The organism is Collinsella sp. CLA-ER-H2, from assembly GCF_040092405.1.
GTDB lineage: Bacteria > Actinomycetota > Coriobacteriia > Coriobacteriales > Coriobacteriaceae > Collinsella.
Window position 1 is genome coordinate 1 of record NZ_JBBNLO010000011.1, and the last position, 57,671, is coordinate 57,671.

Consider the following 57,671-nt stretch of genomic DNA (forward strand, 5'->3'; position numbering starts at 1 on the left):
GGCCCGTCACGGGTCAACCTGCAGTGCGGCCCGAACCCCGTGAGGGCCGGCGCCTTTAGACGCGTGCCGGAAATCCAAGGGTTATACCCTAAGAGCAAACCACCCCTTTTAGGGGTGGTTTTGATTTCACGGCACCTTGGCTCAAATGACGGGCGCTCGCTGACATTGCCAAAACGTCGGCGTTGCCGTGGTTGGCACTTGGGGTCACTCCTGGGAATCATTTCCTCGTTCGCCGAATTGTGTCTTGAAAAATGTATATAACGACTATAACGTAGTACGAAACATATTGGAAACAATACCGAGGAGGCTGCGTTGAAGAAAAGCAATCTGGGCTATGTGCTGGTGCTGATCGCCGCGCTTATGTGGGGCAGCATCGGAATCTTTGTAAACGGCATCTCGGCCATGGGCGTTTCGTCCCAGAGCATGGCTGCCTTTCGCTTGTTGGTCGGAGCGCTTATCTTGGCGCCGGTCCTGATGTTTATGGGCTGCCGTCCGGGTGAGGGGTCTACCGTGGCTCAGGGTCCGCTGGCCCTGTTCAAGGCAAGCCCTAAAGAGCTTGTTCCCTGTGCGCTTGTCGGCATCGTCGGTTTGGCCGCCGCCAACACCTGTTATTACGAGTGCATGGGCGAGGTGGGCATGTCCACGGCCTCGGTGCTGCTCTACACCTCGCCGGTGTTTGGCGTCATGCTCGGCCGCGTGCTTTATCGCGAGGACGTGACCCCCAACAAGCTCGTTGCCATTGTCTTTAACATCGTAGGCTGCGTGCTTGCAGTGACCAATGGCGACCTTTCCGGTTTTCATTTTTCGGTTTGGGGCGTCACGTCGGGCGTGATTGCAGGCCTTTGTGGTGCGTCGCTCGCGGTGTTTAGCCGAATAGCAACCAAGACGGTCCACCCGCTGGCTGTCACGTTTTGGGGCTTTGTTTTTGGCGGTGCGGTTATGGCAGCTATCGCGGCTCCGTGGCCGGATGTCGCCGCGGCAATGTCGCCACAGCTGCTGCTGCTGTTCCTTGGCTTTGGACTCATCCCCACAGCCGTTGCTTACATCTTATATATGCAGGGTCTGTCCATGGGGCTCGAGACATCGAAAGTTCCCGTCGTAATGTCTTTCGAGACGGTCGTCACCGTACTGGTGGGCATTGGTGTCTACGCCGAGCCCGCCGGCGCGATTAAAGTCCTGGGCATCGTGTTGGTGCTCGCGTCCATCCTGATTATGAACACCGACTTCTCCAAGCTGCGCAACAGTGTGTTTGTCGGTCATGTCATTGAGAGCATGACCTTTAAGCCCAACGCGTGGTGGACCGAAAAATCTCAGGACATGGATCTGTTTAAGGAACGCACCGGCATTGCGCTGGAACCCACCGTACAGGAAAGCCCCTGGTACTTCGTGCGATAGGGGATTGCGCGCAGGGTCTGACCTGGGGTTATCCAGCTAGCGCCGGCCTACCCAGTCCAACGTTTCGAGTACGTTAAACCCGTCAACGGTCGATTTTCACCCGCGAACGGTCTTTATACTAATTAGCAATATAAGCAACGTATAAGACGTTATAATGACCATAACGAAAAGGAGGAGGCAAGATGAATCAGATCATTCTCGCATCTCATGGCGGCCTGGCCGCAGGCGCCAAAGACACGCTCGAGATGGTTCTCGGCGACGTGTCGAACGTCCACGTCGTGTCGCTTGCTCGTGACGACAAGGAGCCCATCACCAATAAGGTTGAGGCTATGATCGCCACGTTCAACGCGGACGACACCGTCTATGTGCTGACCGATATGCTCGGCAGCTCGGTCAACAACAACATGGTCGAGCTTTCCAAGAACGGCACGAAGTTCACGGTTGTCAGCGGTTTCAACATCCCGTTGGCGCTCACGCTTGCTATGAGCCCCGCCCCCGTCAAGGGCGCCGAGCTCGCGGCCCTCATCAATGAGGCCCGCACCGGTCTGACCAACCCCAACGCACCGGTCGAGGCCGCCGCGGCTCCCGCCAAGAAGGCCAAGGCGTCCCGTCACAGCTCCGGTCCCGCCAAGATCGTCCTCGCACGTCTTGACTACCGTCTGCTGCACGGCCAGGTCGTCTTTACTTGGACCACCAAGGTTCAGGCCGAGCGCATCATCGTCGTCGACAACGCTGCCGCCAACGATGACATCAAGAAGGGCGCTCTTAAGCTGGCCAAGCCCCAGGGCGTGCGCCTGAACGTCTTCACCGTCGAGCGTGCCCTCGCCAAGATGGATAAGCTCAACACCCTCGGCGAGCGCGTCATGTTCGTCTTTGGCAACACTGCCGAGATGCTGCAGTTCTGTCAGGGCTACAAGCTCGACGCCATCAACCTGGGCGCCACCGCCAACCACGACGGTGCCGATCAGGTCGGCGGCAAGGACAGCTCCGTCTTCCTCGACGCCACCCAGAAGGCCGACGTCAACCAGCTGCTCGACATGGGCATCAAGCTCTATGTCCAGCAGACCCCTACGTATCAGAGCGTCGACATCGACGCCAAGCTGTAATCAACCAGGCTTTTGCCTGACTGAAAGGAGAAGGGTATGAATACGTTCATCAGTGCGGTGCTCGTCGGCCTCGTCGGCGTGTTCTGCATGTGGGACTCCCGCCTGCTCGGTCGTCTTAACTTCGAGCAGCCCCTCGTTGGCGCTACACTCGTCGGTCTGCTGCTGGGCGATGTGCCCACCGGCCTTGCCGTCGGTGCCGCCGTCGAGCTCGTGTCCATGGGCCTGGTGCAGGTCGGCGCCGCCGTTCCGCCCGATATGGTCCTGGGCGGCATCGTGGCCGCTGCCTTTGCGTGCCTGACCGATGCTTCTGCCGAGACCGCCATGACGATCGCCATCCCGGTCGCCGTCCTGGGTCAGCTCCTCGGCATCGTGTTCCGTTCCATCATCGCCGCCCTCACCCATGTGGCAGATAGCGCGATCGATAACGGAAAGTTCAAGACCGCCTACCGTATGCACATCTGCGCCGGCTCCGGTCTGTACGCCATCATGTACTTCCTGCCGATCTTCCTCGCCGTCTTTGTTGGCACCGACCTGGTTCAGGCCATCGTCAACATGGTTCCCGAGTGGCTGTCCACTGGTCTTAACGTTTCGACCAAGATCATGACCGCCTACGGCTTGGCCCTGCTGCTCACCATGATGATCAAGAAGGGTATGACTCCGTTCCTGTTCATCGGTTTCCTGCTCGCCGCTTACCTCAACCTGTCCGTCATCGCGGTCGCTCTGATCGGTGTGTGCCTGGCTGTCGTCTTCATGGGCTTCAAGTTCAACGGGTCCCATGCAGCCGCCGGTGTCGATTCCGACTACGATCCGCTCGAAGACGACGAAGACTAAGGAGGAACACACTATGGCAACCGCAACCAAGGACGTGTCCCTGAACAAGAAGGTCAGCCAGTTCTTCTGGCGCTCCTGGGCCATCCAGGCCTCTTGGAACTACGAGCGTCAGATGAACATGGGCTTCCTCTACGGCATGGTTCCCACGCTCGACCGCCTCTATCCGGACGAGTCCGACCCCAAGCAGCTCGCTGCTAAGAAAGAGGCTTACCACCGTCACATGGCGTTCTACAACTGCACCCCGCAGACGAGCGCCTTTATCCTGGGCCTCACCGCCTCCATGGAGGAGGAGTACGCCAAGGATCCCGAGAACTTCAACCCCGATTCGATTAACGCGGTCAAGACCTCCCTTATGGGCCCGCTTTCCGGCATCGGTGACTCCTTCTTCCAGGGCACCATCCGTGTTATCGCCTTTGGTCTGGGCGTTCAGCTGGCTCAGCAGGGCTCCATCATGGGCCCGATCCTGGCCATGCTCATCTCCATCGTCCCCTCTGTGCTGATCACTTGGTTCGCAGCCAAGATGGGCTATCAGGGCGGCCACGAGTACCTGAGCAAGCTTCAGGGCGGCGACCTCATGGAGAAGCTCATGTATGTCTGCGGCATCGTGGGTCTTATGTCCGTAGGCGGCATGATCGCCACGCTGATCGGCGCCACCACCCCGCTGCAGCTCGCTGAGGGCACCGTCGTTATCCAGGACATCCTGGACGGCATGATGCCCCAGATGATCTCCCTTGGCCTCACCGGCCTTATGTACTGGCTCATCAAGAAGAACGTCAACACCGGTTGGCTTCTCGTGATCGCCATCGTGGGCGGCATCGCCCTCTCCGCGGCCGGCATCCTGGCCTAGTCGCGACCAAGCGTCTAACCGCTTTCCCCCGGGGGCCTGCCTGGCATCCCATACCCCAGGCAGGCTTCCATCCCCAAAATGCGACAATGGGACAGTCCCTTTGTCGCATCCTCAACGGGCCGGCGACTCGGTCCAAATCACGGTAACCCTGCGAGCGCCCGGCAATGTGGCGCCGCAAAAATCGAAAGGAATGTGTCAGATGTACGAGATCGACCTTAACCTCCCTAAGCAGATCGTCGCTGACGTCCTGTCCAACCACGAGATCCACAGTGTCGCCTTCGTCGGCTGTGGTGCTTCCATGTCCGACCTGTACCCCGCCAAGTACTTCCTGGCCAACAACACGGACAAGCTGAACGTTCAGATCTTCACCGCTAACGAGTTCAACTATGACACGCCTTCCTGGGTCAACGAGCACACCTTCGTGATCACCTGCTCCCTCGGTGGCTCCACGCCCGAGACCGTCGAGGCCAACAAGACCGCCAAGAAGCACAACTGCCCGGTCGTCTCCCTCACCAACAAGGCTGGCTCCGCTCTGACCGTCGACGCCGACTACGTCATCGTTCACGGCTTCCACGCCAACTTCGCTGCCAAGTGCGAGAAGCCCGGCTATGCCATCGCTCTTGCTCTCGAGATCCTTCAGCAGACCGAGGGCTATGACAAGTACGACGACATGATCACCGGCCTCACCAACGTCTTCGATCTCTGCGAGAACGCTGCTCAGTCCTGCAAGAAGCTCGCCAAGAAGTTCGCTGAGGACTTCAAGGACGACAAGATGATTTACTTCATGGCCTCTGGTGCCTCCGAGAAGATGGCTTACTCTCACGCCGCCTTCCTGTTCACCGAGATGCAGTGGATCGACGCCGCCGCCTACAACACCGGCGAGTACTTCCACGGCCCGTTCGAGGTTTCCACCGAGGGTAAGCCCTACGTCTTCTTCATGTCCGATGGCGCTACCCGTCCGATGGACGCCCGCGCCCTCACCTTCCTTGAGCGCATGGGCGCCAAGGTCGCTCTGATCGACTCCAAGGACTACGGCCTGGCTGACGCCGTGCCCGCGAGCGTCGTCACCTACTTCAACCCGCTGCTGCACCTCGCCGTTATGCGCGAGTACGGCAACCAGATCGCCGAGGCCCGTCAGCACCCGCTGACCATGCGTCGCTACATGTGGAAGCTTTCCTACTAATCACAAGTAAGTAGACCTTACGGGTTGATTGAGAGGGGATGGGGTTTGCGCCCCGTCCCCTTTTTTGCTCTTGGGAGGGCACGCCTGTCGCGTCGCAAAACCCAGGATAAAACCTACCAAAATAAACCTGTCTCTATTTGGCAGGTGGGAGGAGATGCGTATGATCAAAGCAGTGCTGTTTGACATGGACGGCGTGCTGGTCGATACCGAGTGGTTCTACAACCGTCGTCGCGTGGCGTTTATGGAGGAGAAGGGGTTCCACTTTGACGAGATCCCCGATCTTTCGGGGTCTAACGAGCCGGCCATTTGGGAGGCGCTGGTGCCCGACGATGTTGAGCTGCGCGAGCGCCTTCGCGTGGAGTACAAGCAGGTCTACAGCCCGGACCACCCCGTTCCGTATGCCGAGCTGCTCAACGAGCAGACGGAGCCGGTGATGCGCGCACTGCACGAGCGCGGCGTGAAGTGTGCCATCGCGAGCTCGTCTTATCGTGAGCTCATTGACGAGCTGGTAGAGATTGCCGGTATCGCCGATGTGCTGGACTACACCATCAGCGGTCACGAGTGCAGTGCGTTTAAGCCCGACCCCGAGATCTACCTGCGTGCCATGGAGGCGCTGGGGGTGGAGCCTGCCGAGTGCCTGGTTATCGAGGATTCGCCTTTGGGGATCGAGGCTGGCAAACGTTCCGGCGCCCGCGTCCTGGCACTGCGTCCGCACGAGGGCGTCAACCTCGATCAATCGCGAGCCGATGCCGTTATTGATAATCTGACCGACATTTTGGCCGCTTTGTAGTGTCAATCCGCCGCGAGAAGCACGGGTTCAAACGTTTTTTGCGTTGGACTGGCTCAATTTGGTTTCGATTTTGATCCGTTTGGCTTCGATTCGGACTAAGTGAGTAGACTTTTTGGCGCAGGCCGAGCACAATGCATATCTTCCTTTGTAAAACCGCAGGTCACAGGGGTGGCGGTTTTGGGTGTGCTCGGCAGATCGTAAAAAGTCTACTCACTTGGAATTTTGCCCTTTGGTCGTGGGGGTTGCTGGTCCCGTTTTGGTTGTCGAGGGAGGTTGAATTGAAGCGCCCCCGCACGCTCCATGCTACAATCGCGGGCATGCCCCACAACCACATCTGCCTTCGAAAGGAGCCTACGTGGCGAACGCCATCGATCAGCTCACGGACCGCGTGCTCATGCTCGGCCGCCTCACCATCGTCCGCCGTGCCATTACTGCCGTGGCGGTCACAATTTCTGCCGTCCTCCAGACATTCCTGATCCAGGCGTTCATTCAGCCCGCCGACCTGCTTCCGAGCGGCCTCACCGGCGTTGCGGTCCTGCTCGATCGCGTTACCTCGCTGGGCGGCGTTCACATCGACATTTCGCTCGGTATGCTCGCGCTCAACATCCCCGTGGCGCTCCTATGCTGGAGCGGCATTAGCAAGCGCTTCGTCATCTTCTCGATGATGCAGGTCGTGCTCTCGTCGCTGTTCCTCAACGTCTTTCACTTCGCTCCATTTTTGGGCGACAAGATCATGCTCATCATTTTTGGCGGCGTGGTCTCGGGTCTGGGCGCTGCCATCGCACTTAAATCCGGCGCATCCACCGGCGGCACCGACTTTATCGCGCTGTGGGTTTCCAGCCACACGGGCAAGACCATCTGGGGCGTCATCTTTGGTTTCAACTGCTTTATCCTGGCGATCTTTGGCTTTATGTTTGGCTGGGACAAGGCGGCGTATTCCATCGTGTTCCAGTTTATTTCGACCAAGACCATCGACAGTTTCTATCGTCGCTACGATCGCGTGACGCTGCAGATTACGACGCGCAAGGCAGACGAGGTCATGACTGCCTACGTAAACCATTTTCAGCACGGCATTAGCTGCGCCGAGGTCGTCGGCGGATACAGCCGCGAAAAGATGTACCTGCTGAACACCGTTGTTTCGACCTACGAGAGCCAGGACATTATCAAGTTGGTGTGCGACGTTGATCCCGGCGCCGTGATCAACGTGTTCCACACGCTCAACTTTGTGGGCGGCTGGTGGGGCGGTCATGTCGACGAGCCCATGCCCACGGCCGTTCCCGATCCCGACAAGCCCGCACGCATGGCCAGCAGGCAGGCGCGCCTCAGCGAACAGGACAGCCTGCAGCAGGACGACGGCAAGTAGGGTATTGGCATTTTGCCGGTCCTGCGCAACCCATCCGAACGAGCCCCCCGAAAGCCCCGTTGCTTTCGAGGGCTCTCGTTTGCCCAGATAAAACCTACCAAAATGAAGCTGTCGCTTTTTGGTAGGGAGGGTGTATCGTTTTATCAATATGAGGTAACATGAAACTAGACGTTATATACGTATTAGAAATTTAGCTATTTTGATAAGAGTGATCAGATATGCCTGCGCCCAAAAATGCACCGCTTTACCAGCAGATTTATGACGAAATCAAGGATGCGATCGAGAAAGGTGTTTATGCACCCAAGGAGCGTATTCCGTCCGAGCTTGAACTAGCCGAGCAGTACGAGGTGAGCCGTATTACGGTGCGCCGCGCTGTCGAGGAGCTGTGCTCCGATGGTTACCTGGTTAAGCAGCAGGGCCGCGGCACCTTTGTCTCCACGCCGCACATCAACCGCCAGTTTCACGCCTCGACGCTGCAGACGTTTACCGCGCTGTGTGCCGGCAACGGCATGAAGGCCGGTGCGCACGTGATCGATCGCCAGATCGTTCCGGCGCGCCAAAACGAGATGGAGTTCTTTGGCCTGCAGAAGGATGCGCTGCTGCTGCATATCAAGCGCGTGCGTACGGCCGACGGCGAGCCCATCTTTGAGGAGAACATCTTTGTGCCGTTTGACGCCTACCGTGAGCTGTTGACGGCCGATCTTGAGGACAAGTCGATTTTTGCCGAGGTCGAGCGTGTTGGCGGAACGCCGATTGTCTCGGTTGGCTACCGTACGGTCGAGGCCGTTCGAGCTAACGCCGAGCAGGCGGCCGAGCTGGGCATTGCTCCGCACGATCCGCTGCTCAACCTGCGTGCCGGCTTTACCGGTCCCGATGACGAGCCGGTTTTGATGGGTAAGCAGTACTACGTGGGATCGCGCTACGTTATGGTCATGTAAGTTACGCGGTTTTACCAAACCGCGTAACGGCTCGACGCTGCAAACGCCCCTAAGCGGCAATCTGACGTTCAATCGTCGGTCGCGTACCCAAAGTACGCTTCCCTCCTCTTTCACGTCACCTTGCTCGCTCAGGGGCGTTTTCGCTGACTTATGCTCAACCAGCGACGTTTGCGCGCTTGTCAAGAGATTAGCCGTTGGGAAAGTGTCCAAAAATCCCACGCTCGTTCCTTTTGGATTGCGTTGCCCGTGGGCGACAGCCGTGCGGCACCGGTCCGCGTGGCGGCGTATAATCGGCGGCAGATGACTTGGACGTTAGGAAACCATGACCGATAGCATGCAGCAGATGGCGCTCGACACGCTCGGCGCCTATTTTGGCTACACCTCGTTTCGCCCGGGACAGGACCGCATGGTCGATGCGATCCTTGCCGGTCGCGATGCGCTGGGTGTTATGCCCACGGGTGCCGGCAAGTCCATTTGCTACCAGGTGCCCGCGCTCATGCTGCCCGGCATCACCTTTGTGGTGAGTCCGCTGCTGTCGCTTATGGAGGACCAGACCCGTGCGTTGCTCGCGGCGGGTGCGCGACCCAGCTATCTCAACTCCAGCCTTACTCCGGCCCAGCAAAACACCGTGCTCAAGCGGGCGCGCGAGGGCCGCTACCAGCTTATGTACGTGGCGCCCGAGCGCTTGCTCGAGCCGCGTTTTTTGGCCTTTGCGCAGGAGGCTGCGGGTTCCGCCGGCATTGGCGTGCCGCTCGTGGCCATTGACGAGGCCCACTGCGTAAGCCAATGGGGTCAGGATTTCCGCCCCGCCTATCTGCAGATTCGTGAGTTCATCGATTCCCTGCCGCAGCGCCCCATCGTGGCGGCGTTTACCGCCACGGCGACCGAACGCGTGCGTGCGGATATTCAGCAGATGCTCGGCCTGCAAAACCCTGCGACGGTGGTGACGGGCTTCGATCGCAAGAATCTCTACTTTGGTTGCGAGGAGATGGGCGACAAGGCCAAGACTGCCTGGGTGCGCGACTATGTGATCGCGCATTCGAGCGAGAGCGGTATCGTGTATTGCTCGACCCGCAAGACGGTCGATGCGCTGGCGGGCGAGCTTGCCGAGGCGCTGGGCCCCAGCGGCATTCGCGTTGGCCGCTACCATGCCGGCATGGGCAACGACGCCCGTCGCCAAAGCCAGCGCGCCTTTATCGACGACGATATCCAGGTGATGGTTGCCACCAACGCCTTTGGCATGGGCATCGACAAGCCCAACGTGCGCTACGTGATCCACAACAACGTGCCCGAGAGCATCGAAGCCTACTACCAGGAGGCGGGCCGCGCCGGCCGCGATGGCGACCCGGCCAGCTGCTACTTGCTGTGGAACGGCAACGATTTTCGCATGCGCCGCTTTCTGATCGACCGCGGCGATGCTGCCGATGAGGCGCTCGACGACGAGCAGCGCGCGTGGGCGCTCCAGAATCGATATCGTCTGCTCAGCCAGATGGAGGGCTACTGCAATACCACCGGCTGCCTGCGCGAATACATGCTGCGCTACTTTGGCGACGAGGCCGCGGCCGAGCATGCCGCGGCCAGTACGGGCGGCACCGCCGCGGACGACGTCGAGAGCTGCGGCAACTGCAGCAACTGCCTCACGCAGTTCGAGGTCGAGGACGTCACCGATATGGCCCGCGCCGCCGTGCGCTACGTGGCCACGCGTCCCATGCGCTTTGGCAAGTCGCTCATCGCCGATGTGCTCCACGGCGGCAACACCGAGCGCATTCGCCAGATGCATCTGGACGAGGACCGCGGCTACGGTGAGCTGTCGAGCGAATCGGTCGGGCGCATCAAGGACATCATCGGCCAGCTGTGCGGCCGCGGTTATCTGGCCACCTCGCAGGGGCAGTACCCGGTCGTGGGGCTGGGTCCGCGTGCCGTCGAGGTCGAGGATGAGGCGTTCGCCTTTACCGTTAAGCGTCGTGCGTCCAAGCGCAAAGCTTCGGCCCGCGCCCGCCGCGCCGTCGATCTGCTGCGCGAGGAGGCCGAGCTGGATCAGCGCCCGCGTGTTGGCGACGATGCCGAGCTGTTCGAGCGCCTGCGTGCCCTGCGCAAGGAGATCTCGACGGAGCTGGAGATGGCGCCGTACATGGTCTTTTCCGACAAGGCCCTGCGCGGCCTGTGCCGCCTACGCCCACAGACGCGCGACGAGCTTATCCAGGTCAACGGCATCGGCGAGAAAAAGGCCGACGCCTTTGGCGAGCAGTTTATGGCGGCGATTGAAGAATTTGAGTCCGAGCATGCGCGGGATGGAGTGTAACGATGGCATTCGACGATAAAACCGACCGCACTGACGTGCCCGCCGTGCCGCTGTACCAGCAGGTCATGGACGACCTAAAGGGCGAGATCGCGCGCGGCGTGTACGTGGCCGGCTCGCGCATCCCTGCCGAGATGGAGCTCGCGAAGTCCTACGGCGTGGGGCGCATCACCGTGCGCCGTGCCATCGAGGAGCTGTCGCGCGCGGGGTATCTCAACCGCCAGCAGGGGAGGGGCACGTTTGTGTGCGCCCCCAAGCTCAAGCGCAAGATTCGCCAGAAGGGTGACGTCCAGAGCTTTACTGAGGGTTGTGCTGCCAACGACATGGTGCCGGGTGCGCGTCTGGTGTCGCGCACGGTGGTCGCGGCGACGCACGAGGATGCGGCGTTCTTTGGCGTGGAGCCCGGCTGCGAGCTTATCGTGGTCGAGCGCGTGCGCACGGCCGACGGCATCCCCGTCATGCTCGAGAACAACGCCTTTGTGCTCGCCGACCATCCCTACCTGCAGACGCTGGCCGACGAGGACCTCACCGATAACTCAATCTTTGCGCTCGTTGCCGAGCATTCGGGTCGCGCGCCGCTCAAGTCCGACCCCTGCACCGTGGAGATTGCGCTTGCCGATACTCAGACGGCCCCGCTGCTGGAGGTGCCGGTCGGCGAGCCTCTCTTCTATATGGAGGCCTACTTTACCGACGCCGGCGGGCGCCCTCTACTGCTCGGCCGCCAAAAGATCGTGGGCTCGCGCTACGTCTTCGACATCTAACGTCCACAGATAGAACAATATAGAACAAATTTGCTGAGATGACTTCACGGGCGTTGTTACACGTGCTATAAATAGGACAACATAGAACGACAGCAGGTATGAGCTGTCGTCGTTCAAAGCCGCCCCACAAGGAGGAGCATCAGCATGAACGCACATGATCTGGTTCAGGAAATCATCGAGCGCAAGGGCAAGGTCGAGAACGTCTTTTGGATCGCCTGTGGCGGTTCGATGATCGACCTCATGCCGGCTAACGAACTGCTCAAGCGCGAGGCCACCACGTTTACCTCGACGGTCTATACGGCGCGCGAGTTTTGCCTGATGGCTCCCAAGAGTCTTGGCGAGAAGTCGCTCGTCATCGCCTGCAGCCACAGCGGCAACACGCAGGAGGTCGTCGACGGCTGCGAGATGGCGCTGACCGCCGGTGCCGAAGTCGTTGCCCTCACCGACTGCGAGGGCTCAAAGATCGACAACGGCAAGTGGACTACCTGGGTCTATCCGTGGGGCGAGGGCGTGTCGCAGGCCGAGGTGCCGCAGGGCATCGGCGCTCTGATCGCCGCCGAACTGCTCGACCAGCAGGAGGGCTACGAAGCGCTCGCCGACATGTACGAAGGCCTTAAGCAGATGGACGCGCTGCTGCCCGCCGCCCGTGAGAAGGTCAACGCCGAGCTGGGCGCCCGCTTTGCCGAGCTCTGCCAGCAGCACAAGTTCTTCTATATCCTGGGCTCCGGCCCCAACTTTAGCCAGACCTATGCCATGGCGATCTGCTCGCTCATGGAGATGCAGTGGCAGCACTGCTGCTACATCCACTCCGGCGAGTACTTCCACGGCCCGTTCGAAGCCACCGAGCCCGGCGTGTTCTACTTTGTGCAGCTCGGATCGGGCGAGTGCCGCCCCATGGAGGAGCGCGCGCTGGCGTTCCTCAACACGCACACCGATACAGTCATGGTGCTCGATGCGCTCGAGTACGGCGTGGGTGAAGTGCCTGCCAGCGTGCGTTCGTTCCTGGAGCCGATCTTCTTCTACAACATGAGCTGCGAGCTGCGCGCCGCCCGCGGCAAGGTGTTCGACCACAGCCCCGAGATTCGTCGCTACATGGGCATCGAGCAGTACTAGGTACCGGGAATAACCTCTCACGACGGGGCTTCCGCCAAGTGCGGGCCCCGTTTTGCTTTGCCAAGAAAGAAATGGGGATTGAACATGCGCGTTCTTGATTTGACTCACACTATTAGGGAAGACATGCCGGTATTTCCCGGAGCCGATACACCCAAGCTGCAGCCGGCGAGCACCTACGAGCACGACGGATTTAAAGAGACGCTCATGCAGATGTACACCCATACGGGGACGCATATGGATCCACCGGCGCATCTGTTTGCCGACCGCACGACGCTCGATGCGTTTCCGGCAAGCCAGTTTATAGGCAGGGCATTGGTTGTCGATTGCCGCATGCTCGCCGAGGGTGAGGCCATTACTGTGGAGCAGCTCCGTCCCTATGGCGACAAGGTGACCCAAGCCGAGTTTTTGCTGTTTAACTTGGGTTGGGATAAGCGCTGGGGAACCGAGGCGTACTTTGGCGACTATCCTTGCGTGGACGATGAGGTGTTGGAACTGATCATCGACGGCGGCTACAAGGGCATCGGCTTTGATGTAATTGGACTCGACCCCATCGCGGACGAAAACCTGACGCGCCACAAGAAGTTGTTCCGCGCATGCGATATCGTCAACATCGAGAATCTTAAGGACTTGGACTGTTGCGGCGACGATCTGTTCTGGTTTAGCTGCGCACCGCTCAAAATTGAGGATTGCGACGGCTCGCCCATTCGCGCAATCGCGTGGTTTGAGGATTAAAGCGCCCTGTTCCATCTGCCGAAGAACATTCACCTTCGATTCGCAAGCGTGCCGTGTGAGTCAAAAAGCGGGTCGCGCCGGGGATTTCCGGCGCGGCCCGCTTGGTATCGCGCTTAGATTCGCGAGATTGCGGCAACCGGCGGCCTACTTTGCGTCGTATGCCTCGGTGTCCCACCAGTCGAGCTGGGCGATGTTGTCGCGGATGTGCTGGCAGCTTTTGTGGAAGCCCTCGAGCTCGTGCTCGGACAGGTCGAGCGTGTAGACTTCCTCGACGCCCTCGGCACCGATCACACACGGCAGGGAGGTGAAGATGCCCTCCTCGCCATACTGGCCGGTCATGAGCGTAGATGCCGAAAGTGCGGCGTGCTCGTTGTGCAGAACGGCGGCGCAGACGCGCGCGGCGGAGTTGGCGACGGCGTACTCGGTGCACTGCTTGCCCTGGTAGGTCACATAGCCGCCCTTGCGCGCGAGCTCCTCGACCTCCATGTGGTCGAAGGCGTACTTGTCGGGGTTCTCGGCCTGGAGCTCGTTAAGGCTCTTGCCGGCGATGGTTGCTGCCTTAAAGGCGGCCAGCTGGCTAAAGCCATGCTCGCCGATCATGTAGGCGTCGATGGACTTGGGGCTCACGCCGACCTTCTTGGAGATCTCGGTACGCAGACGGGCGGAGTCCAGACCGCAGCCCGAGCCGATGATCTTCTTGGGATCGTAGCCGGTCAGGTGCCACAGCTCGGTGCACACGACGTCGCAGGGGTTGGAGATGCTCACGAAGATGCCGTCGAAGCCGGCGTCGACGATGCGCTTGGCAAAGGTGCGGGCGGCGTCGGTGGTAAAGAACAGCTCGCCGTCGCGGTTGCCGGCGGCCAGCGCGACCTTGCCGGCGGCGTTGACGATGACGTCGCAGCAGGCAAGCTCCTCGTAGTGGTCGTAGCAGTTGACGATCTTGGTGTTATACGGGACAAACGAAAGGGAGTCGCGCAGGTCCTGGACCTCGGACGTCACCTTGGCCTCGTTGATATCGCACAGGTACAGCTCATCGGCAATGCCCTGCATAAGCAGGCTGTTGGCGACATGTGCTCCTACGTGGCCCTGGCCGACCACACCGATCTTACGCGTCTGGTACATATATGTATCCTTTCGGCCGAGTTTTTCGCGTCGAACCATTGTAGCGTCCTGCTGCCACTTTGCTAGGCTAAAGCGCCGTAGAATTTTGGGACATGCTTTAATCTCTACTTTTGGAGTGATTTGGGCCGCTGACGGCATCGCTGGGCGATGTGCTCGCGCGGATGGGGCCGCTCGTTGTACCATAGCTGCAACTGACTCGTAAGGAGCATCCATGCCCATTCGCATTCCCGACGCCCTCCCTGCCGCCGCGCAGCTCGAGAGCGAGAACATCTTTGTCATGACCGAGTACCGCGCGCTGCACCAGGACATCCGTCCGCTGCGCGTGCTCATCCTCAACCTCATGCCCACCAAAATCGCCACCGAGACGCAGATCATGCGCAAGCTCTCCAACACGCCGCTGCAGGTGGAGGTGGACCTGCTGCGCACCAAGACGCACGAGGCCACGCACGTGAGCGCCGGTCACCTGGAGACGTTCTACCGCACGTTCGACGACATCCGCGACATCCACTACGACGGCCTGATTATCACGGGCGCGCCCGTGGAGCAGATGCCGTTCGAGGAGGTCGACTACTGGCCCGAGCTCTGCCAGATCATGGACTGGTCCACCACGCACGTGCACTCCACGCTGCACATTTGCTGGGGCGCGCAAGCTGGCCTGTATCACCATTACGGCATTCAGAAGTACGATCTACCGGCCAAGGCAAGTGGCGTGTTCGAGCATTATTTGGTGAAGCCGCAAAGCCCGCTGGTCCGCGGCTTCGACGACCGCTTCTATGCCGTGCATTCGCGCAACACCGATGTGCGCCGCGAGGACGTGGAGGCCGAGCCGCAGCTTGAGGTCGTGGCCGTATCCGACGAGGTAGGCCTATACATCGTCAAGTCGACCGACAGCCGCCGTTTCTTTGTCTTTGGCCATCCCGAGTACGATACCGACACATTGCGCCTGGAGTACGAGCGCGACGTGAAGCGCGGGCTCAACCCTCAGGTGCCGGCGCATTACTTCCCGGGCGACGACCCCACCGCCGAGCCGCGTAACGTCTGGCGCAGCCAGGCTCAGCTGCTCTACACCAACTGGCTCAACTATTACGTCTACCAGACCACGCCCTACGACCTGGCCCGCGCCGGCGAGGAGCACTAGGCTGCGATGGTACTGCTGTAGCCGTGCCTGATGTGGCAGCGGTTAGGCGCTGATGATGTTGGGCAGCGGCAGGTCGTGGGCATCGGTGGGGATGTGGTCGACGCGCTGTTCGTCAAAGGAGATGCCGATGATCTGGCATGTGGCCGAAAGCGTGGGCAGGTAGCGGTCGTAGCAGCCGCCGCCGTAGCCCAGGCGTGCGCCGGTGCGGTCGAAGGCCACGAGCGGCACAACAATCATGTCGAGAGCCTCGGCAGACACGATGGGGAAGCGGTCGCTGTCGATGTCCGCGGCAGCGAAGGTTCGCGTAGGATGGGTGATAAACGGAGCCGCGGCCGCGTCGCTGGCGGCGACCGCCCGCATGCACATGCGCTGGTCACAAGCTGCGGCATCAATTGCCGAGAGCATGCACGGATAGGCTACGCGCCAGCCGCGCGCGGCGGCCGCAGCGGCAAAGGCGGCGGGATCTGCCTCGGAACCCATCGCGGCATAGACGGCAACGGTGTGCGGCGCCGCGACACCCAAGCGATCAAACAGCTCAACCAGCCGCGCACAGATAACGGCAGACTTTGCCGCCCGCACATCCAAATCAAGAGCATCGCGCCGAGCAATCACCGCCCGCCGCAACTCAGCCTTGTCCATCTCGGCTTCCTCTCCCAAACCTACCAAAAAGGGACAGGTTTATTTTGGCAGGTTTTATCTGGGCAAACAGCGAAAACCACCACGAAGGGAACACAGGCACCCTCGTGGTGGTTTTGATGGCGACTCGTCTCTATTACAACGCCGCGGCGATTGCTTCGGCCACAAATTTGTTAAGCGATTCACCCTTCTTTGCCGCCGCCAGTGCTGCCTGCTTGTGAAGCTCGGAGCCTGTTCTCACATTGAATGAGCCCTTAAAAGCCCGCTCTGGTTCCTTGCCCTTTTCGGCACAAAACTCAAGGTAATCGTCGACGGCGTCGTGGAAGCATCGCTCCACTTCTTCAACCGTGGAGCCTTCAAATACGATTGCGTCCCTAATGCCGGCGACCATACCTGTTAGCACATGCTGTTCGGCATCGAACTCGACCGGGGCGAAATAACCCTTGTATGCCAAAACGTTACTCATGACTACCTCCGACATCTTGCAGAAAGCGAACGATGTTTCGAATGGTCCCCGCTGTCAATTCGTCAGATGGATGAGGCGCGTGCATTACGAACATCCTGCCATCTGATGGCCTGTAGAAGCGAACGCGCGATCCGGATGTCTTGCCTTTGCTGTCCATTTCAAAGCCATATGAAGCCATAACTTTAAGAAAGTCAGCGAATCTATACGTTGAAGGACAGCTAAGCAGCTGGGCGATGAGTTTATCGGATCGAGTCATCCCGCCTCACATTCTGCAACTATATTCTAGTTGCAATTTCAGTTCGATGCAAGCACCTCTACTATAGAACATGTGTGCGTATAGAACAAGTGTTCGAATCACAACTGAGGAAGGAGACAGGCACCTTTGTGGTGGGCTGCGCCGCCCCGCTCAAACCGCAGAAAAAAGGTAGATTTTTAGGCATGTCCCAAAAATCTACCTTTGTGCATTAAGCCAGCAGGTCGATGACGGTAAAGCCGGCATTGCTCTTGGCGATGACGTCTCGGCCGCCAAAGACGCAGGTGGGCGACTCGGCTGCGATGCGCGTCACGTCGGTGCCGAGCGAGCGCAGCTCACCGGGCGTGGCGGCGAGCATCTGGGCGCGACGCTCCTCGCGCGCATGCGGATCGAGCCCTGCCAGGTAGGTCGTGTTGCGGCGCTTGGTGAGCGCGTACGGCTTCACCGGCGCGTCCATGCCGCTCACGCAGCTCACGATAAAGCCCTCAAAGGCGGCCTCGTCGGGCTCAAAGCGGCCAAGCCATGCACCCGCGCGCTCCACGCGCTCAATCGAGGGGTCGATTGCCGGGTCGCGGTAGGTGTAGAACGCCGCCTGACGCTCGCCGGCTGCGCGGAATCCGCAACCGTACGCACCACCCTTCACGCGGATCTCGTTCCACAGGTAGTCGTAGGAGAGCGCGTTGGCAGCCACGGCCCAAGCGCCTGTCACGTCGAGCCCCAAGCGACGCGGATCGCACGCACGCGCGGCAAAGCAGATGTCGCTGGGGATCACGAAAGCCTCGTGGCGGTCGCACGGCGCCGGCACCACGAGCGCGTCGCGGCCGGCACCATCGCCCGCGCCAAGCCCCAGGTTGCCCGCGGCATCCCAGTACGCGTCAAAGTCCTCATCGCTGCCGGTAAAGCTCGCCATGCAGCCATCGGCCACAAAGATGCGGCCTGCCAGCTCGGCAAGCTTGGCGCGCAGGTCGTCCAGACGCTCGTCAAAGTGTTCGAGCAGATTGCGAAGGAACAGGTAGAAGTTCACGCCCGAAAGCTGCTCGCGCACCACGGCCGAAGGCGAGCTGTAGCTCATCGCGCGACCGAGCGCCGCCGAGTGACCATTGTTGATAAAGACCTGCTCAAGCCCAATGCGAATCTGCGTGAGCACGTCGCGCACGCGGTCGGCGTCGGCGTCTGCCAGCAGCGTGCTCGACCATACCTCGCGCGGCAGGTTTGCCAGCGCATCGATCTTCTCGGACAGGGCGCCGGCGCTTACCAGCAGGTAGGGGCGCACGCCGTCCACGTCGGGCTGCGTCATGACCTCGGTCGTAAAGCTCAAAAAGCCCAGCCTGCCGGCGATGAGATTATCGAGCTCCTCGGCCGAGTGCTCGCTCGTGGGCAGCTGCTTGAGCAGGCGGCAGAGCAGGGTCACGTAGGGCAGGTCCTCAAACGCGACGCAACCCAGATCGAAATATTGCATGGCGTAGGCCAGGCGGTTGGTGGGGATGTCGTGGCGCAGGCAGGGGATGGGTGCGGTTGTGTCCACGACCAGCGGCGGCTCGGGGCGTGCCTCGCTAATGTCGGACACGCGCAGGCGCGGCAGCGTGGCCTTGGCTTCGGGCGTGTCCTCGGCCTCCTGCGCGGCACGCAGCGCGGCCGTGCGCTCGACCACGTCGGCCATCTCGGTATCGGTCATGGCATCGCGCTTGGCTGCCAGCTCAGCGCCCTCGGCGCCCTCCGAATCGGAGCCGGCGTCCACCGGCACCAGCTCGACGAGCGCCATGTGGTCGTTTTCCAGCACCAGCTCGCGCAGCAGGTCTTCAAAGTAGCTACCGTCCAGCTCGCCGCGCAGCTCCTCGTACACCGGACCGTACTTGAGCGCCAGCGTCGCGGCGTTGTCATCGTAGAGCCAGGTGCTCAGCGCGTCGCACGCAATGGCCACGCCGTCGGCGATGCCGTAATCACGCTGGCGCAGGTCGTACTCGTTGCTGCTGATGATGGCTTCCAGGCGCTCGCGCGGAACGCCATGCTCGCACAGGTCGCGGCAGGCGTCTTGGAACACGCGGCGCAGCTCGCGCGCCACACCAGGCTGCGCGTTTTGCAGCATGATGAGCTCGTAGGGCTGCAGGCTTTCGGCCGCGGTGTAGCTCACCACGTTGCCGCCCACGCCGGCGGCCAAAATGGCCTTCTTAACCGGCGCTTCGTTGGAACCCAGCAGCGCCTCGAACAAGATATCCGCAGCGATCGTGCGCTTGCGATCGAGCGCGCTACCCAGCACAAAGCCCAAGCCCACCAGGGCGTTCTCGGGCGTGGTTGCCATCTCGACGCGCTTATACTCGCAGGTCACGGGCGCCTGCACGCCCAGCGGATTGGGCGCCAGCGTGGACGGGTCCTCGCCGGCGGCGACGGCTGCGTCCATGCGGCGGCTCGCAGCGCTCGACTGCGACAAATAGCGCTCGTCCAAAAAGGCCAGCGCGCGGTCCACGTCCAGGTCGCCGTAGAGCGTGATGTAGGAGTTGGAAGGGTTGTAGTGGCGCGCGTGCGTGTCCAGGAACTGCTCGTAGGTGAGCGCAGGAATCGCGCGCGGGTCGCCGCCGCTCTCGTGCGCATAGGCGGTGTCGGGATAGAGCGCGGCGTTGACGGCGTCGTCCAGCACACTCATGGGGTCGGACAGTGCGCCCTTCATCTCGTTGAACACCACGCCGTTATAGCACAGCGTGCCCTCGCGCAGGCTGGCGGAGCTGTCGCCGTCCTCGCCCTCGACGCCCTCCGGCAGGTCCAGCTCGTAGTGCCAGCCCTCCTGCTCAAAAATGGTGGGCTTGGTATAGATAGCCGGGTTGAACACCGCGTCCAGGTACACGTCCATCAGGTTGTAGAGGTCCTGCTCGTTGGTGGTGGCAACGGGGTAGATGGTCTTGTCGGGGTAGGTCATGGCGTTGAGGAACGTCTGCATGGAGCTCTTGATCAGATCGACAAACGGCTCCTTGACGGGGAACTTGGCCGATCCGCACAGCACCGAGTGCTCAAGAATATGGAACACGCCGGTGGAATCGGCTGGCGGCGTCTTAAAGCCAATGGCAAAGGCCTTGTTCTCGTCGTCGCATGCCAGGTACAGCAGGCGAGCGCCCGAGGCAGTGTGGCGCAGCACGTAGGCGTCCGAGTCGAGCTCGGGCACGGTCTCGCAGCGCTCGACGGCAAAACCGTGGCATGTGGTACCGGGTACCAGCAGCGCGGCAGCAGCGGCGCGCGGATCGGTTGAGGTGGTGGTGGGCATATGCAGTCTCCTTTGACGCCCCAGCGGGGGCGAATCGAGTCGAATCCTCGAGAGTATACCCATATGGGGCCGCGGCTCTGCAGCGAACTGGAAACGATGTGGGTGGACTAGCCTAGCTAGGTTGATAACGAATGCCGCGGGTAGCCGCTGCATCCCGCTAAAGTGAAATAACACCCCGTTTACCGAATCATTTAGGAAATATATGGACTCCTAAAAAGTTCTAATACAATATAAGTCATCTATCTATAAGCTGCTGATTCCTTGCAAAGGTATGGTTGATATGGTTGAAGCAAATAGCGTTATCCCCCTGTACAAACAGATTGTTCGTGCGCTTTCTGATTCGATCGCCAACGGCACGTACCGCCCGGGAGATAAGCTTCCGACCGAGGCGGAGCTCATCGAGCAATTTGGCGTGAGCCGAATAACGGTTCGCTCCGCAATTAAAGAAATGGAAGATGCTGGGCTTGTTGAGAGGGCCCGCGGCAAGGGCACGTTCGTTTCGTCGGACACACAGATGTATGCCGCGGACGACCGTGAGAGCTTTACCCATTCGTGCCAGCTTGCTGGAAAACAGGCGTCTACCAGGGTTCTCGCAATGGGCTGGGACTTCCCAAGCCTGCGAGACGCGAAGTTCCTAGGCGTAGACGATACCCAAAAGGTATTGCGTAGTCGTCGTCTGCGCCTTGTGGATGACAAGCCCACGATGCTGGAAACCAATAGCTATTCCGCTGCGCTTTCTTTTTTGGAGCATGAATCCCTCGAGGATTCGCTGATGGCGGTACTCGATCGCCAGGGGATCAAGATGGGTCCCAACACGCGTACGCTCGAGGTCTGCAATGCGAGCGAGCTCGAGGAGGCATACCTTAACGTGGAGCTGGACTCTCCGCTGCTTCTGTTTGTCGATAGACGTTATGCTCCAAGCGGCGAGCCGCTTTTCATCTCCCGTCAGGTGTACTGCACCGAGCGACTGAAGTTCTATCTGTAAGCAAGGGCGGCCGTTCTGTAAAAGGAGCGGCCGTTTTACCGACCAATTGTTACCGTTCGCGGAATTGGAGAATTAACGCACCGCAAAAAGGAAATTGCTTATATACTTTGTTATGACAATATAGTACGTCTTATTGATATTGGAGAACTATGAATAAGATATTGCTAGCGAGTCATGGTTATCTCGCCCAAGGTATGAAAAGCTCTCTGGAGATTCTGATGGGCGCCAACGACCGAATCGAGTGTCTGTGCGCCTATGTCGATGACGACACGAGGGATGTCGCAGCGCTTATCGATGCTTGGATGGAGTCGAAGGATCCGGCCGACACGTGGTTTGTCGTAACTGACATCTTTGGCGGTTCCGTAAACAACGAGTTCATCCAGAGGCAGGCCGCCGGATCGTTTACGTTGATCGCCGGAATGAACTTGCCGCTGCTGGTGGAAATGGTTACACAGCTGGACTTCCTGGATGCGGACAAGGCCAAAGCCGCGGTCGAGGGATCGCGTTCGTTTATCCAGCTTTGTGAGGCGGCGGATATGCTCGCCGATGTCGAAGAAGAAGAGTTCTAGCTCAAGCTTCAACGAATAATTCAACCCTGTCATTACCTTTATTACGCGCGGAGATGATTACGATGATTAAGCTTACGAGGGTCGATTACCGATTGATTCACGGCCAGGTCGCCATGTCTTGGACACATGCGCTGGATGTCGATTGCATCCTGTGTGCCAGCGATGCCGTGGCAAAGGACGACATGAGAAAAGCCGCTTTGAGGCTAGCTCGTCCCAACGGCGTGAAGCTCGTCATAAAAGACGTAAACGCGGCCATCGAGGCGCTCAACAGCGGCGTCACCGACAAGTATTCGCTGTTTATCATTGTCGAGACGATCGAGGATGCCTATCGCCTTGCTAAGGGTTGCAAAGACATCAAAGAGATCAATTTGGGCGGAACTCGAAAGTCTCCCGAGACCACGCTTCATCCGACTCCCGCGATCTTTGCGACCGAAACCGATGCCGAGCATATCCAAGAGCTTGTCAATGATGGCGTGGTTATCGAAATCCGTCAGGTCCCCAATGACTCAAAGGTATTTGCCAAGGACGTTTTCTAGCTGGAAACATGCCATTGTCTAGCATTTATTAACTAGGTCCTCCTTTCTTAAGCCCGTCGATCATTTAATCGGCGGGCTTTTTATTAAAGAAAAATCAAAAAAATCTGAAATAGTTCTTGCATAGTTAGTTATATAAAGTATTATAACGTCATGAGATGAATGAAGGGTTCATCCAAGTGAGTTAGGAGTAAGGGATGTTCAATTTCGATGAGCCTCGTTACGAGAAGGTTGTGAGCGATGCCCTCGCTCTCCGTCCTCAGATTGAGGCTGCCGTGGACAAGGTCTGCGAGCAGGGTTATTCCAACATCTTCTTCATCGGCTGCGGCGGCACCTGGGCCCACACGCTCCCGATGAAGTATTGGGTCGAGACCACCACGGCCGACGTCGACGTCCACTGCGAGATTGCCGCTGAGTTCCTCGCATGCCCGCCCAAGACCTTCAACAAGGACTCGGTCTGCGTCTTCTCCACCCGTACCGGCACCACCCCCGAGATCATCGAGGCCGCCAAGTTCTGCCAGGAGCAGGGCGCCCGCACGCTGATGTATGTCTCCAACGACAACACCCCGGCAACCGAGTACGCCGATTACAAGTTCTTCAGCTTCGCCGAGGACGACGTTCTGTGCGAGGCCATCTACACCTACCAGATCACGCTGGTCGCCCGCTTCCTCAAGAACGCCGGCGCCTTCCCCAAGTACGACACCTTCATGGAGGAGTTCGGCAACATCGCTCCGTACCTCATCAAGGCCAAGGACGCTCAGGACGAGCGCTGCGCCGCCATGGCCGAGGACTTCAAGGACACCGACTACCACATGGTGATCGGCTCCGGCATGCTCTGGGGTGAGGCCTACGACTACGCTATGTGCATCCTCGAGGAGATGCAGTGGATCAAGACCAAGTCCATCCACGCCGCCGAGTTCTTCCACGGCACCATCGAGCTGTGCGAGGAGGGCACGAGCCTCATCATGCTCTACGGCGAGGACGACACCCGCAAGCTCATGGACCGCGTGGACAACTTCACCCACATGCTCGCCGACGAGAAGGGCGTCCATGTCCGCGTGAACAAGTTCGACACCGCCGAGGTCGAGCTGCCGTTCAGCGACCCCGAGTTCCGCAAGATTGTCTCCCCGATGGTCACCTACACCATCACCGAGCGTCTGAGCTGCCATCTCGAGCACGTCCGTAACCACCCGCTTACCACGCGTCGTTACTATCACCAGATGAACTACTAATCCTCTCAAATTGCTGCGGTTGTCTGCAGGCGAGCTGCGCAGAACGCCTCGCCTGCAGACCTGTTTCTGGGGTTGATCGAAATGGTTGTCCAGTAACTTCTAGTTGCACTGGTCGCATTTATTGCGTCCATGGACGAGCAATTATTTGGCATTACGATGCTTGGTCGTCCGCTGTTTACGAGCCTGTTTGTCGGCTTGATCCTTGGCGATGTCCAGCAGGGCGTTATCGTCGGCGCTGCTTTGGAGTCCATGTTCATGGGCGCCATCATGGTCGGCGCGGCGGTTCCTCCCGAGGTCTATGCCTCCGGCGTGCTTGGCTGCGCGTTTGCCGTCATTACGGGTACGGGCACGGCAACTGCCGTCGCGCTCGCCCTTCCCGTCTCCGTCTTCCTTCAGGTGTGGCGCAACTTCTGCTACGCCGTTCCGGGTGCCTTTGCCTGCAAGAAGATTGAGACCGCTCTGGCAAATCGCGATCTTGTCAAGGCGAACCTGTACCATCTGACCGTCGTGCCGCTGTCGATTGGCATTCCGTCTGCACTGCTGGTGTTTTGCTCGCTGTTCTTTGGTGCCGACCTCATCAACAATGCGCTCAACGCGATTCCGCAGTTTGTGATGGACGGCCTCAACGTTGCATCCGGCGTCATGGTCTGCATCGGCTTCGCACTTCTTATTAGGACCATGGGCGATAACAAGCTGCTTCCTTGGCTGTTCCTGGGATTCATTATGGTCATCTACCTCAAGATGGACGTTATCGGCGTCGCCGCAGCTGCCATTTGCGTCGCACTGCTCCTGGCCTTCCGCGAGGGCTCGTCCGGTCCGCAGACGGTTGCTGCAGATGAAGAGGAGGACTTCTAATGGCTACCCAGAACACCGACCTCAAAGAGGCCAAGAAGGACGCGATTATGAGCCCCGATATGTATCGGAGCATGTTCCTTCGCCAGTTTACGAGCCAGTGCTCGCAGTCGTACGACAAGATGATGGCAATGGGCTTCATGTACACCATTCAGAAGCCCCTGCGAAAGATCTATCCCAACGACGACGATTACTATGCGGCGCTTGATCGCCATACCGAGTTCTTTAACATCACGCCTCATGTGCTTCCGTTTGTAGCCGGCCTAACGGTTTCGATGGAAGAGCAGGCGGCTGCCGATAAGAACTTCGACACGTCCTCGATTAACGCCATGAAGGTCGGCCTCATGGGACCGCTTTCCGGCATCGGCGATTCGTTCTACTGGGGTACGTTCCGCGTGGTCGCCGCCGGCATTGGTATTGGCATCGCGTCGACGGGCAACCCGCTCGGCCCCATCGTGTACGCGCTCATCTACTCCGTGATTAACTTTGCAACGCGTATCGTCGCCGCCCATCTGGGATACGACCTGGGAACCAAGTTCCTGCAGCAGTCCGAAGAGAACAACCTTATGTCTCGCATGACGCATGCTGCCGGTGTCCTCGGAATGACCGTTATCGGCGCCATGATCGCGGCACAGGTCTCACTTTCCACTGCTTTGACCTTTGACGTGGGTGGTTCGGAGATTGTCCTGCAGGATCTGTTCGATTCGATCTTCCCCGGTCTGCTGCCTTTGCTGGCAACGTTCGCTTGCGTTGCCCTGTACAAAAAGGGTGCCAAGACCATTTGGATTATTATTGGCATCTTCGCGATCTGCATCATCGGAACGGGCTTGGGAGTGTTCGCGGCGGCGTAAAGTTGACTGCTATGCTCGCGCGTTGGATAACTAACTGTCCGTTTGAAAACGGGGTTCGGCGTAAGGCCGGCCCCGTTTTTTGTTTGAGGGATTTTCCGACCGTTCAAAAAACCACGCTCGTCCATCACTCACGTATCTCTCATCTCTCATTCGTCACTAATACGAGAGATAACTGAAAGACGAGAGATAAATACGAGAGATAACTGAGCAGCAAAGAGACAAGCAATCATGGTATTGTCTCAATATTGATTGTTCTACCAGCAAAAACATGTTTAAATGAAACAGATGGCAGACATCTTTTCTTTCATCTCTCACTTATCTCTAATATGAGAGATAGCAGAAAGATGAGAGATAATTACGAGAGATAACTGAGCGACGAGGGAAATCCGTCTGCGGCATTCTCCGCAGGACCGAGCGAAGGGACGTGCAGATGAACGAAAACGAGCTGGCCGGTCTGCTCGAGTCATTAAAGCGCATGGGCTCGGATGACCTTAGCGTCGAAGTGAAAGAGAGCGCCACGACGCTTTCTCGCGACGTATGGGAAACGGTTAGCGCATTCGCGAATACCGCTGGCGGAATTATCGTGCTCGGCGTGAGCGAGCGCGTGGGCTTTGTCCCGGTTGAGAACTTTGAGACCGAGGAGGTGCTCAACCAATTTGTCGCAGGCATGGGTGATGCCGGCGGTCGCGGAAAACTGGCCAATCCGCCCAAATACACTATTGAGCGCGTGGAGCTTCGAGGCGCCGTGGTTCTGGTCATCACGATTGAGGAGCTCGACCCGTCGAGCAAGCCTTGTTATGTCATAGAGCGGGGCGCTCAAGGCGGCAGCTACAAACGCATCGATGATAAAGATGTTCCGCTCTCGTCGACCGAGGTCCTGTCCTTGTCATCGTATGAGCGGACGAGCCCCAGTGATCGCGATGCAGTGCCCGGCGCGGTCGCAGGCGATCTTGACGAGGCCCTGGTCGACCGCACGATAGAGCGTGCTTTCTCACTGACACCTCGTGCGATGCGCGGCGCGCCGGACAAGAAAACGAAGCTGGAGCGCCTGAATTTCCTCGACTCCCAGGGCAATGTCACTAAGGCCGGACTCCTGGCCGCGGGTGCCTATCCTCAGCAGTTCTATCCCAAGCTCTTTATCGATGTGGCGGTCTATGCCGGAACGCAGAAGGGCGCGGCGGGGTCGTTGAGGTTCATGGACCGTACGATCTGCGAGGGAACGTTGGGCGAAATGATCTCGGATGCCGTCGCGGCAATCGCCAAGAATTTGCGGCGAACCTCGACGATCCAAGGCGTCTCGCGTGTCGACTCGCTGGAGATTCCCGAGGAAGTCCTGCGCGAGGCAATCGCCAACGCCGTAATCCACCGAGAATACGGAGATCGGTTCTGTGGGCAGTCGATCGCTGTTGACGTCTTTGATGACCGTATCGAGGTGACGAACCCCGGCGGCCTATACGGGGGAAAGACTCGCGTGAACTTGTTTGACGGCAGCTCCCGATGCCGTAACGCGACGCTCGTGAAACTCATGTCGATTGTCCCGCTGCCGGATGGCGCAGGTTCGCCGGCTGAGGGCAATGGCTCGGGCATCCCGATGATGATCGATGCCATGCGCGCGCATGGTCTGGCCGAGCCCCTGTTCTGCCCGGGGTTCGATCGGTTCAAGGTCGTACTTTACCGTTCAAAGATCGAGCCGGTCGATCATGGCGGGGGCTTAATTGTGACGGCACTCAAACATTACGGCGAGCTGGGGACGCGTGAGCTGGCAGAGCGCACGGGGCTCACAATTTCCCAGGTTAGGTCGCGCGTCAACGCGCTCATTGCTCAAGGCGAGCTTGAGCCCACGGCGCCGGCGACGAGCCGCAACCGCAAGTATCGACTGTTGGAGCGCGTGGAATAAATGCGTTAGCGGACGAGGCGACCCAATAATCGACTCTCGATTGGCGCCCACTAAGGTTAAGCGGTTGTTGCCCAGTTGACGGTGATGCTAAAGACTCGGCTTACGCCGGCATGGCCGCGAACCCGTCCATCAAGAACAGCCTAAGAACCAGCTTGATGACATATCCCGGTTTGACTTCAGCTGCGTCAAAGACATGGCGCTCGGCGAGCTCGCTGCAGTATGTATAGATGTCGCGGATAAGGTCCGCGCCCGAAAGCGTAAACATGTAGCCTGCGTCCGAAAGCGCATTGGGCGCGGCGGGCAATTTGGTCATGCGACAAAAGGTCAACAGGTCGGGCGCCATAGCGTCCTGGTAGCCAAGATGGCTGCCGTCTTCTTGTGCGACGAGTTCCAGCTGGCGTACTCGATCCAGCGCCGCTGCCAGCACAAAGCTCGGTGTGGGAGCATTGACGTCCTCCGTGCTCGCCACGAGTCTGCCTGCTGCCTGCGTGACAAGCCAGGCGACCTCGCGCTGGCAGCGCACGGCCTTGCGTGTAACCGGCTTGATGGACGAAGAAGAAACGCTCCCCTTAGGCGGATTCGAAGCAGCTATAAGGCCCTCCCATGAACGACCCGGTCCAACAAGCCCGGATGAAACACGTGCTACATCAGTATACAGGGAAGTGGGACAGCGGGGTACAAGCGCGCCAGCGGCAAACCGAGAGCATCAACGACGTGCCGATCGCGGAATGAGACCTCGTAATAATTGACTCTCGGCCATATTATTGAGGGGCATGATTCGCGTTCGTATGGTTGTAGGTGCTGGCGATGAACGACATTGACCTTGCTGTTCCGTTGATGGATGGACCAAGCTATGACCGCGCCTGCAGTCTCGTGCCTTCCGAATACGTTGAGGCATGGGAGTGGTTTCTGGGTGAGGAACAGCGCGGCGGCGTTTGGACCAGCCTTCCGCACCACACCAAGGAAGATAGCCCTCAGTATCAGTGTCGTTTGAGAATTGGCTCGGACTTCTTTCCCGTAACGCGGGATTCAGGGATCTTCTGGCCGGGCCAGGATCGGGTGAAGCAAGATCCCAATAAGATCTTTGCGCTTTCGGTCCATAACTCTAAAAAGAGCTTCTATACCGATGTGCCTCCGCTCTATTTGGACGATGGTACGTGGGTCATTAAGTACTCGGTTCAAGCGCCGGGTACCGTTGGTTTTCGAGACCAGAATTACAACCGTAAAATGCTCAACTGCATGGAATGTGGCGTTCCAGTCGGAGTCATATTTGCAACCGAGGTGGGCTACAAGGTGCTCGGCCTTGCGTTTGTTGAACGGTTCGAGCCCGAAAACGGATGGTTTGTTCTGCACGGTCCTGTTCATAAAGGCGGACCGGACCCTCGTTTTGCGCCCGACATGAGTTATCTGAAGCACATGCCCGTCGATATAGAGTTTGCCGGACAGGGTACGACCGACGACGAAAAGGTCCGCTATGCGTTAAGGCGCGAGCGATTGGGGCAGCAATGGTTCCGCAAGCAGCTCGTTGCCGCCTATGATGGCCGTTGCGCGGTGTCGGACTGCGGCGTCAGCGAAGCTCTGGAAGCTGCACATATCGAGAATTACTCGGGACCCAAATCGCAGGTTGCCAGCAACGGCATTCTGCTTCGGCGCGATCTTCATTCCCTATTTGATGCTCACCTGATTTCGTTTGAGCCTGTTTGCGGCGAATATCGGCTGTGCGGATCGTACCTGCTGGATAAGACCGACTACGTTTCCTTTGCGGGTGCGACGCTAAGGCAGCCGAATGAGCGTCAGTGGCGACCCAATACGGTGTTTCTTGAGGCCCATCGCATTGAGTTCGATCGCTCGGAAAAGAAGCGTGAAAAGGCGGGGCTTCTGCCGTATTAGCGTATTTGGCTTTGGCATTCTTTGACGATCGTGTTGTTTGATCGGATCGCGTGGCGATGCAATATCGCGCCCACCTGCTGGTGCATGCTCTTCCTGATTTGTATAGCGAGAGGGGAGCGTGTATGAGCTGGCGAGGCGATATTGCGATGGGGAAGTACGGAAAACTGCCGTGTGCCCTTATAGACAACAATATGTTTCCGAGCGTAGAGGTTGATTGCGGGTCGTTTGTCGTCACCTGCCCTTGCTGCGGCTCGCAAATACCGTGTCTCGACATTCGGTTCATCGATGCGCGCGACAGGTTCAGCGACGAAGTGAGAAAACAGACAGGCGTTCATATGCCGGTGTATCCGGAGAAATGCCCCGTTTGTGGCCTCGATATCGTGTACGACGCCGGCGACGAGGGGTAGGTGATGCGGAGGAGCTGACTGTGAAGGCCTCTCCGTCCCTACAAATAAATCCCCTCACCGAGCTGCTTGTGGAACTCGGCGTGATGGTCGCGTGCCCAGGTAAAGAGCGCCTGGTCAAAGTCGGTGCGCGTGGCCGGGATGCCAAAGACGCCGGCAACTTCGACGCGTATAAACTCCAGTGCCGGCAGCTTGTTGATGGCAGTGAGGGCAAACGGGGACGAGGGCTCCTCGAACAGATAGCGGCTGCCTTGCAGCGCGTCGCAACTGGTGCACGTGTTGCCGAGCGACGGGGCTTTGGAGGCTCGCGCGCCTACGGGCTTGTAGCCGCAGCGCTTATGAAGGTAGTCGCGGATCTCGCCCGGTACGCAGCCAAGAGCGGGCACGATGGCGAGTGCGTTGGCGTTGGCCGTGTCGATGGCAATGTACCCGGCTTCGTTGGGTGCGTGCGCGATGGCGATGCTCTCGTCGTTATCGGTTCGATAGGGAATGCCGAAGGCCGCGACCGAGGTCTCTTTGTGACACTTCCAGCACTCGCGCTTGCCCAGTACAAGATATATATACGGCGCTGAGGGGTCGGATCGGTCAACACCGGGCAGCCACTCGGCAAAGGGCTCGGGGTTGACGCCGCTGGGTACATACCAGATCTTCTTGGTCCGGTCCCATTTGGCGCCCAACGCCTTGGCTTCTTCTTTGTGCGAAAAGGGAACATCGAGCTCGGTGCGCATGGTGGCTCCTTGGTGCTGCAGGTGTAAGTGGCTCAAGGATACCGCAGGGTGTGGACGTTGTGGCGTTTTGCCGAGAAGCTGCGGCTCGGATGGGTTCGAGACGCGTTGGTCTCGGCCTCGGTGGCTATTGAGCGGTTGGAGCAGCTTGCGGCGCAGTTTTCTGCCTGGCTATTGTTGCTGTTGGGGTATTGAATTTGTTTGGCTACCATTCGTCAGGTGAATTGATGTTACGTTGCGATGACGGTTGGAGCTGCCAGCGATTTGGCGACATAAAATAAAACAGCCCAGAGACATAGCCTCTGAGCTGCGAACATTTGGTGGGCGTTAGAAGATTTGAACTTCTGACCTCTTCCGTGTCAGGGAAGCGCTCTCCCCCTGAGCTAAACGCCCGATCAAGGGTGCGCAAGTGCGCAAGGGATAATATAACGGAGCCTGAACTCGGTGGCAAGAACATTTTTAAAAATCGCTTACATTGTGGAACTCGGGGGCTTTGTCATATCCATTTCAAAAGAGTCTGCTGCCGCGATTTGGCTGTCGACCAATGCAAAGCCATTGCGGTATCGAGCTATGGAAAGACGCCTGCGGAATTGTCCTACCGATAAGCGGACAAGCCTCCAGCTGGTGTCTTCACCGTGGTAAGGTAAGCCGAATTGTTTCCAGGCTGTTTCGGGGGAGTGGAATGAGCAAAGAGTGTGTCGAGCAGGTCGAAGGCGCAGAGGCTTCGGTGCCGATGACCGATATATCGAACATTGATGTGCCCGAGGGCACCGATGAGCTCAGCCGCAGCACCCGCCGTGCATGGCGCGACCGCCTCAACGATGCCCAGACGCGCAAGATGATCGTGGGCATGTTGGCTACGCTCGTGGGCGGCTCGTTTTGGGGCTTCTCGGGCACCAGCGCGAGTTTTTTGTTCGATACCTACCATGTCGATACGCTGTGGCTTATGAGCATACGGCAGATTCTCGCCGGCCTGCTCTTTATGGTCGTGGTCGTCGCGCGCGACCGTGCGCGCCTGGTTAAGCTTTGGACGACGTCGACCGACCGCAAGCAGCTGTTGCTCTTTACCGCCTTTGGCCTGCTGTTCAACCAGTTTTGCTATCTTTCGGCCGTGCGCCTGACCAACGCCGGAACCGCGACGGTGCTTCAGTGCCTGCAGCTGGTCATCATCATGGGATATACCTGCATCACCGATCGCCGCAAACCGCGCATGCGCGAGGTTATCGGTATTGGCCTGGCCCTTGGCGGCACGTTTTTGATCGCCACCGGCGGCGACCCCACGAGCCTGAGCATCTCGCCGCTCGGTCTGGTGGCGGGTCTTATGTGCGCGGTGAGCGCCACCTGCGTGGCGGTGATTCCCGCCAAAATTCTGCCAGAATACGGCAGCCCCATCGTTACGGGCTCAGCCATGCTCACGGCTGGTATCGTCACCTGCACTATCGTGCAGCCTTGGGCCCATATGCCGGCGCTCGATGCCGCCGGCGTCGAGGCGCTCGCGGTGTTTGTGGTCGTGGGCTCGTTTTTGGCGTACATGCTCTATATGCAGGGCGTCAAGGACATCGGCTCGGTGCGTGCGAGCTTGATCGGAACTGTGGAGCCGGTCTCGGCAACCATTACCAGCGCCGTTATGCTGGGCACGGTGTTTTTGCCGACCGATCTTATCGGCTTTGCCATGATCATCGTGATGATGTTCCTCACGGTGTAGTTGACGCCGCCGCCAAGACAGAAAAGGTGTTGTGCCGCATTTTCGCCAATTGATGTCCGTGTCTGGAGTTTAGCTGTCGATGCTCAAAATGCCATAAACTAGTAACGTTATGGACTTTTTCATTGCGACTCAATTGCGAGGATTTCTTTATGGCTGGTAATCACTTTAAGGGCAGCGATAGCGGCCGTCCTGCAGTTCCGCCGCGTCCGAACGGGGCTGGTAAGGCCGGCATGCCGGGCGGCGCTGGACAGGGCGGTTCCGGTAAGCGCGTGTCCCCGGGCGAGACGGCGATGTTTACCGCTCTGTACGAGCAGTCTCAAAAGGCAAAAAAGACCGGCCGTGCAAAAGGGAATGTCTTTGCGGGCGGTGCAACCTCCACGTCGCAGCCGAGCGGGGCTCCTTCGGTGCCTGCGAACAACGCAGGTGCTGCCAACGCCGCGAATGGCGCCGGCAACGTTAATGCCGGCAAGGCCGCCAACAATACTCCCTCTGCCGGTGGCGCGGGGCTTACGGGTAACCTTGGCACGATTTACACCGGCGCCTCCGAGACTGGTACGTTCGCCCGCCTGGATGATAGCGGTGCCGAGTTTGCGGGTTCGGGTTCCAAGGAAGATTATTACGATTTTGGCTTGAACTACGGTAGCGACGCTTCGTCGAGTTCGACCTCTGACGGTCTGGTCCGTCATCGCCATCGCAAGGGCGAGCGCAAAAAGCGTCACACCGGCGCCATTATTGCCGCTGTGGTCGCGGTGCTTCTCGTTGCGTTTGGCGCAAGCGGCTTTATGCTGCTTAACTCGGCAAAGACCGTAAAGAGTGAAGCGAAGGAGGCTGTCGAGATCGTCGGTGGCCTTAAGGACAAGGTCACGTCGGGCGATTTTTCGACGCTGCCTGACGACGCGAAGAAGATCGATGAGCTCTGCAACAGCATGAAGGCGGAGACCTCGAGCCCGCTGTGGACGGCGGCTTCGTTTATCCCGGTGTATGGCAGTGACATCAACGCAGCCCGCACCATGATTGATGCCCTGTCCGATGTCTCGAGCAACGCGCTGGTTCCCATGGCCGATAACCTTTCGCAGGCTACGCCCGGCAAGCTGTTCCAGGACGGCATGATTAACGTGTCTGCGCTGCAGGCGGTCGCCGATTCGCTTTCCAGCAGCTCGAAGGTGTTCAAGAGCGCCAACGAGAAGGTCCAGGGCATTGGCGATACTCATATTTCCCAGGTGACCGAGCTGGTCGATAAGGCCAAGGACGGCTTTGTCACCCTCAACGGCGCGGTTGACGCGGCGGAGAAGGTCGCCCCCGTCCTTCCCCAGATGCTCGGCGCCAACGGCCAGACGCGCAACTATCTTATGTACGCCATGAACAACGTCGAGATTCGTGCCTGCGGCGGCTTTGGCGGTTCGCAGGGCCTGATTTCGGTCACCGACGGCCAGATGTCGATTGGCGAGTTTGTTCCCCGCATTGGACTCAGTGAGGATGAGGCAGTCGAGAGCGTCGACGAAGAGGATGAGGCGCTGTTCGGCAACCACAGCAACCTGTACAACTCGGGCAATACCTATTCGCCTGATTGGCCCCGCAACTCGCAGCGTGTCGCCGCGCTGTGGAAGTCCCAGTATGGACAGGACGTTGATGGCGTCATCGGTATCGACCCGGTGTTCCTGCAGTATCTGCTGGGCCTGGTCGGTAATGTCTCGCTGCCCGACGGAACGGTTGTCGACGGCACCAACGCCGCAAAGGTCCTCATGCACGATGTGTACTGGAACTATCCGGTCGAGGAGTCGGACGGCATCTTTGCATCCGTCGCCAGCGCTGCCTTCGACAAGATCCTTGGCGGTATCGGCGATGTCGATGTTACGAAGCTTGTCAGCGCCGTTGAGCGCGGTGCCGAAGAGGGCCGTCTGATCGCGTGGATGAGAAACGATGATGAGCAGAATGCCATCAAAGAGACGGGCATTGACGCTTCGCTGCCCGATCCGGATGACCCGAGTGCCGATCCTGTTGCCGGCGTTTACTTTAACAACCTGAGCTTCTCCAAGCTCGACTGGTACCTGAACGCCGATACGCAGATTGGCCAGGGCATCAAGAACGGTGACGGCACGTGCTCCTATCGCATCACCGTTACCCTGACGAACATCATGACGCAGGAGGAGGCTGGCAGGCTGCCCGACTACGTTGCGGCGAGCGCACCCGATGCCGCGCGTGACGACGAGCGTCTGAATGTCTCGTTGTTTGCCCCGACGGGCGGCAACATTACTGATCTGACCGTCGAGGGCACCCAGTTTGGTCTTGGCGCCGCCACGTGGCATGGAATCCCCTTCTATTCGGGCACCGTTGACCTGCATGCTGGCGAGACGACGACGATCGCGTATACGCTGACCACGTCGGCCGAGGCGGGGGACAAGCCGCTTACGCTGCGTCAGACTCCTACATGCCAGGCGGCTCGCGACAGCGCGTCGGCGTAGGGTTTTTCTGGTAGCGCGGATAATCGAGTACCATTTTGGGGCGGACAGGCAATCTGTTCGCCCCTATTTTGTAAGGAGAGCGCATGAAGTACTTTGGCACCGACGGCTTTCGCGGTGAGGCCAACGTTGGGCTGACGGTAGAGCACGCTTATAAGATTGGCCGTTTTGTGGGCTGGTATTACGGCTCCAACCGCGAGCGCAAGGCACGCGTGATCGTGGGCAAGGACACGCGTCGCTCGAGTTATATGTTTGAGGCGGCGCTGGTGAGCGGCCTGGTCGCGAGCGGTGCGGACGCCTATATGCTGCACGTGATCCCCACGCCGGGCGTAGCGCATCAGACTGTGGAAGGCTGCTTCGATTGCGGCATCATGATCAGCGCGAGCCACAACCCGTTTTGCGATAACGGCATTAAGCTCGTTAACAGCGACGGCTTTAAGATGGACGAGGACGTGCTGGAGCTCATCGAGGACTACATCGATGGCAAGAGCGAAGTTCCGCTGGCCACGGGCAACCACATCGGTGCTACGGTGGACTACATGCAGGGCCGCAACCGCTACATTGCTTCGCTCATTGCAAGTGCGAACTTTTCGCTGCAGGGCGTCAAAATCGGTATCGACTGCGCCAACGGCTCGGCTTCTTCGGTGGCCAAGCCGGTGTTTGACGCGCTCGGTGCCGACGTGCGCGTGATCAACGCCGCGCCCGATGGCTTTAACATCAACGTCGACTGCGGCTCCACGCATATGGAGCGCCTGCAGCGCCATGTGGTGGAGCAGGGCCTGGACGTGGGTTTTGCCTACGATGGCGATGCCGACCGCTGCCTGGCCGTGGATGAGCGCGGTCGCGTGGTAGACGGCGACCAGATCCTGTACGTGTGCGGCGTGTATCTGAACAAGCACGGTCGCCTTTCGGGCGGTACCGTGGTGCCGACGATTGCCAGCAACTTTGGCCTGGTCAAGTCGCTGGAGCTTGCCGGTCTGAGCGCCGTGACCAGTGGCGTGGGCGACCGTCACGTGTATGCCAAGATGCGCGAGAGCGGTTACAGCTTGGGCGGCGAGCAAACGGGTCATACGATCTTTGGCGATATCGAGCGCACGGGCGACGGCATTATGACCTCGCTGCGCGTGATGGAAGTGATTCGCGCCGAGCGCGAGACACTCTCGCAGCTCACGGCTCCGTGCAAGCTGCTGCCGCAAGCGCAGGTTGCCGTGCGCGTGGCCGACAAGGACGTCGCGCTCGAGAACACGGGCGTGCAGAATGCGATCGCCGAGGCCGAGGCCGCGCTGGCGGGCGAGGGCCGCGTGCTCGTGCGCAAGAGCGGAACCGAGTCGGTTATCCGCGTGCTGGCCGAAGCCCCCGACCAAGCCGCCGCCGACGCCGCCATGAAGCGCATCGCCAACGCGCTGGAAGCCCTGTAGGGGCCTTCGGGGCTGTTTGGCAGGGGGTCACTAATAGGTTGTGGCCAAAAAGTGGCAAATATGAGTACCGTCACTAATTTGGTAGCAGCAATTTCTGCCTCCAAAGGGCATCTTAGCGACTCCCAAATAGCCTGTAGGCCAACGATTTTCTACATGTATCCAATAAATAGGCCCTCAAATGAGACCAATTCCCATTTGAGGGCCTATTTTTACCTGAAATAAATGCAATAAAATCGGCAACAGTACTCATATTTGCCTTTTTTGGCCACGACTCCCCAACGACTAGGTGCAGGGGGGCGCCGCAGGATCAATCCCGTGGCGCCCCCCTTGCGTTGGCGTATTGCCTGAGCTTTACAGCTGGTACAGCGTGGTGAACTTGTCCTGCAGGTAGCTGCAGTAGTAGCGGGCATCGAACGCCATGCCACAGGCGCCCTTGATGAGCTCCGGCGCGTCCTTGGCGCGGCCCCACTGCCAAATGCGCTCGCCCAGCCAGGCGCGAACGGGCGCAAGGTCGCCGCTCGCGCAGGCGCCGGTAAGGTCGACGCCGTCGCGGCACATGGCCGGCACGAACATGGCGTCGTAGGCGCTGCCTAGCGCATAGGTGGGGAAGTAACCAAACGAGCCGCCGCTCCAGTGCGTATCCTGCAGGCAACCACGCGTGTCGTCGGGAACGGGGATGCCCAGGTACTCGTTCATAAAGCGATTCCAAAGCGCGGGGATATCCTTGGCTGTGGCCTCGCCGGCAAACAGCATGCGCTCGATCTGGTAGCGCACCATAATATGCAGCGGGTAGGTGAGCTCGTCAGCCTCGGTGCGGATCAACGACGGCTGCGCGATGTTCACGGCGCGGTAGAGCGTGTCCTCGTCGACGTCGCCGTAGACCTCGGGTGCGTGGCGGCGCAGCACCTCGAGCAGCGGTCCCATAAAGGCACGGCTGCGGCCCACGGTGTTCTCAAAGAAGCGGCTCTGGCTCTCGTGGATGCCCATGGAGGTGCCGCCCTCCAGGCAGGTGCGCGCATAGGCGGGATTGACGCCCAGCTCGTACATGGTGTGCCCCGCCTCGTGGATGATGCTGTAGACGTTGGAGATGCAATCGTCCTCGTAGATGTGTGTCGCGATGCGCGCGTCGCCCACCGAGAAGCCCTCGCTAAACGGGTGCTCGGTAAAGGCAAGCGTGGTGTCGTCCAGGTCCAGGCCGACGAGCTTCATAAGGTCGAAGCTCATGGCGCGCTGGGCGGCCTCGGGCACGCGGGCGTGCAAAAAGTCGGCATCGGGCTGCTGGCCGCGCTCGCCGATGGCGTGCACGAGCGGCACGACCGTCGCCTTGACCTCATCGCAAAACGCATCGAAGCTCCTGGCGGAAAGGCCGCGTTCGTACTGGTCGAGCCAAACATCGTACGGGTCGCGCTTTGGGTCCATGAGCTCGGCCTGATGCTTAAGCTGGGCGACGATTCTATCTACATAGGGCTCAAAGCTCGCCCAGTCATTGGCCGTCTTGGCCTTGTGCCACACGGCGTCGGCCTCGCAGGTGAGCCTGGTCCAGGCCTCGGCCTCCTCGGTGGGAATGACGCTCGCTTCGCGCTGGTCGCGGCCGAGCACGCGGATCTCGTCGAGCAGCTGCGGGTCGTCGATCTTGCCGCCGGCGACGGTCTCGCGTGCCAGCGAGCGCACGAGTTCGACAGACTTTTCGCTGGTCAGGAGCTTATGGTGCTCGCTGGCAAGGGTGCCCATGGCGTCGGCACGGGCGGCGGCACCGTTGGCGGGAGCAATGGTCGCGCCGTCAAACTCGGCAATCTTGAGCAGGTACTCGCGGGTCCACAGCTTGCCCTCGAGCTTGCGGAATTTTTTGACGGCCTTATCGACCTTCATGCCTTTGGGCGTCGTGCCCGCTGCGGGCTTGGCTTTCTTATCGAGTTTCTTTCCCATACCATATCCTTGATCTCGCGAGCCGAGCACCACGGATAGGCGCACGGCCAGTTTGCACAGCTACTTGCCTTGTACCCAGCACGAACAAAATGGAACGCGGCGATGCGCCCACACAATGTGCTATCCTATAGCCCAATGCGTTGACGGAGAGGGTTTTGCCCGCCGCGTCGCCGGCAAGAGAGGGAAGGTCATGGGCTGCAAGCCTTCCTGCGGTGGCAAGGGCCAAGCGTTCACTCCCGAGCAGCAACCTCAACGGGCGCGCGGCCAGTGGCGGCGATGTCCCCAGTAGGGAAGCCGTGAGCCTCGCGACAAGGGGCAAAGAGTGGGCGCGACGGGCCAGACATCCGTCGGGTCAAACAAGGTGGTACCGCGGAATTCAACCGTCCTTGGGCAATGCACATGCCCGAGGGCGGTTTTTTGTTACCGAACCGGGCCGCGTTTTCGCAACGTCAGACGGCGGCAGCCGCCTCGGCAAGCGAGGAGCGCGAGAGACGAAAGGGAAGACATGAGTCTGATTGATGATCTGGTCAAACTCGAAGAAGAGGCCAAGGAGCTCGTCGCAGGCGCCGACGACGCCGCCAAGCTCGAGGCTGCGCGCGTTGAGCTGCTCGGCCGCAAGGGCCGCATCACCGGCCTGATGCGCATGATGGGCAAGCTCGCCCCCGAGGATCGTCCCATGATGGGCAAGCGCGCCAACGAGATGCGCCAGCTGATCGAGGGCATGCTTGACGAGCGCACCACCGAGATGAAGGCCGCCGCCCTCAAGCACGCACTCGAGCACGAGGCCGTCGACATCACGCTGCCGGGCATTCGTCCGCAGATCGGTCACCAGCACCTGATCAAGCAGATCATCGAGGAGGCCGAGGACATCTTCTGCGGCATCGGCTACACCGTCGAGTCCGGCCCCATGGTCGACACCTCCTACTACAACTTCACTGCGCTCAATGCTCCCATGGATCACCCGAGCCGCTCGGCCCGCGATACCTTCTACGTGGTCGACAACAACCCCGGCAGCGTCGCGCACCCCGAGGCACACGCCCATGGCGAGTCCGACGTGCTGCTGCGCACCCAGACCTCGGGCGTGCAGATCCACACCATGGAGTCGCAAAAGCCGCCCATCTACATGATCTGCCCGGGCACCGTCTACCGTCCCGACACGGCCGACGCCTGCCACCTGCCGCAGTTCAACCAGATCGAGGGCCTGGTCGTCGACGAGGGCATCACCTTTGGCGATCTTAAGGGCACGCTCGACTACTTTGTAAAGTGCATGTTTGGCGAGGATCGCAAGACGCGCTACCGCCCGCACTTCTTCCCCTTCACCGAGCCTTCCTGCGAGGTGGACGTGAGCTGCCACGTGTGCGGCGGCAAGGGCTGCAACTTCTGCAAGCACAGCGGCTGGATCGAGATCCTGGGCTGCGGCATGGTCGACCCCAACGTCCTTATCAACTGCGGCATCGACCCCGAGAAGTACACCGGCTTCGCCTTCGGTATTGGCGCCGAGCGCGTCGCGGCACTGCGCTACGACCTGCCCGACCTGCGCACGTTGATGACTGGTGACATGAGGTTCTTGAACCAGTTCTAGAACGCTTTCTTCTTAGTTGCAGTTTCCGGCTCAAAGCCGCATTTATGAAAGGAGACCAGTTAGATGCGTGTTTCTTACGACTGGCTCAAGACCATGATTGATATTCCGGAGGATCCCAAGACCCTTTCGGACGAATATATCCGTACCGGCACCGAGGTCGAGGCAATCGACACCGTGGGCGAGTCCTTCGACCACGTGGTGACTGCCAAGGTGCTCACCAAGACCCCGCACCCCGATAGCGACCACATGTATGTGTGCTCGGTCGACGTGGGCGACAAGAATCTCGACGCCGAAGGCAACCCCGCCCCGCTGCAGATCGTCTGCGGCGCGCAGAATTTCGAGGCCGGCGACCACATCGTCACGGCCATGATTGGCGCTGTCCTGCCCGGCGACGTCAAGATCAAGAAGAGCAAGCTTCGCGGCGTCGTGTCCATGGGCATGAACTGCTCTGCGCGCGAGCTCGGCCTGGGCGGCGACCACTCCGGCATCATGATTCTGCCCGAGGACACGCCCTGCGGTATGCCGTTTGCCGAGTACGTGGGCTCGAGTGATACTGTGCTCGACTGCGAGATCACGCCCAACCGTCCCGATTGCCTGTCCATGATCGGCATGGCCCGCGAGACCGGTGCCATTTTCGACCGCGATTTCCACGTGGAGCTGCCCGCCATCAAGGCGGAGACTGGCCGCGCGACCGACGACGAGCTTTCCGTCGAGATTGCCGACGAGGGCCTGTGCGACCGCTATGTCGCCCGCATCGTGCGCAACGTGAAGGTCGGCCCGTCGCCCGACTGGATGGTCAAGCGCCTTAACGCCCTGGGCGTGCGTCCGCACAACAACATCGTCGACATCACCAACTACGTGATGATGCTCACCGGTCAGCCGCTGCACGCCTTTGACCTGGACACCTTTGCCGAGCGCGATGGCCACCGTCGCGTGGTGGTTCGCGCCGCCCAGCAGGATGAGAAATTCACGACGCTCGATGGCGAAGAGCGCGTGCTCGACGCCGGCATGGGCCTCATCACCGACGGCGAGCGCCCCGTGGCGCTGGCCGGCGTTATGGGCGGCATGGATTCCGAGATCGAGGACGACACCGTCGACGTGATGGTTGAGAGCGCCTGCTTCAACGCCGGTCGCACCTCGCACACCAGCCGCGATCTGTCGCTGATCTCCGACGCCTCCATTCGCTTTGAGCGCCAGGTCGACGAGACCGGCTGCGTGGACGTCGCCAATGTGACGTGCGCGCTCATCGAGGAGATCGCCGGCGGCGAGGTCGCCCCCGGCTATGTGGACGTGTTCCCCGCGCCCAAGACCATCGACAGCATTAAGCTGCGCCTGGCCCGCGTGCACGCCATCTGCGGCGCCGACATCGAGCCCGACTTTATCGAGCGCTCGCTTACCCGCCTGGGCTGCACCGTCGAGCGCGACGGTGAGGACTTTATGGTCACGCCGCCGAGCTTCCGTCCCGACCTGCCGCGCGAGATCGATCTGATCGAGGAGGTCCTGCGCCTATGGGGCATGGGTCGCGTCACGGCGACCATTCCGGCTGCCAAGAACCATATCGGCGGTCTGACGCGCGAGCAGAAGCTTACCCGCAAGGTCGGCGAGATCCTGCGCGCCTGCGGCCTCAACGAGACCACGACTTTTGGCTTTGCCGCCCCGGGCGACCTGGAGAAGATCGGCATGTCCACCGAAGGCCGCGGCTGCCCCGTGGTGCTCATGAACCCGTTGGTCGCCGAGCAGACCGAGATGCGCCGCTCGTTGCTGCCGGGCTTACTGCAGTCCGTTGCCTATAACGAGGCCCACGGCACGCCCAACGTGCACCTGTACGAGGTCGGCAGTCTGTTCCACGGTCGCGAGAATGCCAGCCTGCCCAAGGAGACCAAGTCCGTCGCGGGCGTGCTCTCGGGTCAGTGGAGCGAGCAGTCTTGGAACATGAAGTACCGCAAGCTGCGTTTCTTCTTTGGCAAGGGCATCGTCGAGGAGCTGCTCGCCCAGCTGCGCATTGAGAAGGTTCGCTTCCGTCCCGTCGAGGGCGAGAGCTATGCCTTCCTGCAGCCGGGTCGTGCTGCCGAGGTGCTCTCGGGCGGTACCGTGCTGGGCTGGGTTGGCGAGATCCACCCCGAGGCGCGCGAGGCGATGGGCATCGATGAGGTTGTCGTTGCCTTTGAGCTCGATCTGGACAAGCTGATCAAGGGCGCCCGCAACCAGGAGAACTACCGCGAGTTCTCGCAGTACCCGGCTGTTGAGCACGACCTTGCTATCGTGGTCGACAATGCTGTGACCTGCGAGGATCTTGAGCGCCGCATTACCAGCGCCGGCGGCAAGCTGCTCGAGGGCGTGCGCCTGTTCGACGTCTACCGCGATCCCATCCGCATCGGAGCGGGCAAGAAGTCCATGGCCTTTGCGCTTACTTATCGCTCCGACGACCACACGCTCACCAGCGAAGAGGTCGAGAAGGCGCACCAGAAGATCGTCACCAAGGTATGCAAGGGCGTAAACGGCGAGGTCCGCGGATAGGGCTTGCGCTGGGGTATGGGTCGGCGGTGGCTGCCGTCGAGTCCTACGTGACCGCTATGCTCGGTATGAGGCACCGTTGAGCCTTCATATATGACACGCGCATTACATAACGGCGTGCTGCTTTGTCGGCAGTGCGTCGTTTTGCTATGATAGCCCGCGGCGTGTTACGAATCTGACAATGCGTAACACTGACAAGGTGATTTAAGCGGCGTTGCAATTTCGTGCGCCGATAACCGGGAGGCGTACATGCACATTCCAGATAATTATCTGTCCCCGCAGACCGATGCCGTCATGGCGGTGGCAATGGTGCCCGTTTGGGTCCATTGCATCAAAAGGGTGCGCGCCACGCTCGATCGCGAGCACATGGCTTTTCTGGGCATCTGCGCCGCGTTCTCCTTTTTGCTCATGATGTTCAACGTCCCGCTGCCCGGCGGCACCACGGGTCACGCCGTCGGCGGCGCGCTCATCGCGCTGCTGCTGGGCCCGGAGGCCGCGGCCATTGCTGTCTCGGTCGCGCTGGCGCTGCAGGCGCTGCTGTTTGGCGACGGCGGCATCCTGTCCTTTGGCGCCAACTGCTTTAACATGGCCTTCGTGCTGCCGTTTGCCGCGGCCATCGTGTTCCGTGCGCTCAACAGCCGTTTGCACGACAAGAGCTGGGGTACCTCAATTTCGGCCATCGTAAGCGGCTGGGTCGGGCTGTGCCTGGCGGCCCTGTGCGCGGCAATCGAGTTTGGTATTCAGCCGATGCTCTTCATGAATGCTTCGGGCGCTCCGCTGTACTGCCCCTTCCCGTTGTCTGTGGCTATTCCGGCCATGTTGATCCCGCATATGCTGGTCGCCGGTGTCATTGAGGGCGTGGCGACGGCCGCCATCTACGGTTTCATTAAGAAGACGGCGCCGAGCGTTATCGTCGGCCCCGAGGCTTCCGACGGCCTGCTGGACGCCGAGGGCGCTGCTGCCAAGAAGACCTCGCTGGTTCCCACGCTCATTCTGGTCGCCGTGCTTGTCGTTGCCACGCCGCTTGGCCTGCTGGCCACCGGTGACGCCTGGGGCGAGTGGGACGCCGAGGGCGCCGCGACCGCCGTTCAGGAGGCTGGCGACGACAGCCTGCAGGCTTCGGTCGGCCTCGACGCTCCGACGTTTGCCGATGCACTGCCCACGGGCGATTATCTTCAGGCCTATTCCGAGGAGCAGGGTCTTGGCTTTGCCGGCCAGGCTGCCATGTATATCCTTTCGGGCGTGATTGGCGTGGCGGTGCTTACCATCGTATTCCGCCTGGTCTCGCTGACGGTCAAGGAAAGCGGTGCTCATGGCAATAGCCGAGCTGCCTAGCTGGCTTGCGGTCGAGCAGCGTTACGAGCCCGCGGGGACTCGGCATCGTGTGATGCAAAAGAATGTCCTGCACCTGGCGAGCCTGCTTGAGCGGGTTCGCCTGGGTGGAGGCGCGCACGAGGGCGGGTCGATGGTCGACCGCGCCCTTTCTTGCGTTTCGGCTCCGATGCGCCTGGTGGGGATGTTCGTTTGCGTCCTGTGCGTGTGTCTGACGCAGAGCCCTCTGTACCTCATGTTGATGGCGGCTATCGCGCTGGTGCTCGTTGCCGTGCGCCCCGTACGCGGGCTGCGGGCAACCTTTGTGCCGGCGCTTGGCGCTGCAGGGCTCGCGGTGGTTCTGGTACTGCCCGCCTTGCTGCTGGACGCTTCTGCTGCGGGCGCCATGCTCAAGATTGCGCTCAAGACCTTCATTAATGTGTCGCTGGTGCTGGGTGTTTCGTGGACCCTTACCTGGAGCCGCATGTCGGCGGCGCTCAAAATGCTGCACCTGCCCGACGAAGTTATCTTTACGTTTGATATGGCGCTCAAGCACATCGAGGTGCTGGGTCGCACGGCGCACGATCTGTGCGAATCGGTCATGCTGCGCAGCGTTGGCCGTGCGCCTGAGGGATTTTCGCGTACCGATTCGATCGCGGGTATCATGGGCATGACCTTTATCAAGGCGATGGAATGCAGCCGCGCGATGGACGAGGCCATGCTGTGCCGCGGCTTTGCCGGTGTGTATCCGGCTCCCGCACGCGCCGGGTTTGGCTGGCGCGATGCGGTCTATGCGGCCGGCGTGGCGCTGCTGGCAGTGTTGTGCGCCGTGCTGTAGGCACTGCTGGTTCCGGCTGGGGATGCAACTAGGGAAGGGCGACGTTTTGACGATCGATATGAATAGTGCGGCGGGCACGAACGGTGTGGGCGGCGCCGAGGTCGTTCCGCTCATCGAGCTGCGCGACGTGGTGTTTTCCTATGCGGGGCATACGGTTGTCGATGGCGTGTCGCTGCAGGTCGATCGTGGCGAACTCGTTGCCCTGCTCGGTCCCAACGGCTGCGGTAAGACGACGATTATGCGCCTTATTAACGGCCTTGAGCTTGCGGACGCAGGGGAATACCTGTTTGACGGGCATGTGATTGATGCGGCGTTTCTAAAGGATTCCACGGCCGCTCAGCGTTTTCATCAGCGCGTTGGCTTTGTGTTCCAGAATGCCGACGCGCAGCTCTTTTGCGCCACGGTGGGCGAGGAGGTCGCTTTTGGTCCCGCGCAGATGGGGCTGCCGACGGGCGAGCTCGAGCGCCGCGTCCGCGATGCCATGGGGCTGTTCCAGGTTGCCGACCTTGCCGACGCCTCTCCCTATCAGCTCTCGGGTGGGCAAAAGAAGCGCGTTGCGCTGGCTGCGGTGGTGTCGATGAACCCGGATATCTTGGTTCTCGACGAGCCTGCCAATGGGCTCGACGAGGATTCATGCGACATTGTGGTCAACTTCTTGCTGGCCTACGTCGCGGCGGGTAAGACGGTCTTGATGAGCACACATCACCAAGATTTGGTGCGCCGCCTGGGGGCCCGTGCAATCTATATCGATCGATATCACCATGTGGTCGAGGCGCCTTCGCCGTCGTATGGAACCGAAAGCGGTGCTACGGACTAGTTGCTGCGTAGAGCGTGCGTAGCCGCCCGCGCGGCTTTGCCGTGATGGTATAGTTATCCAGGTTTTTATGGGGGTGGCTATGCCAAGCTGGAACATTCATATCGCTCAGACGGAGCGTTTGCTGGAGCGCACCGGTGCGCTTGCCAAGAGCGTTCGCGACCGCAATGCCTTTTTGTTTGGCTGCGTGGTTCCGGATATCTTCGTGGGCTATATGGTCCCTGGCATCGCCGATCCCATCCCGTACCGCATTACGCACTTTGCCAAGCCTGAGCCCATCCCTAAGCCTCGTGAACATGAGTTCTGGGATACCTATGTGGCACCGTTGCTTAAAAGTTCGCCCACCGGTGCACCGGCCGCGGCAACTTCGATTATCGAGGAGCGCGAGCGACTGAACCGCGTGCACTATCCACAGCGCTACAAGGATGCCGAGCCGTTTGTCGGTCCCGGCGCCTGTGAGTTCTCGCTTGCGTCCGAAGATGTGGCGCAGTCGTTGCTCGATTTAACGCTGGGCGTCTGGTCGCATCTGGTGGCCGATACCGTATGGAATACGCGCGTGAATCAGTACCTGGAGGCGCACGGCGGCAAGCCGTGTGAGGAGTTCCGCATTAAAAAGCAAGGCGACTTTGACTGGTTTGGCAAGACGCTGGGCATTGTCTCCATCCCGCGTGCGACCGATCGCCTGTATACCGCTGCGACGCGTTTTGGGCAGTATCCCATCCATAAAGAATATGTGCTCAAGACCATCGGCGTCATGCACGAGATTGTACGCGAAAACCCCGGCGAGCCCGATCATCCGCCGTACCGCCTGCTGACCGAGAAATTCTTTGACGCAACGTTTACTGAGGTCATCGAGCTGACCGAAGCGGGCTTTGCGGCTCGCGTTGCCGCTTCTGACGTTCCCGCAGTCCCTCTGATCGCTAGCTGCTAGCCGGCCGGCTTAACGGAGAACAGTTCATCCCAATTGACCAACAGCTCCCGTCGCAGGGCATCTTCGGTGGTACGCTCGGCATCGGAAAGGTTCGCGACTGATCACAAATCGATGAAGCGGCATATGAGGTAGGTCCTAAAAAAGGGCCCGGAAGGCAAAGCCTTCCGGGCCCTTTGCAATGCAAGCGTGCTTGCAAGTGCGTTTTAGCGCACCTGAGCGACGTAAGCGACGTTGGTCGAGGAGACCTTGTCCTCGAGCTGGACGCTCATGCGTGGATCACCGGCGGTGGCGACGGTCAGGTCGCCGGCCTCGACGTAGCCGAGCTCCTTAGCGGTCTCGATCGCCTTGACGATCGTGCCGTTGACGGTGCCCTGGGTAATCTCGGCCTGGTGCGGGATAACGCCCCAGTACATGATCATCTGCTGGACGGCCCACTCGTGGCGGGAGAACGCGCAGATCGGCATGTTGGGACGGAAGTGCGAGATCAGGCGAGCGGTACGACCGGTGGTCGTCGGCACGGTGATGCACTTGGCGCCAACGGTGGTAGCCATGTTCACGGCGGACATACCCACAACGTTGTTGACGACGCGGGTGCCGTGAGCGTCAGCCGGAACCTCGAGCGGAGCGTGAGCCGGGAGGTACTTCTCGGTTTCGAGAGCAATGCTGGCTTGCATCTTGACGGCCTCGACCGGGTACTTACCGGCAGCGGACTCGCCGGACAGCATGACGGCGTCGGTGCCGTCGTAGATGGCGTTGGCAACGTCGGCAACCTCGGCGCGCGTCGGGCGCGGGTTCTGCTGCATGGAGTCGAGCATCTGCGTAGCGGTGATAACGGGCTTGTAGGCCGCGTTGCACTTAGCGATGATCTCCTTCTGGATGTGCGGAACGAGCTCGGGCTTGATCTCGATGCCCAGGTCGCCACGGGCGACCATGATGCCGTCGGAAGCCTCGAGGATCTCGTCGAAGTTCTCGACGCCCAGGGCGCACTCGATCTTCGGGAAGATCGTCACGTGCTCGCCGCCGTTCTCGCGGCAAAGCTCGCGGATGCCGCGGACGGATTCGCCGTCACGGATGAAGGAAGCGGCGATGTAGTCGATGTTCTCGGTCAGGCCAAAGAGGATGTCCTGACGATCGCGCTCGGTGATGGCGGGCAGCGAGATGTTGACGTTGGGCATGTTGACGCCCTTGCGCTCGCCGATCAGGCCGTCGTTCTTGACGACGCAGGTCATGTCCTGGCCGTCGACGGACTCGACCTCGAGGGCGACCAGGCCGTCATCGATCAGGATGAGGGAGCCCTTCTCGACCTCGGAGGGCAGAGCCAGGTAGTCGAGGGAGATATGCTCAGAGGTGCCGTGGAAATCCTCGGACGTGGGCTGAGCGGTGACGACGATCTTATCGCCGGTCTTGACGGCAACCTTCTTGCCATCGACCAGAAGGCCGGTGCGGACCTCGGGGCCCTTGGTGTCGAGCAGGATGCCGACGGGCAGACCGAGCTCCTTGGAAATACGACGGACGCGCTCGATGCGACCGTGGTGCTCGTCGTAGGATCCGTGCGAGAAGTTAAAACGGGCGACGTTCATGCCCGCCTTGATCATCTCGCGGATGGTCTCGTCGCTATCGCAGGCGGGACCCATGGTGCATACAATCTTGGTGCGCTTGTACATTCAGACCTCCATCTGACATCGTCTTGCGCTGATAGATAAACCATAAGAAATAAAACTGAGATGATTATAACGAAATGGCGACCGAATACCCCAAAAAATCGACCGTATGCCGAATTAGAAGTTCATTTTTTGCGGAAAAACGGTATATGCAAAAACTTTACCAACCGTTCTGACCGCTGCTATCTGGGCGATATTTCAGTTTGACGATGTGCCGAAGAAAAAACGTTTTATCAATATTGAGCATCACACGGTCTGCATCGTTGCACTCGAGCCGTGTTTCCAATTGGAATGTTTTGGCTAGACGCGCTGCTTTGGGGTACCATAGCTCCACTATCAACTGCCGCTCAGCACGGCAGCCTTGATGAGCCCTTGCCCTTCTCCTGGGAATTATGATCGGGCATCAATCTGCTGAGTGGCCCGAATCCCAGGAGGGGACTCTATATGCAAAAGGAATACCTGTCCGCCGCGGCGGAGGTGCTCAGCGACCAGGGCGTCGATGAGAACCTCGGCCTGAGCAACGACGAGGCGTCGTCGCGCCTCGCCAAGACAGGCCCTAACAAGCTCGAGGAAGCCGAGAAAACGCCGCTGTGGAAGCGTTTCTTTGAGCAGATGGCCGACCCCATGGTCATCATGCTGATCGTTGCCGCCGTCATCAGCGCGCTCACGGGTATGGTCAAGGGCGAGCCCGACTTTGCCGACGTCGCCATCATCATGTTCGTCGTTATCGTCAACTCGGTACTGGGCGTGGTCCAGGAAGCCAAGAGCGAAGAGGCCCTCGAGGCCCTGCAGGAGATGAGCGCGGCGCAGTCCAAGGTGCTGCGCGACGGCAAGCTCGTGCACCTGCCGAGCGCCGAGCTCGTGCCCGGCGATGTGATCATGCTCGAGGCGGGCGACTCCGTCCCGGCCGACTGCCGTGTGCTCGAGAGCGCCACGATGAAGATCGAGGAGGCCGCCCTTACCGGCGAGTCCGTGCCCGTCGAGAAGCATGCCAACGTCATTGAGCTCGCCGCCGGCACCGACGACGTGCCGCTCGGCGACCGCAAGAACATGTGCTACATGGGTTCCACCGTGGTATACGGCCGCGGTCGCGCCGTCGTGGTCGGCACCGGTATGAACACCGAGATGGGCAAGATCGCCGGCGCCCTGGCCGAGGCCAAGGAAGAGCTCACGCCGCTGCAGGTGAAGCTCGCCGAGCTCAGCCGCATCCTTACCATCATGGTTATCGTCATCTGCGTCGTCATCTTTGGCGTCGACATCATCCGCCACGGCGTGGGCAACGTTCTCACCGATCCGACCGCGCTGCTCGACACCTTTATGGTCGCTGTCTCGCTTGCCGTCGCCGCCATCCCCGAGGGCCTGGTTGCCGTCGTGACCATCGTGCTGTCGCTCGGCGTGACCAAGATGGCCAAGCGTCAGGCGATTATCCGCAAGCTCTCTGCCGTCGAGACCCTTGGCTGCACGCAGACCATCTGCTCCGACAAGACCGGTACCCTCACCCAGAACAAGATGACCGTCGTCAAGCACGAGCTCGCTGCGCCTAAGGAGAAGTTCCTGGCCGGCATGGCTCTGTGCTCCGACGCCCAGTGGGACGAGGAGCTGGGCGAGGCCGTGGGTGAGCCGACCGAGTGTGCGCTCGTCAACGATGCCGGCAAGGCGGGGCTCACTGGCCTGACTGCCGAGCATCCGCGCGTGGGCGAGGCCCCGTTTGACTCGGGCCGCAAGATGATGTCCGTGGTCGTCGAGACCCTGGACGGCGAGTATGAGCAGTACACCAAGGGCGCGCCCGACGTGGTGATCGGCCTGTGCACCCATATCTACGAGGGCGACAAGGTCGTTCCGCTGACCGAGGAGCGTCGCGCCGAGCTCGTGGCCGCCAACAAGGCCATGGCCGACGAGGCCCTGCGCGTGCTGGCGCTGGCAAGCCGCACCTACACCGAGGTCCCGGCCGACTGCAGCCCCGCTGCGCTCGAGCACGACCTGGTCTTCTGCGGCCTGTCCGGCATGATTGACCCGGTCCGCCCCGAGGTCGCCGACGCCATCCGCGAGGCCCACGATGCCGGTATCCGCACCGTCATGATTACGGGCGACCACATCGACACCGCCGTGGCCATCGCCAAGCAGCTGGGTATCGTCACCGATCGCAGCCAGGCCATCACGGGCGCCGACCTCGACCGCATGAGCGACGAGGAACTCGACGCGCACATCGAGGACTACGGCGTGTACGCCCGCGTTCAGCCCGAGCACAAGACCCGCATCGTCGAGGCTTGGAAGTCGCGCGACCAGATCGTGGCCATGACGGGCGACGGCGTCAACGACGCCCCGTCCATCAAGCGCGCCGACATCGGCGTTGGCATGGGCATCACCGGTACCGACGTCACCAAGAACGTCGCCGACATGGTGCTTGCCGATGACAACTTCGCCACCATCATCGGTGCCTGCGAAGAGGGCCGTCGCATCTACGACAACATCCGCAAGGTCATCCAGTTCCTGCTTTCGGCAAACCTTGCCGAGGTCTTCTCGGTGTTTATCGCCACGCTCATCGGCTTTACCATCTTCCAGCCGGTGCAGCTGCTGTGGGTGAACCTGGTTACCGACTGTTTCCCCGCGCTCGCGCTGGGCATGGAGGACGCCGAGGGCGACATTATGAAGCGCAAGCCGCGCAACGCTAAGGACGGTGTCTTCGCCGGACATATGGGTCTGGACTGCGTGGTCCAGGGTCTGATCATCACCGTGCTGGTGCTGGCGAGCTTCTTTGTGGGCGTGTACTTTGACATGGGCTACATTCACATCGCTGATATGATCGCCGGCAATGCCGACGAGGAAGGCGTGATGATGGCGTTCATCACGCTCAACATGGTCGAGATTTTCCACTGCTTCAATATGCGCAGCCGTCGTGCGTCGCTGTTCACCATGAAGAAGCAGAACAAGTGGCTGTGGGCTTCCGCTGCGCTGGCGCTGGTGCTGACGGTGATCGTGACCGTACAGCCGACGCTTGCCGAGATGTTCTTTGGCCCTGTGACGCTTGAGCTCAAGGGCGTTCTTGCCGCGCTGGGCCTGGCCTTCCTGATCATCCCACTGATGGAGATCTACAAGGCGATCATGCGCGCGGTGGAGAAAGAGTAACGTACCTGTCCGGGCCCGCCCGCCTGCGGGGTTTCCACGGACACGTCCTCGCCGCGTTGCGGCTGCGGGATGTGCCCTTTGGAAACCCCTCTCGGCGGGCGGGCCCTGCGGTGACGTTGCTGACTTTTCTCCCGTGTGGATGATAAAGGCCGAGGGAAAGTGTGTGAGTCGGTCGAGCATTTGCTCGACCGACTCTTTTTTGTGGGTAAAATACCTGCTCAGTTGTGTGGTTTTGTGCTGGGAGGCATCTGTGGGCAAGGCTAAGGCTAAAGCGAAGAAAAAGACGACGGGGGCGCGGGCTAAGCGCGATCGTCGTCGGAAGCTCGCGACCGAAGCTCCCGCATCTGCTGAGGAGCTGCTGGCAAGCGTGCCGGGACTCGACGCGCTGCAGGACGTTCCGGCGTTTGATGACCTGCCGGTCGATGAAGCTCAGCAGACTGCCTTTGATGATTTCTGCGCACATGCCGAGGAACCCGAGCAGATGCAGCTTGGCGCCGTGGTGCGCTTGGATCGCGGGTTTCCGCTGGTGGCGACTGCCAACGATACCTTCCGCGCCGAGCATGCCGTGGGGTTTGCCAAGTCGCGCGGCGAGGACGAGGTCCTGCTGCCTGCCGTGGGCGACCGTGTGGCGGTGCGCCGCGCTCCCGGGCACGATATGGGCGTGATTGAGTGCGTGCTGCCGCGCCGTACGAGCTTTGAGCGTTGGCGCGGCCGTGCCCGTGGAGAGCGCCAGGTGCTCTGCTCCAACGTGGATAGCGTGCTAATCGTGCAGGCGCTCGGTGCCGGTGAGGTGCTGCTCGACCGCGTGGCGCGCTCGCTGGTGTTGGCGCTCGACTGCGATGCCGAGCCGGTGGTGGTGCTTACCAAAGCTGACCGCTGCGATGCCGAGGAGCTCGAGCGCGATCTGGACCGCGTGCGCCGCCTGGTGGGTCCGGACGTGCGCGTGATCGTGACGTCCTCTGCCGAGGGCCGCGGCCTGGACGAGGTCCGTGCCTGCGTGCCCGCCGGGAGCTGTGCCATGATTCTGGGCGAGTCGGGTGCCGGTAAGTCGACGCTGCTCAATGCACTGCTGGGCCACGATACGTTGGCGACCGGCGGTGTGCGCGAACGCGACGACCAGGGCCGTCACACTACCGTTGCGCGCGTGATGGTGGCGCTGCCGGGCGACGCCGGCGTGATCGCCGATGCCCCGGGCCTGCGCAGCCTACCGCTCGTGGGTCACGAGCGGGGTCTGGCGCGCGCCTTCCCCGAGATTGTCGAGACATCGCGCGCGTGCCGGTTTGGCGATTGCACACATACCCATGAGCCGGGTTGCGCCGTTCGCGAGGCCGAGGACGCCGGGCAGATTGATAGCCTGCGTCTGGAAACGTTCCAAAACCTGGCGTCATCCATGCGCGTGAGTGCTCAAATGCTCGATCCCGATGTCCATCTGTAATTGATTTTTCCTATGACAGCCGTTTCCCAACTGTTCGGGAGACGGCTTTTTGCTGCGGAAAAGCCTCGAAACATGCAGTTTGCTGACGTGCTGACCAAAACCTTGCCACGAGCTTGACGGGCTGGTCAGCTTTTGGTCAGCGATTGGTTTGACATCGAAAACCAAGATTGCGATTGCGCCGCTTTGCACTCTGACCGCCCAGACAATGGTGGTACGGGCATTCGCCCGGCACTGCCATGAGAGGAGCGGCCGTGAACAAGAGCAAGCGCATCGCCATCAGTCTGGTCGCGGGCGTGCTCGCTGCTCTGCTCTGCATGGTTTACGGCTCATCGATCCGCTCACAAGCCGAACAGGTCCAGGCTGAGACCTTGGCCAAGTACGGTGGCGATCGTGTCGAGGTATGCGTCGCGGCGCGCGATATCGATGTGGGCGAGACCCTCGATGAGACCAATGTCATAACCCAGGAATGGCTGACGAGCCTGTTGCCGCGTGACGCGGCGACCGAGCTGCGCCAGGTGCGCGGCGACGTGACGACTTCGCGTATTCCCAAAAACGCCGTGATCTGCAATGTCTACACCAAGGCCGAGAGCCACAAGCTCGAGGTGCCTAAGGGCAAGGTTGCCGTTTCGGTGGCGGTCGATGCCGAGCACTCGGTCGGCGGTGCTACAGGCGTGGGCAGCTACGTGGATGTGTATGTGCAAAAAGACGGCGTAACCGATCGACTGTGCGGCGCGCACGTGATCGATACCAGTGAGGATTCCGGTGCCACGCGCGAGGGCAAGATCGAATGGGTGACGCTGGCGGCTGACCCCGAAGACGTCAAGGAACTGCTGGGAGCCTCGGGCAAGGGAACGGTCAGCTTGACGATTCCCGCCACGGCGCGCGGCAAAAAGAGCGGAGGCGACGAGTGATGAAGGCGATCTGGCTTGCGTGCTGCGCGTGCGGCGATTACGGGCTGTTGCAGCGGGAAGTCGAGGGCCGTGATGCGGGTGCACAGGTGCTTCGCGTGGGTGACCTGGACGGGCTGATTTCCATGGCGCGGGCGTTTCCGTCGCGCCGCGGGGCTGCCATCATCGCGGCGTCTCTGTTTGATATCGAAGATGTGCGCAAGACTGTTGCGCGCCTGACGGCCGAAGGCCGCGTGAGTCGCGTGGTCGTGTTGATAGAAGCGCTCGATCCGTCGGATATCGAGGGACTGTTTCGCGCGGGGGCGACCGAGGTCATCGCTGCGCACAGCATATGCGGCAACGGGCGCGCGGGCGAGGGAGCGGGTTGATTCCGATCGGCGCATGACGATTGAGCCCGATGCTTTTGTTGATAGGGAACCCGGGGCGCCTCGCGCTACAAGAGGCCCGCGTGTTGATGATTATGGAAAAGCGGAAGCCGAGCATGGTCGGCGCCCCCGGAACCCCCTTGTATACGATGACGCTGGAGGGCCGGCACAGCATGCTGGCGACTCCCCGGCTGTAGATATGGGATACGTGCACGGCGTGAATCTGGCGGATGAACTTGACGAAGTTGAGGGCTTTGCCGGGTGCGGCGAGTTGTCGCTGATGCAGCATGAGCAGATTGCACAGAACGAGCCTGCCTTGCAGACCGAACAAGCTGCCATGCCGGCTTGGACGCAGCGTGTGGTTGCGGCGGGGGAGACGGGGACGCTGTCGCCGACGCCCGCCCCGCCGCCTCCGATGCCGCCGGCAGACGCTGCCGCTCCGCAGCATCGAGCTCCGGTCATCTGCGCCATTTCGGGTTCGGGCGGTTGCGGCAAGTCGACGATCGTTGCCACCATGGCACACATATCGTCGCTGTTGGGCTTGCGTGCCGCCGTGCTCGACCTGGACCTGATGTTTGGAAACCTTTACGACTTGTTAGGCGTCGATGCTCCGCGCGATATGGCGGCACTTATCGAGCCGTCGGCGGCGGGCGCGCTCACCGAGCCGGATATCGTAGCCACATCGATGCGCGTGGCGCCGGGCGTTACGCTCTGGGGTCCCGTCGCGGCGCCCGAGCAAGCCGAGCTCATGGCACGTCCGGTGGAGCTATTGCTTGATGTCCTGCGTCGCGAATCCGACGTGGTCTTTATCGATACCTCGGTCTTTTGGGGCGACGCCGTGGCGGCTGCGGTGGCGGCGAGCGACCGTTGCCTGGTCGTTGGCGATGCGGCGGTGTCGTCCGCGACATCGGCATCGCGCGTCATTGAACTGGCAAGTCGAGTAGGTGTGCCGCGCACGCGCATGAGCGCCGTGTTCAACCGGTTCGGTGCGCGCGGGGCAGACGAGGACGTCGCCATGCGCTTTGAGATTGCCTGTGCGTTGAGCTCAAAGATTCGTATCGCCGATGGCGGGCAGGATCTCGCCGCGCTCATGGCGTTTGGGCGCGCTGACGAGGCAGTGGGTCAGACGAGCGCTTTCGCGACCAGCGTGCGCGAGGCCACGCGCGAGATGCTCGTGGAACTGGGGTGCGCCGTCGGCCCTTGGAGCGATATGGTCGCCGACCGTGCAACGCGCACCGAACGCCCGCGTATCCGCCTTCCCTGGTCGCGCGAGGGTGATCAGCGATGAGCCTGCAAACGAGGATTAAGGCTGCCGGCGCTGCAGCGGCTGCAGCGCCTGTAGATGCGGGGCGTCGTCGCGCGGTGAAACGACGCACCAAGCGCGCTGTGATGGACCGCATGGGTTACGACGAAGTGGCGCGTATCAGCGCCTATATCGACCCGGCGCTTGCCCGCTCGGAATTGCGTCCCGCGGTGGAGGCGGCGCTCAATGTTGAGGAACCGACCGATCTCGCGACGTCCGAACGCGAGACCATCATCGACGAGATTTTGGATGACGTGGTGGGCCTGGGGCCGTTGCAGCCGCTCATCGAGGACGACACCGTTACCGAGATCATGATCAACGGCTGCCGCTCGGCCTTCTTTGAACGCGGCGGCGTCTTGTACCCTATCGAGCATGCGTTTGAGGATGATGAGCAGATCCGTGTGCTTATCGACCGCATCATCTCGCCACTTGGCCGCCGTATCGACGAGCGCAGCCCCATCGTCAACGCTCGCCTTAAAACGGGCTATCGCGTCAACGCGGTGATTCCGCCTGTGGCGATTGACGGACCGATTCTCACCATCCGAAAGTTCTCGGACCGCATCTGCTCGCTGGACGAGCTTGTGGGGCTGGGGTCACTGCCGCTTTGGTATGCGCAGCTGCTGTCGTGCGCGGTGTCGCTGCGACAGGACCTGGCGGTTGCGGGAGGCACGGGATCTGGTAAGACCACCCTGCTCAACGCGCTGTCATGCGAGATTTCCACCGGCGAGCGCATCGTGACGATCGAGGACTCTGCCGAGCTCAAGTTTGCGCATCATCCGCACGTGGTGCGCCTAGAGGCGCGCGAGGCTTCAATTGAGGGCGAGGGCGCGGTGACGATCCGCGACCTGGTGACCAATGCCCTGCGCATGCGCCCCGACCGCATCGTGGTGGGCGAGGTGCGCGGTGCCGAGTGCTGCGACATGTTGCAGGCCATGAATACGGGCCACGACGGGTCGCTCACCACACTTCATGCGGGTTCAGAACAGGAGACCGTGGTGCGTCTGACGTTGCTTGCACGTTATGGCATCGATCTGCCGAGCGAGCTCATCGAGGAGCAGATTGCCATGGCGCTCGACGGCATCGTGATGTCCGAGCGCCACGCCGATGGCAGGCGCTTCGTCTCCTCGTATTCGGGGGTGCGTCGCGCCGCGTCGGGCGGCGTAGAGCTCGAGCGCTATGTGACTTTCGATGCCGCCGAGCGCACCTGGGCGCTTGACCGCGAGCCGCCGTTTATCGCAGAAGGCCTGCGGTCGGGGACGCTCACACAAGAGGAGGTGGACGAATGGAGGTCGCTGTGCCCCTCGTCGTAGGGGGTTTGGCAGGGTTTTCTGTTGCGACGGCGTGCGGGGCGGAACCTCGTGTGCCGCAGGTGCCGCCGGCGGAGCTGGCGCGTCAGGCGCTCGAGACGGTGGCAGAGAAGCTGCCGCGTGAGCTGGTGGAAAACGATCTGCTGAAAAAGATCGCCCGTTCGTGGGCATCGCTGGCTCCGGCGCATCGCCTTGGCCTCGTGATTGAAGATGCTTCGGGGCGTTTGGCGTTTCTACTGCTATCGAGCGGTGTCTGCAGCGTTTTACTAACGATGGTGTCGTTATCGCCCCTCGGGTTTGCCTTGGGACTTGTTGCTCCGATTGCCGCTGGCGCCGCTCGGGATGGCTTTGAGAGCCGGCGCGAGCAACACGATGCAGAAGAGGCCATGCCCGAGGCGTTTACCGCACTTTCCATGTCGCTTGCCTCGGGACATTCGCTGGCCCAGGGCATGCGCTTTGTGGGCGCTCATGCGCAAGAACCGGTGCATACCGAGTTTTTGCGGGTGGCGGCGGCGATCGATTGCGGTATCTCGGCGACCGACGCGCTCGATGACTTGCTCGTGCGCATCGACGCCCCCGGTCTTTCGCTTGTGACCTTGGCGCTTAAGGTGTCACAGCGCACCGGCGCTCCGCTTGCCGACTTGCTGTCCGAGGCGTCGAGCATGGTAGGGGAGCGCATTGAGCTCAAGCGCCGCCTGGATGTCAAGACGTCGCAGGCTCGCATGTCGGCGCATATGGTCGCGGCGATGCCGGCGGGCATGTGCGCGGTGTTGGCGCTGCTTTCGGCAGATTTTCGTCGCGGTCTTGCGACGCCTGCCGGTGCGGGCGCTGTGGTGCTGGGTCTCGCCCTCAACGCCGTTGCCCTGGTGGTTATCCGGCGCATTATGAGGGTGGAGCTATGAGCGCCCCAGTTGCAGTTGCGGCTTGCCTGTGCGCCCTGAGTGTATTTATCGCGACGGGTTTGGATCGGGCGGATGCACGCAAGATCGCAGGGGCCTGCAAGCGCGAGGCGGTGCTGGTCGCTGCCGCGGGTCGCTCAGTGGTCGATGCCCTGACCGCGCGAGTGAAGGGCGCGGTTGGAGCGGGCGGCCCGGCGCGAGTTTCGCTCGGCGAAGTGTCCGAGATGATCGATGTTGTGCGCTTGGGTCTTTCGGCCGGTCTTTCGTTTGATGCGGCGCTTGAGATTTTCTGCGCCAACCGCCGGTCAGTGCTGGCTCTTCGCCTTGAGCGGGCCTGCATGGCGTGGCAGGTGGGCGTGGGCACGCGTGAGGACGAGTTGTTGGCCGCCGCGCGCGATCTGGACGTACGAGCGCTCGAGACCTTTGCCATCACGGTGGGGCAGGCGCTCGCCCTGGGTGCCCCACTTGCCGAGACGCTGGCCGCTCAAAGTCGCGAGATCCGTGCGGCTCATCGCGCCGCGGTCGAGCGTGAGATCGAGCGTGCGCCCGTCAAGCTGCTGATCCCCACCGGCACGCTCATCTTGCCGGCGTTGCTTCTGTCCATATTGGGCCCGCTGCTGGGAGCAGGCGGGATGATGTAGGGAGGAATACATGAACACGATGGTCGAAGTTGCTGACAAGGCTTGGAACTGGGCTTTTTGCCGGGCGATCCGCGCTCGCCAGCATGCCAAGGAGCTGTTGCGGGAGGAGAGCGCGCAGGGTACCACCGAGTACGCCATTTTGGTGGGCGTGCTTGTGGTGATCGCGATTATTGCCATCGTTGCATTTAAAGGCAAGGTCCAAGATCTATGGAACGCTATCAGCGAGGGCATCAACAGTCTGTAGAGGGCGAGCGCCCCATCGGGGTGCTGCTGGTGTTTGCTTGCCTGACCGTGGCGATAGCGGCGGTGCTTTGGGGGCTTAACGCCGCGCGGCAGCAGCGTCCTGGGGCCGCCTTCGATTCGG

49 protein-coding genes and 1 tRNA gene (1 of these 50 running past the window's edge) are annotated in these 57,671 nt (G+C 60.6%); 41 read left to right on the forward strand and 9 right to left on the reverse strand.

What is annotated here, in order from left to right:
• The first annotated feature begins 312 nt into the window (after positions 1 to 312).
• From AAAX59_RS04480 to AAAX59_RS04535, 12 genes are all read left to right on the forward strand, one after another.
• Entirely contained in the window at positions 313 to 1,395 is a 1,083-nt protein-coding gene (locus tag AAAX59_RS04480) for a DMT family transporter (protein ID WP_022095163.1), read from the forward strand.
• Positions 1,396 to 1,577: 182 nt separating this feature from the next.
• On the forward strand, positions 1,578 to 2,501 hold the full coding sequence (locus AAAX59_RS04485; RefSeq protein ID WP_022095162.1) for a PTS mannose/fructose/sorbose transporter subunit IIAB: 924 nt from the start codon (positions 1,578 to 1,580) through the stop codon (positions 2,499 to 2,501).
• A gap of 36 nt (positions 2,502 to 2,537) precedes the next feature.
• Positions 2,538 to 3,332, forward strand: coding sequence for a PTS sugar transporter subunit IIC (locus AAAX59_RS04490; protein ID WP_022095161.1), 795 nt, complete (start codon positions 2,538 to 2,540; stop codon positions 3,330 to 3,332).
• 13 nt (positions 3,333 to 3,345) lie between these two features.
• Positions 3,346 to 4,179: a PTS system mannose/fructose/sorbose family transporter subunit IID gene (locus AAAX59_RS04495; RefSeq protein ID WP_349070839.1), complete on the forward strand. Its 834-nt coding sequence runs from the start codon at positions 3,346 to 3,348 to the stop codon at positions 4,177 to 4,179.
• A gap of 199 nt (positions 4,180 to 4,378) precedes the next feature.
• Positions 4,379 to 5,362 carry an SIS domain-containing protein gene (locus tag AAAX59_RS04500; protein WP_229025861.1) on the forward strand — a complete coding sequence of 328 codons (984 nt, stop codon included), beginning with the start codon at positions 4,379 to 4,381 and terminating at the stop codon, positions 5,360 to 5,362.
• A 160-nt stretch (positions 5,363 to 5,522) separates the two neighbouring features.
• Positions 5,523 to 6,152 carry an HAD family phosphatase gene (locus AAAX59_RS04505; RefSeq protein WP_161115153.1) on the forward strand — a complete coding sequence of 210 codons (630 nt, stop codon included), beginning with the start codon at positions 5,523 to 5,525 and terminating at the stop codon, positions 6,150 to 6,152.
• Between the two features lie 355 nt (positions 6,153 to 6,507).
• Positions 6,508 to 7,515, forward strand: a complete 1,008-nt coding sequence (locus AAAX59_RS04510; protein WP_349070840.1) for a YitT family protein — start codon at positions 6,508 to 6,510, stop codon at positions 7,513 to 7,515.
• A gap of 218 nt (positions 7,516 to 7,733) precedes the next feature.
• Positions 7,734 to 8,453: a GntR family transcriptional regulator gene (locus tag AAAX59_RS04515; RefSeq protein WP_006235129.1), complete on the forward strand. Its 720-nt coding sequence runs from the start codon at positions 7,734 to 7,736 to the stop codon at positions 8,451 to 8,453.
• Between the two features lie 322 nt (positions 8,454 to 8,775).
• Positions 8,776 to 10,755, forward strand: coding sequence for an ATP-dependent DNA helicase RecQ (locus tag AAAX59_RS04520; protein ID WP_349070841.1), 1,980 nt, complete (start codon positions 8,776 to 8,778; stop codon positions 10,753 to 10,755).
• Between the two features lie 2 nt (positions 10,756 to 10,757).
• Entirely contained in the window at positions 10,758 to 11,513 is a 756-nt protein-coding gene (locus AAAX59_RS04525; RefSeq protein WP_349070842.1) for a GntR family transcriptional regulator, read from the forward strand.
• A gap of 144 nt (positions 11,514 to 11,657) precedes the next feature.
• On the forward strand, positions 11,658 to 12,626 hold the full coding sequence (locus AAAX59_RS04530; protein ID WP_055310104.1) for an SIS domain-containing protein: 969 nt from the start codon (positions 11,658 to 11,660) through the stop codon (positions 12,624 to 12,626).
• 84 nt (positions 12,627 to 12,710) lie between these two features.
• Positions 12,711 to 13,358 (forward strand): cyclase family protein, encoded by a 648-nt coding sequence (locus tag AAAX59_RS04535; RefSeq protein ID WP_349070844.1) that lies wholly within the window; start codon positions 12,711 to 12,713, stop codon positions 13,356 to 13,358.
• 144 nt (positions 13,359 to 13,502) lie between these two features.
• On the opposite strand, the gene AAAX59_RS04540 is transcribed toward AAAX59_RS04535, so the two are convergent.
• Positions 13,503 to 14,480, reverse strand: coding sequence for an L-lactate dehydrogenase (locus tag AAAX59_RS04540; RefSeq protein WP_349070845.1), 978 nt, complete (start codon positions 14,478 to 14,480; stop codon positions 13,503 to 13,505).
• 211 nt (positions 14,481 to 14,691) lie between these two features.
• On the opposite strand from AAAX59_RS04540, the gene metA reads away from it, so the two are divergent.
• Positions 14,692 to 15,618 (forward strand): homoserine O-succinyltransferase, encoded by a 927-nt coding sequence (gene metA / locus AAAX59_RS04545; RefSeq protein WP_117629029.1) that lies wholly within the window; start codon positions 14,692 to 14,694, stop codon positions 15,616 to 15,618.
• A 42-nt stretch (positions 15,619 to 15,660) separates the two neighbouring features.
• Here the strand turns inward: metA and AAAX59_RS04550 are convergent, their stop codons facing one another.
• The 3 genes from AAAX59_RS04550 to AAAX59_RS04560 all read right to left on the reverse strand — a co-directional run bounded on the left by AAAX59_RS04550 (position 15,661) and on the right by AAAX59_RS04560 (position 20,226).
• Positions 15,661 to 16,257: a 5-formyltetrahydrofolate cyclo-ligase gene (locus tag AAAX59_RS04550; protein ID WP_349070846.1), complete on the reverse strand. Its 597-nt coding sequence runs from the start codon at positions 16,255 to 16,257 to the stop codon at positions 15,661 to 15,663.
• Between the two features lie 133 nt (positions 16,258 to 16,390).
• Positions 16,391 to 16,720 (reverse strand): type II toxin-antitoxin system HicB family antitoxin, encoded by a 330-nt coding sequence (locus tag AAAX59_RS04555; protein WP_055285251.1) that lies wholly within the window; start codon positions 16,718 to 16,720, stop codon positions 16,391 to 16,393.
• A gap of 464 nt (positions 16,721 to 17,184) precedes the next feature.
• Positions 17,185 to 20,226 carry an insulinase family protein gene (locus AAAX59_RS04560; protein WP_349070848.1) on the reverse strand — a complete coding sequence of 1,014 codons (3,042 nt, stop codon included), beginning with the start codon at positions 20,224 to 20,226 and terminating at the stop codon, positions 17,185 to 17,187.
• 280 nt (positions 20,227 to 20,506) lie between these two features.
• Here AAAX59_RS04560 and AAAX59_RS04565 point away from each other — a divergent pair, with 280 nt between their 5' ends.
• The 7 genes from AAAX59_RS04565 to AAAX59_RS04595 all read left to right on the forward strand — a co-directional run bounded on the left by AAAX59_RS04565 (position 20,507) and on the right by AAAX59_RS04595 (position 27,145).
• Positions 20,507 to 21,211 (forward strand): GntR family transcriptional regulator, encoded by a 705-nt coding sequence (locus AAAX59_RS04565; RefSeq protein WP_349070850.1) that lies wholly within the window; start codon positions 20,507 to 20,509, stop codon positions 21,209 to 21,211.
• A gap of 149 nt (positions 21,212 to 21,360) precedes the next feature.
• The gene (locus AAAX59_RS04570) at positions 21,361 to 21,780 is read left to right on the forward strand and encodes a PTS mannose transporter subunit IIA (RefSeq protein WP_138339751.1); all 420 of its coding nucleotides are present in this window, start codon (positions 21,361 to 21,363) and stop codon (positions 21,778 to 21,780) included.
• Between the two features lie 62 nt (positions 21,781 to 21,842).
• A complete protein-coding gene (locus tag AAAX59_RS04575; protein WP_138339750.1) occupies positions 21,843 to 22,316 on the forward strand; it encodes a PTS sugar transporter subunit IIB in 474 nt (157 codons plus the stop codon).
• 194 nt (positions 22,317 to 22,510) lie between these two features.
• Positions 22,511 to 23,545, forward strand: a complete 1,035-nt coding sequence (locus AAAX59_RS04580; protein ID WP_022094037.1) for an SIS domain-containing protein — start codon at positions 22,511 to 22,513, stop codon at positions 23,543 to 23,545.
• Positions 23,546 to 23,653: 108 nt separating this feature from the next.
• Entirely contained in the window at positions 23,654 to 24,400 is a 747-nt protein-coding gene (locus AAAX59_RS04585; protein WP_349070894.1) for a PTS sugar transporter subunit IIC, read from the forward strand.
• Positions 24,400 to 25,248: a PTS system mannose/fructose/sorbose family transporter subunit IID gene (locus AAAX59_RS04590; protein WP_349070851.1), complete on the forward strand. Its 849-nt coding sequence runs from the start codon at positions 24,400 to 24,402 to the stop codon at positions 25,246 to 25,248. The genes AAAX59_RS04585 and AAAX59_RS04590 overlap by 1 nt, the downstream gene beginning before the upstream one ends.
• A 430-nt stretch (positions 25,249 to 25,678) precedes the next feature.
• Positions 25,679 to 27,145: an ATP-binding protein gene (locus AAAX59_RS04595; protein ID WP_349070853.1), complete on the forward strand. Its 1,467-nt coding sequence runs from the start codon at positions 25,679 to 25,681 to the stop codon at positions 27,143 to 27,145.
• A gap of 100 nt (positions 27,146 to 27,245) precedes the next feature.
• Here AAAX59_RS04595 and AAAX59_RS04600 read toward each other — a convergent pair whose 3' ends face one another.
• Positions 27,246 to 27,668, reverse strand: a complete 423-nt coding sequence (locus AAAX59_RS04600; protein WP_349070854.1) for a hypothetical protein — start codon at positions 27,666 to 27,668, stop codon at positions 27,246 to 27,248.
• Positions 27,669 to 27,952: 284 nt separating this feature from the next.
• Between AAAX59_RS04600 and AAAX59_RS04605 the strand changes: the two genes are divergently transcribed.
• Both AAAX59_RS04605 and AAAX59_RS04610 read left to right on the forward strand, forming a co-directional pair.
• Entirely contained in the window at positions 27,953 to 29,035 is a 1,083-nt protein-coding gene (locus AAAX59_RS04605; RefSeq protein WP_349070855.1) for an HNH endonuclease, read from the forward strand.
• Between the two features lie 146 nt (positions 29,036 to 29,181).
• Positions 29,182 to 29,442, forward strand: a complete 261-nt coding sequence (locus AAAX59_RS04610) for a hypothetical protein (protein ID WP_195521323.1) — start codon at positions 29,182 to 29,184, stop codon at positions 29,440 to 29,442.
• A gap of 38 nt (positions 29,443 to 29,480) precedes the next feature.
• Here AAAX59_RS04610 and AAAX59_RS04615 read toward each other — a convergent pair whose 3' ends face one another.
• Positions 29,481 to 30,167 (reverse strand): DUF5710 domain-containing protein, encoded by a 687-nt coding sequence (locus tag AAAX59_RS04615; RefSeq protein ID WP_349070856.1) that lies wholly within the window; start codon positions 30,165 to 30,167, stop codon positions 29,481 to 29,483.
• Positions 30,168 to 30,482: 315 nt separating this feature from the next.
• Positions 30,483 to 30,557: transfer RNA gene (locus AAAX59_RS04620), tRNA-Val, on the reverse strand.
• Between the two features lie 289 nt (positions 30,558 to 30,846).
• On the opposite strand from AAAX59_RS04620, the gene AAAX59_RS04625 reads away from it, so the two are divergent.
• From AAAX59_RS04625 to glmM, 3 genes are all read left to right on the forward strand, one after another.
• Complete coding sequence (locus tag AAAX59_RS04625) at positions 30,847 to 31,869, forward strand: EamA family transporter (protein ID WP_349070858.1); 1,023 nt, start codon at positions 30,847 to 30,849, stop codon at positions 31,867 to 31,869.
• Positions 31,870 to 32,018: 149 nt separating this feature from the next.
• Entirely contained in the window at positions 32,019 to 34,331 is a 2,313-nt protein-coding gene (locus AAAX59_RS04630; RefSeq protein ID WP_349070859.1) for a DUF4012 domain-containing protein, read from the forward strand.
• 83 nt (positions 34,332 to 34,414) lie between these two features.
• Complete coding sequence (gene glmM / locus AAAX59_RS04635) at positions 34,415 to 35,746, forward strand: phosphoglucosamine mutase (protein WP_349070861.1); 1,332 nt, start codon at positions 34,415 to 34,417, stop codon at positions 35,744 to 35,746.
• A gap of 351 nt (positions 35,747 to 36,097) precedes the next feature.
• On the opposite strand, the gene AAAX59_RS04640 is transcribed toward glmM, so the two are convergent.
• Entirely contained in the window at positions 36,098 to 37,672 is a 1,575-nt protein-coding gene (locus AAAX59_RS04640) for a carboxypeptidase M32 (RefSeq protein ID WP_349070863.1), read from the reverse strand.
• Positions 37,673 to 38,177: 505 nt separating this feature from the next.
• Here AAAX59_RS04640 and pheS point away from each other — a divergent pair.
• The 6 genes from pheS (at position 38,178) to AAAX59_RS04670 (ending at position 45,662) form a co-directional block, all read left to right on the forward strand.
• On the forward strand, positions 38,178 to 39,254 hold the full coding sequence (gene pheS / locus AAAX59_RS04645; RefSeq protein WP_035136801.1) for a phenylalanine--tRNA ligase subunit alpha: 1,077 nt from the start codon (positions 38,178 to 38,180) through the stop codon (positions 39,252 to 39,254).
• A 63-nt stretch (positions 39,255 to 39,317) separates the two neighbouring features.
• Positions 39,318 to 41,771, forward strand: coding sequence for a phenylalanine--tRNA ligase subunit beta (gene pheT, locus AAAX59_RS04650; protein ID WP_349070864.1), 2,454 nt, complete (start codon positions 39,318 to 39,320; stop codon positions 41,769 to 41,771).
• A gap of 246 nt (positions 41,772 to 42,017) precedes the next feature.
• Positions 42,018 to 43,103: a cobalt transporter CbiM gene (gene cbiM / locus AAAX59_RS04655; RefSeq protein WP_349070866.1), complete on the forward strand. Its 1,086-nt coding sequence runs from the start codon at positions 42,018 to 42,020 to the stop codon at positions 43,101 to 43,103.
• Positions 43,081 to 43,917 (forward strand): energy-coupling factor transporter transmembrane component T, encoded by an 837-nt coding sequence (locus AAAX59_RS04660; RefSeq protein WP_349070868.1) that lies wholly within the window; start codon positions 43,081 to 43,083, stop codon positions 43,915 to 43,917. Before cbiM ends, AAAX59_RS04660 begins: the two co-directional genes overlap by 23 nt.
• Positions 43,918 to 43,963: 46 nt before the next feature.
• Positions 43,964 to 44,734: an ABC transporter ATP-binding protein gene (locus tag AAAX59_RS04665; RefSeq protein ID WP_349070870.1), complete on the forward strand. Its 771-nt coding sequence runs from the start codon at positions 43,964 to 43,966 to the stop codon at positions 44,732 to 44,734.
• A gap of 79 nt (positions 44,735 to 44,813) precedes the next feature.
• A complete protein-coding gene (locus AAAX59_RS04670) occupies positions 44,814 to 45,662 on the forward strand; it encodes a hypothetical protein (protein WP_349070872.1) in 849 nt (282 codons plus the stop codon).
• Positions 45,663 to 45,865: 203 nt separating this feature from the next.
• Here AAAX59_RS04670 and pyk read toward each other — a convergent pair whose 3' ends face one another.
• Positions 45,866 to 47,326, reverse strand: a complete 1,461-nt coding sequence (gene pyk, locus AAAX59_RS04675; RefSeq protein WP_035136807.1) for a pyruvate kinase — start codon at positions 47,324 to 47,326, stop codon at positions 45,866 to 45,868.
• Positions 47,327 to 47,767: 441 nt separating this feature from the next.
• On the opposite strand from pyk, the gene AAAX59_RS04680 reads away from it, so the two are divergent.
• The 10 genes from AAAX59_RS04680 to AAAX59_RS04725 form a co-directional block, all read left to right on the forward strand.
• The gene (locus AAAX59_RS04680; protein ID WP_217750950.1) at positions 47,768 to 50,449 is read left to right on the forward strand and encodes a cation-translocating P-type ATPase; all 2,682 of its coding nucleotides are present in this window, start codon (positions 47,768 to 47,770) and stop codon (positions 50,447 to 50,449) included.
• A 355-nt stretch (positions 50,450 to 50,804) separates the two neighbouring features.
• Positions 50,805 to 51,884, forward strand: coding sequence for a ribosome small subunit-dependent GTPase A (gene rsgA / locus AAAX59_RS04685; protein WP_349070895.1), 1,080 nt, complete (start codon positions 50,805 to 50,807; stop codon positions 51,882 to 51,884).
• A gap of 251 nt (positions 51,885 to 52,135) precedes the next feature.
• Positions 52,136 to 52,795 carry a Flp pilus assembly protein CpaB gene (gene cpaB / locus AAAX59_RS04690; protein WP_342995957.1) on the forward strand — a complete coding sequence of 220 codons (660 nt, stop codon included), beginning with the start codon at positions 52,136 to 52,138 and terminating at the stop codon, positions 52,793 to 52,795.
• Positions 52,795 to 53,160, forward strand: a complete 366-nt coding sequence (locus AAAX59_RS04695; RefSeq protein ID WP_349070873.1) for a hypothetical protein — start codon at positions 52,795 to 52,797, stop codon at positions 53,158 to 53,160. The genes cpaB and AAAX59_RS04695 overlap by 1 nt, the downstream gene beginning before the upstream one ends.
• Positions 53,161 to 53,356: 196 nt before the next feature.
• Positions 53,357 to 54,445: a P-loop NTPase gene (locus AAAX59_RS04700; RefSeq protein WP_349070875.1), complete on the forward strand. Its 1,089-nt coding sequence runs from the start codon at positions 53,357 to 53,359 to the stop codon at positions 54,443 to 54,445.
• Entirely contained in the window at positions 54,442 to 55,770 is a 1,329-nt protein-coding gene (locus AAAX59_RS04705; RefSeq protein WP_022094028.1) for a CpaF family protein, read from the forward strand. Before AAAX59_RS04700 ends, AAAX59_RS04705 begins: the two co-directional genes overlap by 4 nt.
• Positions 55,743 to 56,669: a type II secretion system F family protein gene (locus AAAX59_RS04710; RefSeq protein WP_022094027.1), complete on the forward strand. Its 927-nt coding sequence runs from the start codon at positions 55,743 to 55,745 to the stop codon at positions 56,667 to 56,669. The genes AAAX59_RS04705 and AAAX59_RS04710 overlap by 28 nt, the downstream gene beginning before the upstream one ends.
• Positions 56,666 to 57,307: a type II secretion system F family protein gene (locus AAAX59_RS04715; protein WP_271737916.1), complete on the forward strand. Its 642-nt coding sequence runs from the start codon at positions 56,666 to 56,668 to the stop codon at positions 57,305 to 57,307. The genes AAAX59_RS04710 and AAAX59_RS04715 overlap by 4 nt, the downstream gene beginning before the upstream one ends.
• Positions 57,308 to 57,317: 10 nt before the next feature.
• Entirely contained in the window at positions 57,318 to 57,551 is a 234-nt protein-coding gene (locus AAAX59_RS04720) for a hypothetical protein (RefSeq protein WP_118288839.1), read from the forward strand.
• A protein-coding gene (locus tag AAAX59_RS04725; protein ID WP_022094025.1) for a hypothetical protein crosses the window boundary here: on the forward strand, positions 57,515 to 57,671 show its 5' end (the start). The gene runs 407 nt beyond the window's last position; only the first 157 of its 564 coding nucleotides appear in the window; the start codon lies at positions 57,515 to 57,517; the stop codon falls past the right edge of the window. The genes AAAX59_RS04720 and AAAX59_RS04725 overlap by 37 nt, the downstream gene beginning before the upstream one ends.

Excerpts from the sequence above, each read along its gene's own strand:
- AAAX59_RS04485 (WP_022095162.1), top strand. The coding sequence starts at position 1,578 with ATGAATCAGATCATTCTCGCATCTCATGGCGGCCTGGCCGCAGGCGCC.
- AAAX59_RS04490 (WP_022095161.1), top strand. The coding sequence starts at position 2,538 with ATGAATACGTTCATCAGTGCGGTGCTCGTCGGCCTCGTCGGCGTGTTC.
- AAAX59_RS04495 (WP_349070839.1), top strand. The coding sequence starts at position 3,346 with ATGGCAACCGCAACCAAGGACGTGTCCCTGAACAAGAAGGTCAGCCAG.
- AAAX59_RS04500 (WP_229025861.1), top strand. The coding sequence starts at position 4,379 with ATGTACGAGATCGACCTTAACCTCCCTAAGCAGATCGTCGCTGACGTC.
- AAAX59_RS04505 (WP_161115153.1), top strand. The coding sequence starts at position 5,523 with ATGATCAAAGCAGTGCTGTTTGACATGGACGGCGTGCTGGTCGATACC.
- AAAX59_RS04515 (WP_006235129.1), top strand. The coding sequence starts at position 7,734 with ATGCCTGCGCCCAAAAATGCACCGCTTTACCAGCAGATTTATGACGAA.
- AAAX59_RS04520 (WP_349070841.1), top strand. The coding sequence starts at position 8,776 with ATGACCGATAGCATGCAGCAGATGGCGCTCGACACGCTCGGCGCCTAT.
- AAAX59_RS04525 (WP_349070842.1), top strand. The coding sequence starts at position 10,758 with ATGGCATTCGACGATAAAACCGACCGCACTGACGTGCCCGCCGTGCCG.
- AAAX59_RS04530 (WP_055310104.1), top strand. The coding sequence starts at position 11,658 with ATGAACGCACATGATCTGGTTCAGGAAATCATCGAGCGCAAGGGCAAG.
- AAAX59_RS04535 (WP_349070844.1), top strand. The coding sequence starts at position 12,711 with ATGCGCGTTCTTGATTTGACTCACACTATTAGGGAAGACATGCCGGTA.
- AAAX59_RS04540 (WP_349070845.1), bottom strand. The coding sequence starts at position 14,480 with ATGTACCAGACGCGTAAGATCGGTGTGGTCGGCCAGGGCCACGTAGGA.
- metA (WP_117629029.1), top strand. The coding sequence starts at position 14,692 with ATGCCCATTCGCATTCCCGACGCCCTCCCTGCCGCCGCGCAGCTCGAG.
- AAAX59_RS04550 (WP_349070846.1), bottom strand. The coding sequence starts at position 16,257 with ATGGACAAGGCTGAGTTGCGGCGGGCGGTGATTGCTCGGCGCGATGCT.
- AAAX59_RS04555 (WP_055285251.1), bottom strand. The coding sequence starts at position 16,720 with ATGAGTAACGTTTTGGCATACAAGGGTTATTTCGCCCCGGTCGAGTTC.
- AAAX59_RS04560 (WP_349070848.1), bottom strand. The coding sequence starts at position 20,226 with ATGCCCACCACCACCTCAACCGATCCGCGCGCCGCTGCTGCCGCGCTG.
- AAAX59_RS04565 (WP_349070850.1), top strand. The coding sequence starts at position 20,507 with ATGGTTGAAGCAAATAGCGTTATCCCCCTGTACAAACAGATTGTTCGT.
- AAAX59_RS04570 (WP_138339751.1), top strand. The coding sequence starts at position 21,361 with ATGAATAAGATATTGCTAGCGAGTCATGGTTATCTCGCCCAAGGTATG.
- AAAX59_RS04575 (WP_138339750.1), top strand. The coding sequence starts at position 21,843 with ATGATTAAGCTTACGAGGGTCGATTACCGATTGATTCACGGCCAGGTC.
- AAAX59_RS04580 (WP_022094037.1), top strand. The coding sequence starts at position 22,511 with ATGTTCAATTTCGATGAGCCTCGTTACGAGAAGGTTGTGAGCGATGCC.
- AAAX59_RS04590 (WP_349070851.1), top strand. The coding sequence starts at position 24,400 with ATGGCTACCCAGAACACCGACCTCAAAGAGGCCAAGAAGGACGCGATT.
- AAAX59_RS04595 (WP_349070853.1), top strand. The coding sequence starts at position 25,679 with ATGAACGAAAACGAGCTGGCCGGTCTGCTCGAGTCATTAAAGCGCATG.
- AAAX59_RS04605 (WP_349070855.1), top strand. The coding sequence starts at position 27,953 with ATGAACGACATTGACCTTGCTGTTCCGTTGATGGATGGACCAAGCTAT.
- AAAX59_RS04610 (WP_195521323.1), top strand. The coding sequence starts at position 29,182 with ATGGGGAAGTACGGAAAACTGCCGTGTGCCCTTATAGACAACAATATG.
- AAAX59_RS04615 (WP_349070856.1), bottom strand. The coding sequence starts at position 30,167 with ATGCGCACCGAGCTCGATGTTCCCTTTTCGCACAAAGAAGAAGCCAAG.
- AAAX59_RS04625 (WP_349070858.1), top strand. The coding sequence starts at position 30,847 with ATGAGCAAAGAGTGTGTCGAGCAGGTCGAAGGCGCAGAGGCTTCGGTG.
- AAAX59_RS04630 (WP_349070859.1), top strand. The coding sequence starts at position 32,019 with ATGGCTGGTAATCACTTTAAGGGCAGCGATAGCGGCCGTCCTGCAGTT.
- glmM (WP_349070861.1), top strand. The coding sequence starts at position 34,415 with ATGAAGTACTTTGGCACCGACGGCTTTCGCGGTGAGGCCAACGTTGGG.
- AAAX59_RS04640 (WP_349070863.1), bottom strand. The coding sequence starts at position 37,672 with ATGGGAAAGAAACTCGATAAGAAAGCCAAGCCCGCAGCGGGCACGACG.
- pheS (WP_035136801.1), top strand. The coding sequence starts at position 38,178 with ATGAGTCTGATTGATGATCTGGTCAAACTCGAAGAAGAGGCCAAGGAG.
- pheT (WP_349070864.1), top strand. The coding sequence starts at position 39,318 with ATGCGTGTTTCTTACGACTGGCTCAAGACCATGATTGATATTCCGGAG.
- cbiM (WP_349070866.1), top strand. The coding sequence starts at position 42,018 with ATGCACATTCCAGATAATTATCTGTCCCCGCAGACCGATGCCGTCATG.
- AAAX59_RS04660 (WP_349070868.1), top strand. The coding sequence starts at position 43,081 with ATGGCAATAGCCGAGCTGCCTAGCTGGCTTGCGGTCGAGCAGCGTTAC.
- AAAX59_RS04670 (WP_349070872.1), top strand. The coding sequence starts at position 44,814 with ATGCCAAGCTGGAACATTCATATCGCTCAGACGGAGCGTTTGCTGGAG.
- pyk (WP_035136807.1), bottom strand. The coding sequence starts at position 47,326 with ATGTACAAGCGCACCAAGATTGTATGCACCATGGGTCCCGCCTGCGAT.
- AAAX59_RS04680 (WP_217750950.1), top strand. The coding sequence starts at position 47,768 with ATGCAAAAGGAATACCTGTCCGCCGCGGCGGAGGTGCTCAGCGACCAG.
- AAAX59_RS04695 (WP_349070873.1), top strand. The coding sequence starts at position 52,795 with ATGAAGGCGATCTGGCTTGCGTGCTGCGCGTGCGGCGATTACGGGCTG.
- AAAX59_RS04700 (WP_349070875.1), top strand. The coding sequence starts at position 53,357 with ATGGGATACGTGCACGGCGTGAATCTGGCGGATGAACTTGACGAAGTT.
- AAAX59_RS04705 (WP_022094028.1), top strand. The coding sequence starts at position 54,442 with ATGAGCCTGCAAACGAGGATTAAGGCTGCCGGCGCTGCAGCGGCTGCA.
- AAAX59_RS04710 (WP_022094027.1), top strand. The coding sequence starts at position 55,743 with ATGGAGGTCGCTGTGCCCCTCGTCGTAGGGGGTTTGGCAGGGTTTTCT.
- AAAX59_RS04715 (WP_271737916.1), top strand. The coding sequence starts at position 56,666 with ATGAGCGCCCCAGTTGCAGTTGCGGCTTGCCTGTGCGCCCTGAGTGTA.
- AAAX59_RS04720 (WP_118288839.1), top strand. The coding sequence starts at position 57,318 with ATGAACACGATGGTCGAAGTTGCTGACAAGGCTTGGAACTGGGCTTTT.